The following is a 56,948-nucleotide window of genomic DNA, read 5'->3' as shown; positions in this document are numbered from 1 at the left end:
GAATCGCAGATCGTCCCGCAGCTCTGCCATGAACACCACTCCAGGTACCCCTCCCGACAGGGGTCTGGCGAGAAAATCTCATGGCAACAGGCCGAAAAATACTGCTCCCCCGGGAGAAGGACGGAGAGTCCTGCTCTCCGCGACTACTCGTACCGGAGCGCCACCATGGGGTCCACGCGCGAGGCCCTGCGCGCCGGCAGCCAGGTGGACACCAGCGCCACGCCCACCAGCACCAGCGGAGCCGAGACGAACGCCACCGGGTCCAGCGTGCTCACGTAGGCCAGCAATCGCTCGAGCAGCCGCGTGAGCGCGAAGGCCCCCACGAGGCCCAGGACCACCCCCACCCCCACCGTGGACAACCCCTGGCCGAGGACGAGCCTCACCACCTCGCCCCGGGTGGCCCCCAACGCCAGGCGCACCCCGAGCTCCCGCGTCCGCTGAGTCACCAGGTAGGACAGCACGCCGTAGATGCCCACCGCCGCCAGCACCAGCGCCAGGCCCGCCATCAACCCCAGCAGCAACGTGTTGAAGCGCTGCGAACCCATCGAGCGGGTGACGATCCTCGCCATGGGCTCCACGTTCGTCACCGGCTGCATCGAGTCCACCGCCCAGATCTCCCGCTGCACGGCGGCGGCCAGCGGCGCGGTGTCTCCCGGAGCGCGCACCACCAGGCTCTGTGGCAGCAGGCGCACCAGCATCGTCGAGAGCCCCTCGGGCATCTGCCCGGGCGGCAGGTAGGTGATGGAGGGGGCCTCTCGCTCCAGGCCCCGCTCACGCACGTCCCGGACCACGCCGACGATCTCCCGAGCCTGCTTGTCCGCGATCTGCGGGACCGTGTGGCCGATGATGATGCGCTGACCGATGGGATCCTGCCCCGGCCAGTACTTGCGGGCCGCGGCCTCGTTGATGACCACCACGGGCGCACTGCCGTGCCGATCCGTGTCGTTCAGCAGCCTCCCGCGCACCAGCTCGATCTTCAGCGCCTGGAAGTATCCGGGCGTCACCGGCCGGTAGTACGCATCCCCCTCCCCCTCCTTGCTCCCCGGCCCCTGGTAGCGGCCCTCGATGGCGAACATCATGTCCGCGCCATCCTCGAACGGGAGCGTGGCCGCATAGCCCGCCGCCTGGACTCCGGGCAGGGCCTGCACCCGCTCCAGCACGCGCTGGAAGAAGGACTGCAGCGCCTCCGGGTTGCCATAGCGCCCATCGGGCACCGAGAGCTTCATCGTCAGCACCTGCTCCGTGTCGATTCCGGGAGACGTGGCATTCAGGGCCACGAAGCTCTTCACCAGCAGCGAGGCGCCGACGAGGAGGATGACAGCGAGCGCCACCTCACTCACCACCAGCAGTTTGCGCGTGCGGTGTCCGCCAGGCCCGGAGGTGGCTCGCGACGCGCTCACCTTGAGAGAGCCCTGCAGGTCCGGCCGGGCGGCCTGGAGCGCGGGAAGCAGGCCGAAGAGCAGGCCCGTGAGGAGGGAAACCCCGAGCGTGAAGGCCAGCACGGCCCCATCGATGCCCACCGCCTCCGGAAGGGGCAGCCCCTCGGGTGCAAGGGCCAACAGCGCGGGAATGCTCCAGGTCGCCAGGAGCAGCCCCAAAGCTCCACCCAGGGTGGACAGCAGCACGCTCTCGGTGAGCAGTTGGCGCATGATTCGGGCAGGGCTGGCCCCCAGGGCCGTGCGCACGGCCAGCTCCCGCTCCCGGCTGGCGGCTCGGGCGAGCTGCAGGTTGGCCAGGTTCACGCAGGCGATGAGGAGCACCAGGAGCACCGCGCCCAGCAGCACCAGCAACGCCGGCCGCACGTGCCGGGAGTGGAGGGACTGCAGCTGCTCGGCGTCGAGCTTGACCTCCGAAGACAGCGCGCCGGCCCGGTTCGCGCGGAGTTGGTCGCCTTGCACGGAGAGCATCGCGCTCACCTGCTCCGGCTCCACCCCCGGCTTCAACCGGCCCACCACGGCCAGGTAGTGCGCATCCTCCGTGCTCGATCTATCGAGTTGCAGCGGAGTCCAGAGCTGCGCAGCGTCCGGATAGCTGAAGCCGGGCGGCGCGACGCCGACGATGGTGAAGGTGTCGCCATTGAGCGTCACCGAGCGGCCGACGATGTCCGGGCTGCCGCCGAACCGGTTCTGCCACAGGCCGTGCCCCAGCACCGCCACATGGGCTCCGCCCACCACATCCTCCTCGGCCAGGAAGCCGCGACCCACGGCGGGCCGCACCCCGATGACGTCGAAGAAGGACTGCGTCACCCGTGCGCCCATCACGCGCTCGGGGATGCCGTCTCCCGCCAGGTTGAACCCGCTGTTCATCGACGGGAACGCCGCCAGACCCGTGAAGGGCTGGCCCTGCCCCGTCAAGAACACGTATTGGGGCACGGACATCGACGTGCCCACACCATCGGTCGCGCGGCGAACCACCTGGAACAGCCGGTCGGGTTCCCCCAAGGGCAGGGGCCGCAGCAGCACGCCGTTGACGACACTGAAAATGGCCGTGTTCGCCCCGATGGCCAGGGCCAGCGTGAGGATGGCGACGGCGGTGAACCCCGGATTCTTGCGGAGGATTCGAACGGCGAAACGGATGTCTTCGAGCAGCGCGGCCATGGGCACCCCTGTCCGGTCAGCAGCCCTACGGGGAGGTGGGACTTCGATTTCACCGCCCGAGGTGCGGAGCGGTGGGATGCCCGGCTGCTGGGGGAAGCCTGGGCCCTCGTCGCGGGTTGCAGGCCATCTCCCTCCACAGACGCGGGGTCTGTGCTAGGTAGGCCGCCTCTCATTCCTTCGAACATCCATGATCCGGCTCGACAACATCGGCAAGCAGCACGGCCAGCAAATCCTCTTCGTGGAGGCCTCCGCCCAACTCAACCGGGGCGAAAAGATTGGCCTGGTGGGCCCCAACGGCGCAGGCAAGTCCACCCTCTTCCGCATGGTCATGCAGCGCGAGCATCCGGACGAGGGCCAGGTCTCCGTCGACCGGGGCGTGACAGTCGGCTACTTCGACCAGGACGTCGGGGAGATGACGGGCTTGAGCGCGGTGTCCGCGACGATGGACGGCGCCGGCCCGGTGTCGAAGGTGGCCTCCGAGCTCAAGGAGCTCGAGGCCGCCATGGCGGACCCCGAGCGCATGGATGAGATGGAGAAGCTCATCGAGCGCTTCGGCGTGGTGCAGGGCCGCTACGAGGAGCTGGGCGGCTACGCGCTGGAGGGCCGCGCGCGGGAGATCCTCGCCGGCCTGGGCTTCACGCAGGAGATGATGGACGGGGACGTGGGAGCGCTGAGCGGCGGGTGGAAGATGCGCGTGGCGCTGGCCCGCATCCTCCTCATGCGGCCGGACGCGATGCTGCTGGACGAGCCCAGCAACCACCTGGACCTCGAGTCCCTCATCTGGCTGGAGAACTTCCTCAAGGGCTACGAGGGCGCCCTGCTGATGACGAGCCACGATCGCGAGTTCATGAACCGCATCGTGACGAAGATCATCGAGATCGACGGCGGCTCGCTGACGACGTACTCGGGTAACTACGACTTCTACGAGAAGCAGCGCGCGCAGAACGAGCGCCAGCAGCAGGCGCAGTTCGAGCGGCAGCAGGCGATGCTGGCCAAGGAGCTGAAGTTCATCGAGCGCTTCAAGGCGCGCGCCTCGCACGCGGCGCAGGTGCAGAGCCGAGTGAAGAAGCTGGAGAAGATCGAAAAGGTGGAGCCGCCCAAGCGCCAGCAGACGCTGGTGTTCGAGTTCCAACCGCCCCCGCGCTCGGGTGACGACGTGGCGAAGCTGGAGCAGGTGGTGAAGGGCTACGGCAAGCGGCGCATCTACTCGGGGCTGGACTTCCTGGTGCGCCGGGGCGAGCGCTGGTGTGTGATGGGGGTGAATGGCGCGGGCAAGTCCACGCTGCTCAAGCTCATCTCCGGCGAGTCTCAGCCGGATGACGGAGCGGTGACGGTGGGCTCCAGCGTGAAGATGGGCTACTTCGCCCAGCACGCGATGGAGGTGCTCAAGGGGGAGCTGACGGTGTTCGAGTCGCTCATGGAGCGCTTCCCGCGGGCCTCCCAGGGCTCGCTGCGAGCGCTGGCCGGGTGCTTCGGCTTCTCGGGGGACGAGGTGGAGAAGAAGTGCCGGGTGCTGTCGGGTGGAGAGAAGGCCCGGCTGGTGCTGGCGCAGATGCTCTACGATCCGCCCAACTTCCTGGTGCTGGACGAGCCCACCAACCACCTGGACATGGCCACCAAGCAGATGCTGATTACGGCGCTGGCCAACTACGAGGGCACCATGCTCTTCGTGAGCCACGACCGGCACTTCCTGGCGGCGCTCTCCAACCGGGTGCTGGAGCTGACGCCCGAGGGCGTGCACCAGTACGGCGGTGGCTACACCGAGTACGTGGCGCGCACAGGCCACGAGGCCCCGGGCCTGCGGAACTGAGCCGGCGAGACACGAAGCTCAAGTGCTGCAAAGAGAAAGGGCGGCCGTGGCTCCTGTCCACCGGCCGCCCTCTTCATGTCAGGACTTCAGGACTGAGAACCGACGCTCAGTTCACGCCCCAGCATGCGGCGATCTCCGCGCACGCCAGCTCCAGGTTGCCCAGCCGGCGCTGCTGAGCCTTGGGCGCCACGTACACCTTGCCCGCGAACACGTCGAACACGCGCACCAGGCGGTGATCCACCGGCCCCCGCTGCTGCAAGTGCTGCTCCGCGTACATGTGGAGCACCGTGGCGATGTACTGCCCGGACTGCTCGGTCAGCGGCGTGTGCTTGGAGAAGTACAGCTTCAGCAGGCCCGAGTGCATCTCCCCATACCGGTCCACGCTGCGCAGGATGAGCTCCGGGCGAACGTTGATCGTCACCCCCGAGAGCTCCATGGGCGGCAGCTCCGCATCCGCAGGGCTTGCCACCGCGTTCGTCAGCGCCAGCTCGTTGGCCGACACCAGGAAACGCTGGAGCGCCTCGGCGCACAGCGACAGCCGGTGTGCATCGAAGTCCGACTCCGGCGTGGCGTTCAGCATCCGCCGCTGGTGGTAGCGCAGGATGACCTCATCCCGGCCTCCGCACAGGAACTCGACGATGGCCTGCGCGGCCTCGGGATAGCGCAAATACTGCGGGTCCGGCGGGTTCTTCTGCGCGTGGATGATGCGCTTGCGCAGCGCCGGCGTCGCGGTGAGGTACTGCCCCAGCTTGTTGACCGAGACGCACGGATTCTCACGGATTTCAGTCATGAATCGACCCTTCCTTGCCGTTGCGGGAATGGGTAGAGACTACCGGGCAGGTCTGACATTCCTCGGGGCCCCCGGAGGAGGAAACACGCGCGTGAGATACCCCCCTCGGCTGGGACACCTCGCCACCCGCCCCGTGGTGGTGAACCGGCTCGTTCCCACCTATGCGAAAGCCCACCAGATCGACGAGCAGGAGGCCTCCCAACGCCTCACCCGCGCCCTCGCCGGCAGCATCTGGGAGGACCTTCTGGCCGCCACCTGGGAAGCCATGAAGAGCCGTGTGAAGCGCCTGGACGAACAGCGCCTGCTGGAGAAGGTGTTCTCCACCCTCGAGGAGCGCCCCCTGCGCTACGGCCGCGCCGTGGAGCCCACCCCCGCCTGGAGCGCCTTCATGATGCTGCTCGATTTGGAGATCGGCACCGCCGGAGACGCCGCCCGCCGCGTCATGGAGTCCGAGCAGGGCCGGAAGATGATCAGCGTCGGGCTGGCCGAGGCCGGAATGTTCCTCGCCACCGAGCTGACCCGGGGGAAGTGACCCTACCCCCCACGTGGCATTTCCTCGGCCCGTGGGCTGTTCGCTACAGTCGATCCCCTGAGCCGCCAGCCCTGGAGCCACCAGGCAGGCGCCACCAAGAGACCCTGCCTTGCTCGTCCGGTATTCCGACTGGAAGCGCCCCACCGATGCCGCCTACGCGTTCCAGCTCCGCGCCGCCTCGGGAGCCGCCGGGCCGGAGGGGTTCGTTCCCGCCATCCCGGCCCCTGGCACCCAGAGCGACATCCGCGAGGTGGCCCGCCAGGCGCTCGCGGACGGAGAGGCGGAGCGCTTCGAGCGCCGGATCCACCGCTGGAGCGGCCCCGAGGATGTCGTCCCCGAGACCGGCGAGAAGCCCTACGAAGGCCAGCAGCACACCTTCGAGGAGCGCACTTGGAGCGATGCCCTCACGATGAAGGACATCGACGCCGCGCTGCGAGGCATCGTCCTGGTGCTGCGAAGCCCCTCGGGCTCCACCGACTACGTGCTGCGCGACCACCACATGCTCGATGTGGCCCTCTACCACTACCGGACCACCGGCGAGCTTCCGCGCGCCCTCTTCCATGCGGACCGGCACTCGGACTGGTGCAAGGACAACTACCTGGAGACCCGCCGGCCTCAGCAGGCTGCCACCTGGTGGAAGCTCATCGAGGGCCTCAAGCGGCCGGGCGACTCCACCGCCGTCCTCCGGGAGGAGGATGTCTTCTTCACCACCGGAGTGGCCCCTCGCAAAGCCGGGATGAGTGGCCGGGACATCGGCGTCTCCGTGCTCGTGCCTGGATTCCTGGACCCCGACCAGCTCCACTGGCGCCAGGTCCTCGACCAGCCCGGAGCCACCGAGGCCGATTGGGTCTCCCTGGATCTCGACTTCTTCCAGCCCGCCCCCCAGCTCCGCGTCAGCCGAGGGCTGCTCCGGGACTCGCGCTTCCAGGGCCTCGTCACCCGCGCTCGCGTCCGCGTCTTCGTGCTCTCCCCCCAATTCACCAACGGGGGTGACCGGATCGACCCCTGGGAGGTCCAGGGGAACATGCACTCCTCCCTTCGCCTGCTCAACCTGCTACGCCAGCTTCCCCGGAAAGCCCTGGCCAGCCGCTGACACGCCCCGACGTGTCACGACTGACATGTCAGCGCCCTCCGGCGACACGTCGGGCACCCGAACCCTTTCCTCTGCCCTCAAAGTGAAATTCCGCCCCCGCGAAATAGTTGAGTCGCGCTTCACCTTTCCGTGAAACACGATAAGAATCCCTCGTTCGCCGGGCTCGAGTCGTCCCTATCCCTCTATGTCTCAGGACAAAGTCAAAACCCCTGAGCAGGAGCCCTCGGATCAGAAGGGCCCGTCCGAGACGACCTCTTTCATGGGGGGCCCCGCCGCCCCCGCGCCGCCAGGCGAGATGTCCCCCACCAACCTCCGGCCGGACTCCCAGAACGGCGAGAAGTGGTGGGCTCCTCCGGAGTCCTCGCCCGACCCGCAAGCCGCCCAACCCCAGCCACCGCCCCCCGCGGAGATCAAGGATCCGCTGATTGGACTGGTGGTGGGCAGCTTCCGGCTGGTGCGCAAGCTCGGCGGCGGCGGCATGGGCACCGTCTACCTGGGCGAACACACCCTCATTGGCAGCAAGGTCGCCGTGAAGTTCCTCCACGAGCACTTCGCTTCCAACGAGGCCCTCGTCCAACGCTTCCTGGCCGAAGCCCGCGCCGTCAACCTCATCGGCCACGAGAACATCATCAACATCTTCGACATGAACGTGCTGCCCCCCCGGCGGCACTACCTCGTCATGGAGTACCTGGAGGGCAGCCCCCTCTCGGCCATGACGGGCACCCCGCAACAGGCCTCGGTCATCGTGCCGATCCTCACCCAGGTCTGTGACGCGCTGCAGGCGGCCCATCTCAACGGCGTGGTCCACCGCGATCTCAAGCCGGAGAACATCTTCCTCGTCCGGCACGACCGGACCCCCCACTTCGTCAAGGTGCTGGATTTCGGCATCGCCAAGCTGCTGGATGGGGTGTCGCCAGGGCAGACCTCGCTCGGCACGATCATCGGTACCCCCGAGTACATGGCCCCCGAGCAGTGGGCCGGCAAGGGCGTGGACGGGCGGACCGATCTGTACGCCCTGGGCATCATCGCCTACGAGTTGCTCGCCGGGCGCACCCCCTTCGGCAAGGGCGGGCTGGGGAGCCTGCTGCATGCCCACCTGCAGGAGATGCCGGCCGCCCCCCATGAGGTGAATCCCCAGGTGCCGGTCGCCCTCTCGCAGGTGATCATGCGCGCCATGGCCAAGAAGCCGGACGAGCGGTTCCGGAGCGCCAGCGAGATGCGCGCGGCCCTGGAGCAGGCCCTCACCACCGCCACGAACGCCCCGCCCCCGAGGCCCACCGCACCGCCCCTCGCCGCCCATACCCCTCCGGCGCCGCCTCCCCTGCCTGCCGACACGGCCATGGCCATGCCGGCCACCGCTCCGGCCCCACCCCGGCGCTCGCCGGCCCCGGCTCCGGCGGATATCCCCGCGCGGGTGGTGCTCGCCCCTGGCACCGAGCCCGTCCGTTTGACGTGCACGGACCTCAGCCGCGCAGGCGCCTTCCTGTGCACCGAGGGCACCATGCCCCCGCTGCGCTCGCGCGTGTCGCTCATCCTGGAGCTGAAGGACCGGCCCCTGGCCTGCGGGGGCGAGGTCGTCCGCCATGTCACTCCCGCCCAGGCCTCCTCCTGGGGGATGCGTGCCGGCTTCGCCATCCAGTTCGTTGAACTGTCCGCGGAGGCTCGCGACGCCCTGTCCAAGCTGGCCCAGGGGCAGATTCCCTCTCCGGTGGCTCCCAAGCCCGCTACCGTGGACGATCCGCAGGCCGAGGCGCTGCTCACCATGCTGCAGCAGCGCATGAGCACCGATCCCTACGTGCTGCTGTCCCTGCCCCAGAACGCCACCTTCGACGATGTGCGCCAGCACGCCCGCGCCGCCCTGACGGCGCTCGAGAACATCGCCTCCCGCAAGCTGTCCGCCCGGCAGTCGCGGGATCTGTCCGACATGCGCTCAAAGGTGGAGAAGGCCTCGGAATTGCTCGGGCACCCCCGCCAGCGCATCGAGCACGACGCCTGGCGAGCCAACTTCGCCGGTGTGGCCCGCTGCATCTCCAGCGGCCTCACGGCCAGCGAGATCGAATCCCTGCGCGCCCGCTACCTGCTGGCCCACCCCGGCGCGGAGGCGCGAGAGCGCATCCACTCCGCCACCGCGGCCGCGTGGGAGGCCCAGAGCAACGTCCAGTTGGCGCTGGCCGAGTACGAGAAGGCGCTGGCGGCTGATCCGCTCAACCTGGCGCTCCAACAGCGCTACTGGAGCCTCAAGCAGCGCGGGAAGAATACGCCCGCGCCGGACAGCCGCTCCCGAGGACCGGACGTTCCCGGGCTGCGCAAGCGCCCCGGCCGCTCGTAGCCCACCGAGTCAAAGTTCGCGAGAGCACGCTCCAGCGCCGCGGGGGTTTTGCCCGCGGAGGGGCACTGCTATGGCCGAGGCTGCCGTCTTCGCCATCGCGACCTCTCTTGGAGGGCTCCTCCCATGCGCGGCTCCGCGGCCCTGTCCTCATTTGCTCGCCCACGACTTCCTCCCCAGGTGCCGGGGGTGCCCCTTTTGGGCAACCTCCCTTCACTGGTGCGGCATCCGCTCGACTTCCTCGAGCAGGCCCGGCAGCGGCATGGAGACATCTTCCGGCTACGCCTGGGGCCCCGCGAGGCCATCGCGCTGTGCCACCCCCGCCACGCCCAGCACGTGCTCGTGGACCACGGGCGCAACTACACCAAGGGCGGGCCCTTCTGGGACTCGGTCCGGACGTTCATGGGCAACGGGCTGCCCGTCAGCGAGGGCGACTACTGGCGGCGCCAGCGGCGGATGCTCCAGCCCGCCTTCCACCACCAGCGGATCGCCACCCTGGCCGCGAGGCTGGTGGAGACCGTGGACGAGACCCTCTCGGAACACTGGGAGCAGGCGGCTCGCACGGGGGAGCCCTTCAATGCCGCCCAGGCCTTTGCCCACATGACCATGCACCTGCTGGTGCGCATCATGTTCGGCGGCGGGCTGTCCCAGGCCGAGGCGGAAGAGGCCGAGCAGGCCATGGCCTACATCATCCACTTCATGGTGAAGGGGATGGCGACGCACGCACTGCCCTCATGGGTCCCTGTGCCCGGACGGGCGCGCTACCGGGCGGCCATCCGGACCATGGACTCGATCCTCTTCCGGATGCTCGAGCGCGGCGAGCACGAGGATGGCCTCGGCGACACCCTGCTCTCCTTGATGAGCCAGGCGACGGATGCCGAGACGGGCGAGCGGATGACGACCCAGCAGATCCGCGACGAGGCCGTGGCCCTCTTCGTCGCGGGCTTCGAGACGACATCGGTGGCCCTGGCCTGGGCGCTCCACGCGATGACGCAGCAGCCGGAGTTCGGCCAGCGGCTCCAGGACGAGGTGGACGGCGTGCTCGGCCCGCGCGTTCCGGAGTTCGGCGACCTGAGACAGCTCTCCTACACGCTCTGCATGCTGCAGGAGACGATCCGGCTGTACGCGCCCGCATACTGGCTCCCGAGGACGCCCGAGGAGGACGACGAGATTGACGGCTACCGCATCCCCGCGGGAACACTGGTGGGCGTCATGTCGCACCTCATCCACCGCCACCCGGACGTGTGGGAGGCACCCGAGCACTTCGATCCCGAGCGCTTCCGGCCCGAGCGCTCCGAGGGGCGTCCGAGGCAGGCCTGGCTGGGCTTCGGGGGCGGCCAGCGGCAGTGCATCGGCAAGGAGTTCGCGCTGATGGAGGGGCAGCTCATCCTGGCGCGCATTGCCCAGCGCTTCCGCGTGTCGGCCGTGCCCGGGCGAGTAGCGCAGGTGCAGTTCACCACCACCCTGCGAGCCCGGAATGGGGTGTGGGTCCGCTTGTCCCGGCGCTGAGGCCTGTCCGGGGAGGTGCATGTCCCACCCACCGGCAGACCAGGAGCACTGTGCACGCGCCTTGCAGATGAACTCGGCAGGCCCTCCCTCTCAGGGCCGAGACACGGTCCGAGGAAGGCAGCCGCCCATGCTCCCGCAAATCCCGAGCTCTCCCGAGCCGAGCCCCGAGTCCCCGGAGGCATCCACCCAGACAGCGCCCGGCTCGAGCGCGCTCCGGCAGCCGGCGGCCACTCAGCTGCGCGTGGGCCCCGAGGGAAAGGATCCGCTGCTGGGCACGGAGGTGGGGAGCTTCCGGTTGGTGCGCAAGCTGGGCGATGGGGGCATGGGCTCGGTGTACCTGGGCGAGCACACCGTCATCGGCAGCCGGGTGGCGGTGAAGTTCCTGCACCCGCACCTGGCCTCGAACGAGACGCTCGTCCAGCGCTTCCTGGCCGAGGCCCGCGCCGTCAACCTCATCGGCCACGAGAACATCATCAACATCTTCGACATGAGCGTGCTGCCGCCCCGGCAGCACTACCTCATCATGGAGTACCTGGAGGGACAGCCGCTCTCCTCGCTCCTGGGGCGCCCGGTGCCGGCGACGGTCCTCGTGCCGATCCTCACCCAGGTGTGCGATGCGTTGCAGGCGGCTCACTCGCGAGGGGTGATCCACCGGGACCTCAAGCCGGAGAACATCTTCCTGCTCCGGCGTGAGCGGATGCCGCACTTCGTGAAGGTGCTGGACTTCGGCATCGCCAAGCTGCTGGACCACAACGTGGGGCAGGCAAAGACGGCGCAGGGCATGCTCATCGGCACTCCCGAGTACATGGCGCCCGAGCAGTGGATGGCACAGGCGGTGGATGGGCGAACGGATCAGTACGCTCTGGGGCTGATCGCCTATGAGGTCCTCACCGGCCGGCGGCCGTTCCAGGGCACGGGCATTGGCGAGTTGCTGCACGCCCACCTGAGGCAGGTTCCGATGTCTCCGCATGGCGTGAGGCCTGAGGTGCCGGCGGCACTCTCGGACGTCGTCATGCGGATGCTGGCGAAGCGGCCGGAGGATCGCTTCCAGAATGCCGCCGAACTGCGCATTGCATTGGAGCGCGCGCTGACGTCGCCCGCCATGCCCATCGCTCCCACGGTGGTGGCCCAGCAGCCCCCGCTGGCCACGACTCGAGTCGCGGCGACTCCGGTGGCGGGCCTCGCCGCGAGAATGGCACCTGGCCCCATGCCCGCGGTTCGAGCGACTCCGGTGGCTGCTTCCCCTGCCCGAGCCACTCCGATGGCGGCCCCCGTGAGCTGCTCCGCTCCGATGGCGGCACAGGCCTCCCGCACGACTCCGCCCGCGGCACCGACCTCGCAGTCGGTGATGCACCGGCCCGCCGAAGTGATCGCGTGGATCACCTTCCCGCCCGGGACCGAGTCCCGCCGCATGGCTTGCACCGACCTGACCCACGCAGGCGCCTTCCTGTGCGCGGAGGGAGCCCTGCCGCCACTGCGCGCTCGCGTGTCGCTGACGCTGGAGCTACATGATCGGCAATTGCCCTGCATGGCCGAGGTCGTCCGTCACATCCTGCCCGCGCAGGCCGCCTCGTGGGGAATGCGCGCGGGCTTCGCCATCCAGTTCGTCGACCTGTCCCACGATGCTCGGGACGTGCTGGTCCAGGTGTCGCAAGGGCAGGTGCTGGCACCTCCTCGAGCCGCGAAGACCTTCCCGGACGATCCGCAGGCGGAGGCGCTGCTGGGCGCGCTGCTCCGCCACATGAGCGGCGATCCGTACGTGCTGCTCTCGCTGCCCACCGATGCCACCTTCGACGACGTGAATCGCCAGTTCCGCGCGGTCCAGCGCAACCTGGAGGCCATCGCGGCCCGCCCGCTGTCAGCGCGGCAGATGAAGGACCTGGCCGAACTCCGCGCCCGTACGGAGAAGGCAGCGGAGGTGCTTGGGCAACCTCGCCAGCGCATCGAGCACGATGCCCGGAATGGAAACTACCCGGGAGTGGCACGATGCATCTCCAGCGGTGTCACAGCCGCAGAGATCGAGTCCCTGCGTGCGCGCTACCTGCAGGCCCACCCCGGCGCGGAGATGAAGGGAAGGCTTCACGCCACGAACGCAACGGCTTGGGCGGCCCAGGGACATATCGATTCCGCGCTGACGGAGTACGAGAAGGCGCTGAGCCTCGATCCGCTCAACCTGCCCCTCCAGCAGCGCTATTGGAGCCTCAAGCGGCGCGACTCGCGGATCAAGTCACCGTCCGCGAGTGCCGGCCCGGTGCCCGTCCCCCCTTCGGTGGCGTAGGAACAGCGCTCTACTTGGGCATGAAGCCGAAGGCCTTGAGCATGATGAGGGCAATGCCCATCAGGCTCTCTCCTGCGATCAGGCCCGAGCCCACGGGGAACACGGTGGCCTCGGCCAGCTTCGGCCTGCGGCGGCGCAGGTACTCGGCGATGGCCGCGCCGATGAAGAAGCTGATCGAGCTGGAGCCAGGGATGACGATGGCCAGGCCGAAGCCGGCGGCGGAGGGAATGAAGGGCTTGGCCTTCTTGGGCGCCCAGCGATCCAGCAGCACGAGGGCGATGCCCAGCACGGCGCCGCAGAGGGCTCCCACGCGAGCACTCGAGTGCAGCGCACTGAGCCCCACCGAGAGCATCTGGGAGACTCCGGCCCAGACCAGGGCGGACGGCGCGGGGAACTGATCAGTGCCCAGCACGCTCGCGTCCGGAACGAGCAGGTGGAAGGCGGGCACCACGACGATCGCGCCGGCCACCACGCCGAAGAGCTGGCCAATGAACTGCTGCCGCGGATTGGCGCCGAGCAGCCACCCGGACTTGAGGTCCGTGAGCAGATCCGCCGAGTGCAGGCCCACGCCGCCGGTCGCGTTGGCGCTCATGACGTTGGCGGCGACATTGCCTGGAGCCAGACCGCCGTAGATGAGCTGGGTGACAGGCCCCAGCGCCTTGGTGGGGGTGGTGTCCGTCTCGCCGGTGACGCGCGAGGCGATGACACCCATGATGACGGACAGCGGCAACGCGATGATGCCGGCCCACACGGGGATCTGGAACAGGTACGCCATCAGCGCCACGACGATGGGCCCGAGGATGGCGAAGCCCAGGGGGAACCACGAGGGAGGACACTCGATGTCCGCCAGCGGATCCTGCACGGCGTCGGCCTTCTTGCTGAACAGCCCCGTGAGCGCCTTGAACGAGCGCGCCACGCTGCGCCACTGGAACGCGAAGGACAGCAGGCCCGAGGACACGAGCACGGCGGCGCCCGTCCACAGCATCCACGTGTTGATGGCCTTGAAGGAGACGGCGGTGATGAAGCCCTGGTCGAACATGGCCGGGGCGAGGAAGCCGTAGGTGAGCACCGCGCCCAGGAGCATGGACCAGCCCGTCTTCCAGCTCATCAGGCCGCCGGCGCCAATCAGGAGCAGGCTCAAATCGAAGGACAGGCCCCAGTCCCCGGCGGGACGGCCGCGGATGTTGATGAACGGCACGCTCACCTTGGCTGGGATGAACGGCAGGCGCCAGAACGCGGAGACATGGGCATCCAGCCAGGCACTCTTCGCCTCACGCAACACCGCGACGATGGCGCCGACGAGCCCCGCCCCTCCGAGCAACCGCGCCTTCTGGGACGCCTGCTCCCCGTGGCCGTGCAGCGCATTGATCGTCTCCGCGGTGGCCGTGCCGGTGGGGAACGGCAGCGCCTCGATGTTGATGAGCTGGCGCTTGATGGGGATGGCGGCCACCACCCCGAGCGCCGCAACCACGGCGAGCCATACCACCAACCACCCGGTGGAGGGCAACGTTCCGGTGAGCATGAGCAGCGCGGGCACGGCGTGCATGTTGCCGCCGCCCGTCATGTAGCCCGCGGCGGACGCCACCGAGCCCATGGCGTTGTTCTCCAGCGGGGAGAACTCCTGCTTGAAGATGCGCAGCTGGCGCAGGAGGTTGAAGACGGAGAAGGCCAGGATGCAGGCGGTCAGCGTGACGCCCATACTCCAACCCGTCTTGAGGATGACGTACAGGTTGGAGAGGCACATCACCATGCCGATGACCATGCCGGCGATGACCGCGCGCACCGTGAGCTGACGCGCGCCACGTTGATACACGTTCTCCAGCCAGTACCGCTCGGGATCAGCCTCCGGGGAGGCCTTGGCGCCCGGAGGGGCTTCAGCGAGAACGTTCGAGTGCGGCTCTTGTGGGGCGGGATGACTCATGGGGGCCGCAACCATAATTCACCGGCCCCGAATCACCGAGCGCCCCTCAGTAAAGGGCGGACAGGCCCTTCATCAGTCGTGATGGTGGCCGTGCCCATCCGGCCCGTGGGCATGGCCGTGGGTCAGTTCCTCGGCGGTGGCGTCCCGGACGGCGCGGACGGTGACGTCGAAGTGCAGCGTCTTGCCAGCCAGAGGGTGGTTCAGGTCGACAATGACCGTGTCGCCCTTCACCTCGTGGATGCCAATGGGGATGACCTCGCCTCCGTCCGTCTGGGCGGCCAGACGCATGCCCGGCTTCAGCTCGGCATTGGGGGGGAACATGGTGCGGGGGACTTCCTGGAGCCCGCGAGAGTCATGCTCGCCGTAGCCCTGCGCGGGCGGAACGACGACCTTCTTGGTATCGCCAATGCCCAGACCTTCCAGGGCGCCCTCGAGACCCGGAACGATCTGCCCACGCCCGTGGAGATACGAGAGCGGCTGGCCGGGCTCGCTCTGATCGACGACCTGGCCGTCGCCCAGGTGCAGCTGGTACTCCAACGCGACGATTCGGTCCTTGGCGACTTTCATGAGACTGCTCCTTGGGTGCAACGGTGCGTGGGACTGCTTCGGGAAACATTGCGAGCGAACATCGCCGCGTGCACTGCCCTGACGTACCCCCGGCGAGCGAACGAGCCCCTGCGCGGTAGTTCGCTCATCATGGGAGCAGGCAGGCTGTGGGTCGCGTGACGGATCGGGCACTCGGAGGTGGAGTCCCGCATCGGAGCGGGAATCGGTCCGGGTTATAGCGCGCCAGGGCTCACGACAGCCAAGTTCTCGCCCGTGCGGATGATCACGACTCGCGGTGTCGACTGGCGGGCACAACCCTACGAATCCTCCTGTCTCGAGCCCATGTCAGAGGTCTCTGCTTGAATGGGAGAGTCTTGTAACGAGGAGGGTGGCGGGGATGGAACACAAGGGGCTCGTGGCACGGGTGTCGGAGCAGTTGGAGCGGCTGATTGCGCTGGGCCATATGCCCAAGGACACGCTGCCGTCCGAGCGGGTGATGGCCAAACGCTATGGGGTGTCGCGCACCACCATCCGTGGAGCGCTGCAGGGGCTGGCGGCCCGAGGACTCATCGTCCAACACCCTGGGCGCCAGAGTCGCACGGTGGGACTCGGGCAGGCTCTGTCCCTCGAGAGCCTGAAGCTGTTGCTGCCCGAGGGGCGCACGGACCTGGACCGCCGGTATCTGCTGGAGGGCTACTTCTCCCTGAAACGAGAGGTGACAGTGGAGTTGCTGGCGGCCTGCTGCGAACACGCCAGTCCGCAAGACGTGGAGCTGCTCAAGAGTGCCAGCTTTGTGCTCAGGGATGACGCGCGCTGGCAGGAGGAGCCCCGGAGGTGGGCGCAGCGAGAGTTCGAATTGCTGAGGCTGGCAGCCCGAGCTGCGGACCGTCCCGGCCACATGCTGCTCATCGTCACATTGGAGAAGGCCTTCTGGGGCGTGGCCGAGAGCGTGCTGCCCGCCCTGCAAGCGGAGGCTGTCCGAGAATGGGCCATGTTCGTGTTCGACGCGTTGGTCGACCGCGACGCCCAGTTGGTGCGTCGGGAGCTGCCGGCACTGCTGAAGGCGGTGGATGGGCCGATGCTCGACCGCCTGGCCCCTGTCAGCGATGCGCACACGGAACCCGCATCCCCCGCCACGCCCGTGGAGGTGCCCCTGTCCGGCGAGACCGCCGCCGACTGGTATGCTGGCCATACCAGTTCGCAACCCGCTCGGCCGACAGGGCGGCTCCCGTCTCAGGAGGGTCCCGCCGACGAGCCCTCCGCTCCGAGCCAGAACGTGATCACGGGCTCGTTCACCCCACCCTTGGCCGACGGACTCCAGGGTTCCTCCATCAGTTCTGAAGGCCTCCCGGCTCCACGAACTCCGCTCTCAGCCAGAATGAGTTCCACAGCTGGGCCCTGTCCTCCGCCAACCCTGTTTCTTGCCTTGGCGGCTCCTCTCTCCGAGGAAATCCAGGGGGATGGGGATGCCACCGAACTCACTCCTCCACCATGCGAAACAGCAGCTCCTGGCTCAGAGTCTCCGAAGAAGGTTGGCGGCCCACCCAAAGAGGGGAGTTGAGGGAGGCGTCGGGGCGACCAGCACAGTTCTGGTGTCGAGGTGTTCGACAACGGTGTCCTGGGCTTTGCCCCTGCGCATCACGAGGCGGACGGTTCGGGCGCATCCTCCGGGGGGACGTCATCGGCTGGCTCACCACGGGCAACGTAGAGCGCCGCAGCCAGATCGCCCGTCACGTTGAGAGTGGTGCGGCACATGTCGAGGAAGCGATCCACCCCCAGGATCAGGCCGATGCCCTCGGGGGGAATGTTGAAGAGACCCAGGATCATCAGGATGACGGGGAGCGAGCCGGCCGGCACTCCCGCCGTGCCAATGCCCGCCAGCACACAGATGAACATGATGATGGCCTGCTGGCTGAGGCTCAGCGGCACGCCATACACCTGAGCGAGGAACAGGACGGTGACGCCCTCGAAGAGCGCCGTGCCGTTCTGGTTCATGGCCGCGCCAGCGGTGAGCACGAAGCGGGACACGTGGCGCGGCAGCCGGAGGTTCTCTTCCGCGACCTTGAGGGCGGTGGGCAGTGTCGCGCTGGAGGAGGCCGTGGCGAAGGCCGTGGCCATGGCCAGCCGGATGTCTCGGAAGAAGGCGATCGGATTGCGCCCACCCAGGAAACGCACCGAGAGCGAATACACACCGAACATGTGCAGCCCGAGCGCCAGCAGCACCACCGCCACGTACGAGAGGATCTGCCGCAGCACCTCCACTCCGAGCTGCGCCATCACGGAGAAGAGCAGCGCGGCCACTCCATAGGGAGCCAGCCGTAGCACTCCATCAATGAGCCGCATCATCACGTCATAGAGGCCCTGCACCATCTCGCGCAGACGGAGCGCCGCGGGCGTCTGCGTCAACGCCAGCCCCGCCCCGAAGACGAGGGAGAAGACGATGAGCCCAATCATGTCTCCGTCCGCGGCGGTGCGGATGGGGTTGTCCGGCACCATGTTGACGATGAGCGCCGCGGGCGAGGTGCTTCCGGGAGTGGGCGCGGCCTTGAGCGCCGAGCTGTTGCTCTTCGCTGCGTTGCGCGTCTCCTCGCTGATGCCAGCGCCCGGCTGCAGCGTGTTGACGAGCACCAGTCCCAGCAGCACAGCGATGGAGGAAAAGACCACGGTGTAACCGATGGTCTTCAGCCCAAGCCGACCAATCTGCCGCACATCCAGCTCGCACACGCCGATGACGAGCGCGGCGAAGAGCAGCGGCACCACCAGCATGAGCAGCAGGCGGATGAAGATCCGCCCCGCAGGCTGGGTGAGGTTCGTCACCACCCACGTGAGCCAGGCGGAGTCCCCGGCTACCGCATGGGCGATGAGCCCGGACAGCGTGCCGAAGATAATGCCCACGAGCATCTTCTGGTGTGCCTTCATTGCCGCGCAGCCTAGCGATGAATGGGAGTGGCGCATACCCTCCATTCAGCCGAAGCTCCCGCCCCACCGTGGAACCGTTCGTCCAAGATCCCAAACTCACCGACAGCGCCCTGCCCGCCCCCCTCTTCCGCCGCCTCGCCCGACGCGTGGGAGCGCTGGGCACCGAGCGCCTGCGCACCACCTACCAGACGACCTTCTGGTACGACTTCAGCGAACCCACCAACGTCGTGGAGGAAGCCATCCTCGTGCTCCAGCCTCACGTGGTGAAGCACCTGAGGATCGCTGGCGTCGAGTGGTGGCTGAGCCGCATGTACGCCACGGACGTGCGCGTGGACTTCCACCAGGATCGCGACGAGAAGCTCGCCCTGCGCACCGGGAAGCTCGTGCACCCTCGACTGTCCTCCGTACTCTTCTTGAACCGGGTGCGCGGCGGCGCCCTCGCCATCACCCGACACCTTCCGGATCCCTCCAACCCCTCCCTCGCCCCGAGCCAGCTGGATGACCTGACGCTGGTGGCTCCCCGCCCCAACCGCTTCGTCGTCTTCGATGGGAAGTTCACCCACGGCGTGCTGGATGCGAACAACCAGATCCCCGACGGCAAGCTCCCGGGCCGCGCGCGGCAGCGCCGCACCATCGCGCTGAACTGGTGGACCAAGCGCCCCACGGATACTCCCGCGTGGGCCGAGACGAAGCTCTACCGCGCGCTCGGCGGATAGGCCGTCTCACGAAGGCGCCGCGTCACCCTCTCCGCCCATTCGGGCTCGATCTCCATGCACGCCGGCTTGCGCCCCAGTCTCAGGGCCGCCGCCGGCGTGGAGCCACTCCCCGCGAAGGGATCCAGGATCGTGTCCCCAGGCCGGCTGTATGTCCTCACCAGCGGCTCCAGCACCGAGAAGGGCTTGTGGTGCGGGTGACCGCCCCAGCGCTCCGCCTCCGCGTCATCATCGTAGCCGCCCACCACCGCCCAGACCGTGGGCAGCTCTCCCGGCCCCAATTCCGGCGCGGGCGTCCGCGCGAACACCAACGCCACCTCGTACACGCGCAGCAATTGCTCGTTCGCGTTCTTCTCCGTGGTCCGCTTGCCCCAGATGTACTCGCCCCTCAGGTGCGTATAGCCCAACCCCCTCGCCACCGTGGTGATGGGCTCCTTGCCCAGCAGATTCGTCCAGATGACCAGCGGCGCCTCCGGCGTGAGCCAGCCCACCGCCCGCGTCATCCACGCTTCCGTGAAGACGCGGTAGTCCCTCACCGTCTCGAAGCGCACGATGGGGTTGCGATCGATCTTCTTGTGGGCCCGCGGATCGCGCTCGTCCCCGCCCTTCCGCCTCCGCGTGAGCAGGCAGTACGGCGGATCCGTCAACAGCAGGCCCGCCCGGGTTTCCCCAAGCGCGGCCCGATAGCCATCCGCCTCTCGCGCATCGGCGCGGTGACAACGCAGGGACTCGGGGGGAGGTTCGAGGCTCATCCGCCACCCACCCTACACCCAGCGGCTCCAGGCTCAAGGCATCGCGCGCTGCTCCGAGCGAGACACCGCAGCGATCTCCTTGACCGCAACCCGGTCGTGCGAGCGGAAGACCGCGAAGTCGGTGCCCGCCTCCGTCACCACATCCATCATTTGATCGATGAACAGCTCTCCGGCTCGAAGCTGCACGGCGACCGGGCGACTGCGAACCACGGCCTCCTCGAGTACATCGATGAAGTCACACTGGCCTACATCATCCTGGCAGATTCGGCTCATTGCTCACTCACCTGATCCGGGACAGAGCCCGGTTCTGAGACGTGGTGAAACGCCCCCCTGTCAATGCCCCAAGCCGGTAACGACAGCCGGATCCGGATGCAAGCCGAACTCCCGAGCACTCACCCTCGTTTCACGACCCGTGAGTGCTCGGAGCCCGGAACTCCCCGCGCAGCGCTCACAACCCGAGCGCCTGAGCCAAAACAGGCTGCGCCCGGATCAGATCTTTCCAGCCGCGTAGTCCTTCGCGTAGTCCTTGAAGCTGCGCGGCGGCCGGCCGAGCACGTCCTTTACACCGGTGGCCAGCCCCGCCGACCAGCCGTTGCGGATCAGCGCCGCCAGCTCCGCCATGCCGTCCACGATCGACGCGGGCATGTGCATGTCCGTCATGGCCTTCTTCGCGGCCTCCTCGGGAATCGGCACGTAGGTGTACTTGTGGCCGAACACCTCGCCCAGGATGGTCAGCACCTCCACGGAGTCCAGCGCCTCGGGGCCCGTGAGCTCGTACGCCTTGCCCTCATGCCCCTTGCCGGTGAGGACCGCCGCGGCCACCTCGCCGACGTCTCGCCCGTCCACCCACGACGCCTTGCCCTGGCCGTGCGCGGCGTAGACGGTGCTGTCCTTCTTCGGATCGGCGCCGTAGTAGTTGATGAAGTTCTCCATGAAGAACGTGGGCCGCAGCATGGTCCAGGCGATGCCGCTGTCCTTGATGGCCTTCTCGCTCGAGCGGTGCAGCCGGCCCAGGTAGATGCCCGGCTCGGCATCCACGCCCACCACCGACAGCTTCACGATGTGCTTCACGCCCGCCTTCTTCGCCGCATCCACGAGCGCCTGCGTGTACTGCGTCTGCTTGTCCGAGACCGGCGTTAGCAGGAAGACCTTCTCCACCCCCTGGAGCGCGGGCCCGAACGTCTCCGACTTCTCCCAGTCGAAGAGCACTGCCTCGACTCCCTGTCCCTTGAGCTTGTCCGGAGAGCGGCTTCCAACCCTGACGCGCGCCCCCTTCGCCTGAAGCGCCTTCACCGTCGACGAGCCAATCGTTCCCGTACCACCCGTGACAAGAATCATGTTCCCTCCCGTTTGTGTTCGAAGCAGCCCGCGAACCATGCCACGCCTTCATGGCCGCCGTCAGCCCGGCGCCCCCAGCCGCTGCTGCCCCCACGTGCACAGATCCAACACCGGGCAGCGGCCACAGGCGGGCGCCACGTAGAAGCAACAGCGCTGGCCGTGCAGCATCAGCACCTCGTGATGATCGTAGACCTGCTGCGCATCCCAGCCTGGAGGCAACAGCGCTGCCAGCCGCTCATGCGAGCGCCCCACCGTCACACGCGGCGAGATCAACCCCAACCTCAACGCCACCCGGTAGTGGTGGCTGTCCACCGGCAGCGCGGGCCTCCGCAACCGGCTGAACAGCAGCACCGCAGCGCTCGTCTTCGGCCCCACGCCCGTCAGGGACTCCAGCCACGCGCGCGCCTGGGGCACCTGCATCTCGCCCAGGAAGTCGAGCGCCATGTCCCCTCCTCTCCGAGCGGAGATCTCCCGGAGCACGGCCTGGATGCGCGGCGCCTTCTGCTCGGGCCACGTCACCGGAGCCACCGCCTCCAGCACGGCTGCCAGCGGCGCATCCCGAACGGCCTCCCAGGTGGGAAAGCGCTCCCGAAGCTCCCGGAAGGCCCGCCCCGAATCCCGGTTGCGCGTGCGGTGGGACAGCAGCGCGGAGACCAGCTCGCTGAGCGGATCCAGCTCGTGGAAGAAGGGGATGGGACAGCCATAGACGGCGCACAGGCGCTCGTGCACCCGCAGCATCTTCTCGCGGGGCGGCAGCGATGACAGCGACTCAGGGAGCTCCACGGCCAGGTGTTCCTCCTGCCTCATGGGTAGTGAGGCTTCGATGGAACCCGACAGGTTACTTCTGGCGCCCAGGCCGCTCGTGGCGCAGTGCGCCGAAATGACACGCGGCGTTCACTGAGCGACGGGGACCCCCAATGGACGCCATGCCCCGCCCCGGCATACCGTCTGCCTGTCCCGAGCGCACGAGTGCCCATGAGCCGGAATCCCCTCCGCACCCTCTCGCGTCCTCTCCGGAGCCGCGTCGCCCTCTCCCTGCTGGCAGCCCTCTCCCTCCTCCCGGCCGCCGGCCGGGCCGAGGGCGCCTCCGATGCTTCGCCGAGCTCCTCGCTCTCGGCGGAGGCCCCTCTCGCATCCGATGTCCCCACTCCCCAGACGCCGCCGCTGGCCCAGCTCACCCCGCCCGCGGACGCCCTCCCCCCCGCGGGCGCTCCTCCCCAGGCGGATCGCCGCAAGGGCTGGGACATCCAGGGCGTACCTGCCATCAACTTCAACACCGATGAGGGGTTCGGCTACGGCGCGATCCTGATGCTCGTCGACCGCGGGGACGGCTCCTATGAGCCCTTCCGCTACTCGGTGATGCTGCAGTTCTTCCAGACGACCAACCAGGTGGCCTCGCACTTCATCTCCCTGGACGCGCCCCGCTTCCTGGACTCCCAGTGGCGCATGGGCATGGAGCTCGCCTACGCCCGCACCCTGTTCGCCCCCTACTACGGCCTGGGCAACACCGCCGCCTACGTCACCGAGTTCTCCGACTGCGACGACCGGGACTCCTTGAAGGCCAACCCCGACGTCTGCCCGGACAACCCGGACTTCCGCGGCCTGCGCTACTACACCTATGACCATCGGAGCCTGCCGAAGATCCGCCTCAACGCGCGGCGCGAACTCTCCCAGCAATGGAGGATCTTCCTGGGCTATCGCCTGCGCATGGACCGCATCCGCATGCGCTACTCGGCGGATGATCTGGGCCAGAGCAGCGACTCGAAGCTCATCGAGGACGCGTCCTCGGGAGTGCTCGACTCCCATGAGGGCAACCTCACCGAGCCCCTGTCCGAGCGCACCTCCGAGGTGATGCTCGGCCTCCAGTACGACACCCGGGACATCGAGGCCGCCCCCACGCTGGGCATGTTCCATGAGCTGTCGGTGCGCGGCGGTGCCGGAGTGATTGGCAGCCAGTTCAACTACTGGGGCGCCACGCTCCACACCCGCTTCTTCCACCCCGTCATCCCCGGGTACTCGCGGCTGGTGATGGGGTGGCGCGGACTGCTCGATGTGATGGGCGGCGACGTGCCAATCTCCCTGCTCCCCGTCTACGGCGGGTTCGAGAACAAGGATGGGCTGGGCGGCGTGTACTCCGCGCGCGGCATCCTCCTGCGCCGCTACCAAGGGCCCGTGAAGCTGCTGCTCAACGCGGAGCTGCGCTGGACGGCGCTCTCCGTGAAGCCGTGGGGGCAGGACTTCGACTTCACCCTGGCCGGCTTCGTGGACTCGGGGCGCGTCTGGAGCAACCTGCACTTCAACGAGGGCGGCGGCCTCAAGACTTCGGCCGGGGGCGGGCTGCGCATCGGATGGAACCGCGAGTTCGTCATCCGCCTGGACTACGGCGTCGGCATCACCGAGCCCACCACCGGGTTCTATCTGGACATCGGCCACATCTTCTGAGCGTCCTGTCCTCGAAGGCCCCGATGAGGAGACCCATGGCAAAGATGATCTGGCGCGCCGTGATGCTGGCCGCGCTCGTGGCAGGTGCTGGCTGCAAGAAGGAGGAGGCCCCTCGCGCCGACGCGGACTTCTACAAGAAGACGCAAGAGGCCCTCATCCGCGCCAAACCCGGCGCGGTCATCGAGCTGCCCGAGGGCCGCTTCCAGCTCGACCGCAGCCTGTCCTCCACCGTGGACGGCATCACGATCCGGGGCAAGGGCCTGGACAAGACGATCCTGTCCTTCAAGGGCCAGACGCAGGGCGCCGAGGGACTCCTCCTCAAGGGCAACAACCTCACCCTGGAGGACTTCGCCGTCGAGGACACGAAGGGTGACGCCATCAAGATCAACGGCACGGACGGGCTCGTCATCCGCCGCGTCCGAGCCGAGTGGACGGGCGGCCCCAAGGCCACCAATGGCGCGTATGGCCTGTACCCGGTGCAATGCAAGAACGTGCTGATCGAGGACTCGGTGGCCATCGGTGCGTCCGACGCGGGCATCTACGTGGGCCAGTCCGAGCACGTCATCATCCGGCGCAACAAGGCCATGCGGAACGTGGCGGGCATCGAGAGCGAGAACACCAAGTACGCCGACATCTACGAGAACACGGCGACGCACAACACGGGCGGCATCCTGGTGTTCGATTTGCCGGATCTGCCCGTGCAGGGCGGCAAGTCCACGCGCGTGTTCAACAACGACATCTTCGCCAACGACACGGACAACTTCGCTCCCGAGGGCAACATCGTCGCCACCGTGCCCACGGGCACCGGGATGATGGTCATGGCCACTGATCAGGTCGAAATCTTCAACAACCGCTTCCGGGATAACAAGACCGTGAACCTGGTCATCGCCAGCTACTTCGTGTCTCGCAAGCCCATCAACGACAAGAACTACGATCCCTACCCGGAAGCGCTCTACATCCACGACAACACCTTCTCGGGAGGAGGCGACTCGCCGACCGGGTTGGCCGTGAAGTTGCTGGCGCTGAAGCTCGGCAAGCCCTTCCCGGACATCCTCTATGACGGCATCGTCGACGGGAAGAAGCTCACCGCCCAGGGCGCCATGCCCGAGGACCTTCGCATCTGCATCCGGAACAATGGAGACGCGGACTTCGCCAACGCCGACGCCGAGCACGGCTTCGAGAAGCTCAGCAGGGACCTTGCGCCCCATGACTGCTCGCACCCGAGCCCCGAACCGGTAAAGCTGTCTGGAGTCGCCCAGTGAGCCGGATACTGGGAAGGAGCCTGCTCCTGGTGGCCCTCGGGCTGTGGGGATGCAGCAAGGGGCGTGGAGAGGTCCACACCTTCGTGGAGGATCCCTATCCGGAGAAGCTGTCGGCGTGGGGGCTCTTCCAGGGTACGGGCTGGACGCTCGAACCCAATGCCGGCGTCATCCCCTACGAGCTGAACACTTCGCTGTTCACGGACTACGCGGAGAAGTACCGGACGATCTGGGTGCCTCCGGGCCAGTCGGCCACGTACCGGGATTCAGAGGCGTTCGACTTCCCCGTGGGCACGGTCATCTCGAAGACCTTCATGTACCCGGCCGATGGCAAGGTGCCGGCAGCCACCGGGGCTCGGCGGACGGCGGGCAATGCGGACAAACGCTTCCGGCCCGTCGAGACGCGCATCCTCGTGCATGCGAAGCAGGGATGGATTGCCCTCCCCTACGTGTGGAACGACGAGGGCACCGAGGCCACGCTGGAAGTGGTGGGCTCCAGCCGCGCCGTGGAGGTGACTCATGGATCCGGTGAGAAGCTGTTCGCCCACTACATGATTCCCAATGTGAACCAGTGTCAGGGCTGCCATGAGCGCAACAAGGTGATGACGCCCATCGGCCTCCAGGCCCGGCACCTCAACCGGAGCTACTCGTATGACGAGGGGCCTGAAAACCAGCTCACACGGCTGACTCGCGTGGGCTACCTCAAGGGCGCTCCCGAGCCTGCCGCAGCGCCTCGAAACGCCGTCTGGAATGACGCGAGCACGGGCTCCGTGGAGCAGCGCGCCCGGGCGTATCTCGACGCAAACTGCGCGCACTGCCATGACCGGAACGGGCCCGCCGCGAGCTCCGGGCTTTACCTGTCCGCCCTGGAGAAGGAGCCTCACACGCTCGGCCGATGCAAGGCGCCCGTGGCCGCCGGGCGAGGCGCCGGCAAGAACCTGCCCTTCGACATCGTCCCGGGACAGCCGACGCGCTCGATCCTCGTGTACCGCATGGACTCGCAGGACCCGGGCGTCATGATGCCGGAGCTGGGACGCTCGCTCACCCATGACGAGGGCGTGGCGCTCATTCGGGAGTGGATCCAACAGATGCCAGGCGCCTGCGAAAACGATGCCCCCCAGGCGATGGGCGGCTGAGCTCCTTGAATGACGAGCCCGTTGGGAGAGCTGCCCCTCCGGGCGCGCCTGAGCCAAACCTGTCCACCAAGCAGACAGGTTGGCTCGGTCCGCGCCCGGACCGGCCTCTCCTTCCGAAGTCCCGTCAGCGGACGTGAACGGGTGAAGGCTTGTCGCCGCTCGGCTCCTGGGCACGCACGTCCCGGAACACCGCCGAGGTGTTTCCGTGCCTGTCCTTCACCTGCAGGTGGATGCGGTACCACCGGGGACCCTCCGCCCCCTCCACGGCCGGCGCCGTGAACGTGCCTCGCGCCATCCCGCTGATCGGCGGCACGAAGGCATACACCTTGCCCCCTTCGTGAAAGTCCACCTTCCATGTGAAGGCACTCGCGGGCAGCCCACCGTCCTCCGGATCCGTGGCACGGGCCTCGAAAGTGATGGAGGCTCCAGGCTGGTAGCGGGCTCCCTCCTCCGGTGATGAGAGCATTACCACCGGGGGCCTGTCTTCGCCGGTAGCCCTGGCTTCTCCGGCCAGCTCGCGCGGCGCCTGGTCCTCATCATCCGCCCGCTCGTCTCGCGAGGGCGGAGGCATGGGGGGCTCGGAGAACTCCGCTCCAGAACATCCCCCGAGCACCAGGAGCAGAAAGGCCGAAGAATTCTTCAAACGCATGGCAACGCTTCACCGGCAGAGACCGGCGCGAACGTGCCCGGGAAGTTGCGGCGCCCGATCTCGTGCGCCACTTCCCCCCGAAGCGCTCCCTCCCTGGGCATCCAACACTGAACGCTCCCCAGAGACGATTGCCATGCATCCATCAGCCCGCTCTCCCCCACGGAGGTGAGCCGATGTCCCGCCATGTCTCCGCGTGTCACCTCAACGGGCGCGGGACCGCCGGGCCCGGGTTGCTCCTTGCACCACCTCCACCCAGCGGCCCTGGACGCGCGCCTCGGACGCGAGCGCCTCCTCCCAAGAGGGGCCGTCCGGCAACACGCGCTGTGCATGGGACAACATGAGCCGCTCCAGCGCACGCTCCTCGCACAGCCTCCGCAGCCCCGGCCCATCCAGCCCGCTCGCCGCCAGGAACGCATCCCGCTCCGAGGACCGCACCCCATGGCTCCGCCACCACTCCGCCTCCGCCGCCTCCACCTCCTCTTCATCCGGCTCGAGCCCCAGCGAGCGAGCCCAGCCCGCCAGCAACGCCCGCTTCAGGCCCGCCTCGGCCAGCTCCACGCTGTCCGGCGCCCGCTGCAGTGCCGCCATCACCTGCGCCGAGGGCACCGCCCTACCCCCCAGCACGGACACGTCATCCGCCAGCCTCCTCCGCCGCACCAGCGACGAAGGCGGAGGCCGGGCCGCACCGCGCGGCGGCTGCACCGTCCGAGGCGAGGACACGAATGCCGCCGCGGCTTGGATGCAGGCGATGGCATCCATCCGCTTGAGATCCTCCACCCCTCGAGAGAACCACCCCTCCCAGTCTCCGCGCGTGGTCGCGGGCCAGGACGGGCGAACGGACTCCAGGATCCGGCGCCAGGTGCGCTCCTGGTAGAAGAGGCCCTCGGCCGCCGCCACCACCGCACGCGCCTGCCGCTGGTTGAGCACCCGAGCCGCACGCGCCTGGGCCACCACGTGCCGCACGTTCACCAGGGGAACGGTGAGCGGCCGGTACCCATGCTCCGCATCCGCGTGCAGCAGCGCCACCTCCGAGTCATCCACCAGCACCCTCTCCCGATACCCCTCGAAGATGCGCCCCACGCCCACCATGCCGTGGGCAGCCAGCTCCGCCGCTCGCAGTGCGCCCATGCTCGCACCGCCGTAGAGGGCCACGCCCGCCTCCAGCGCGGCCAGCAGCTCGTGGTGCCACACGGAGGGCTGCGCCTCGAAGACACCATCCACCAGCGCGATGACCCGTGGCCGCAGCGAGAGCGCCCGCCACACATCCCCCTGGCGAGCTGGAGGCAGCACGCGGCAGTTCGCCAGCTTGCGAGCCTCCTCCGCGGGCAGAGAGGGACCCAGGAAGACGACGAGATCCTCGGGACGGCGTTTCATAGGAGCTCCGAGATGCGCATGCCCGGCACCACCACCCGCCGGACGTGCAGTCCGGGCACGGGCGAGTCCAGCGTGACAGCGGCCACCTGCGTGAAACCCGCGCGCTGCAACTGCCGCAGCACGCGCTTCACCCCGCGAGCTGGCGCGGAGGTGTCCGCGGAGAAGTCCGGCATGCCCTCGATGCGCCGCTTGGAGCGCACCGAAGCGCAGACACGGGCGAAACCGCGCGCGGCATCCCGATCCGTCGCCGCCACGTCCTCCCGAGCGCCGTGAATGTCCGTGAGGCGCGACTGGGCCGCCTCCAGCAGGGCGCGCAACAGCGCCTCATCCCGCCCCAGCGCGCACGCATAGCCCGCCGTGAGCGGCACCGGCCCCTCCTCCTCATCCACCAGCACCGCCGCGGCCACGGGCAGCCCCGCCGCTCCAGGAGTCCGCGAGGTGGGCGTGGCATCGAAGAGGTACACCCCGAACCCCCGCTCCCGAAGCGTTCGCGCCAGCGCCGCCGTGCGAGGCGCTCCCCGCGCGATCGCCGAGGGCCCCAGCATCCGCCGCCGGACCGCCTCCTCCGTCCACCCACCCGGCAGCGCCCGAGCGAGCTGATCCCGCTCCGAGGCCTCCAGCAGCGCATGCAGCAGCGCACGCTGGGCATCCGGGTGCGCCCCGGAGCCATTGCTCGTCCACGCGACACACACCGGCCCCAGCGCCACCGAGCCCCCGGGCGGACAGTGCACGCCCTGCGCCGGCACCCACACCGCGCGCCCCGAGTGCAGCTCCGTGGCCTGCCGCCACGCGCACCGCACCGAGTCCCCCCACAGCCGCGAGTCCACCATCCTCCCCGCCGAGCCCAGCGCCTCGGCGCTCCAGGCCCCGGCGTTGCGCCCATCCAGCTCCGCCCGCGAACCCCACACCAGCCGGCCGGGGGACACGTGCTCCGCGGCCCACAGCTCGGCCGTTTCGAAGAGCGCCCCCAGGGCCGCACCCTCATAGGTGAGCCCCTTGCCGTTGCACACCTGGAGCACATGGCCGCCGGGGCGGACGGCGCACGCCACCTCCACCCCCGTACGGTCCAACCCCGTCACCCGCGCCACCCGGGTGACGCCCAGGGCCTGGGCCAGCCGCGACTGGAACACCTGCGAGACAAGGACTTGTTTGGTAGGAAGCACGGCGGCCAACCTTAACTCGAAAACCGTGCCCGCAATCCACCCATCGTATTCGTCATGTGCAGAAGGTCCGTGGTAGGGGTGGGAAAGTCACAGGGGAACCCGGATGATCCAGGTCGGAGATTCAGCGCCGGACTTCACTGCTACCGACTGTCAGGGGCAACCCGTCTCTCTGCGCGCCCTCCGGGGACGCCGCGTCGTGCTCTTCTTCTTCCCCCGGGCCTTCACCATCGGCTGCACGATCGAGATTCGCGCCTTCCGCGACAACCAGGCCCGCCTCCAGGCCCTGGGCGCCGAATTGGTCGGCGTCTCCGTGGACTCGGTGAGCACCCAGTGCGCCTTCGCCGCACAGGAGGACATCCACTTCGCCCTCATTGGCGACGAGCGCCGCCTCATCAGCACGTCCTATGACGTGCTCTGGCCCGTGCTCAAGGTGGACCGGCGCATCACCTTCATCATCGATCCGGCCGGCCGCATCGAATCCATCATCCGCCACGAGGTCCGCGTCCACCGCCACCTGGATGACGTGCTGAAGTACCTCCAGGCGCATCCGCTCCCACCCGAGGGCGCCGAGCGCTCACACGCCTAGTCCCACTGACACAGGTACTCGCAGTGCTGGGCGCCTTTGGCCACGCACAAGGGGTGGGCGACACGCACGGCCCGTCCTCCGGACAGCTCGATGGCGCGCTGGTGCCAGCCGACGATGGTGAGGCAGTCCGTCTCGGTGACGTTCTCCGCGCCAAAGGTGCGCAGGGTGGCGGACTTCGGCCCCGTCTTCTCGTAGGTGCGCGAGCCCACCGCGTAATAGAAGCGGTAGATCTGCGGCGCCTGGCTCAGCAGGAACTGCGGCTCGCCCGGCCGGACGAAGACGTGCTGCGCCCCCTTGAGGTTCTCGTCCGCCGAGGCCCGCCCCATGTCCATGAAGGCCTGGGTGCGATCCTCGGGAGACAGCACATCCGCGATGGCCTCGTCCAGGCGCAGGTTGAGCTCAAACGGGTACCAGTTGATGGGGAGGATCATCTTCCGCAGCAGCGCCTGGTCCATGGGCGGCAGCCGCTTGAGCACCTCCTCCAGCCGAGCCTGCCCCCCCTGCTGGCGCACCAGGTTCAGCCGGGAGATGAGCACCGTGCCCTTGATGCGGGAGTTGGGGGGAGAGCCTGCCGTCGACATAGAGAGGGGGCCCCGGGGAAGGGACCTGGAAGGGTATTGTGTCAGCGACGGACGCAATGCGGCAACCCAATGCGTCCCTCACCCGCCCCATTCCGAGTCCTACCCCTCACTCCGGGTAAAACCCCGGTTCCGCAGGGGCTTGTAACCTTCTGGCCCCCCGCGTGTTCAAGCCTTCGTGACGGCATGGCAGACAAAGGGAGGCTCCAAGCTCCCCCGGTTGGCGCTGGCGAGCGCTCCGGCACTCTCGGATGAGGTGCTGTGCCGCGCCTTCCTGGACGGCGACGAGGCAGCCTTCGGCGCCCTGGTGGAGCGCTACCGATCGCTCGTCCTGTCGCTCGTCCGCCGCTTCGCTCCCCGCCCCGAGGATGCCGCCGACCTGGCGCAGCAGGCCTTCCTGCGGGCCCTGGAGGCCTCGAGCCGCGTCTTCGCCCGCTGGAAACCCGGCAGCCCCACCCCGTTCCGCTCCTGGCTGGTGCGCATCGCCCTCAACCTGGCCAAGAACCACGCGCGCCAGGGGAGCCGCTGGCGCCCCGCCGTGCTGACCGAGGTGGAGGATGCCGCCGTGGACGGGCGGGAGTCCCCCCAGGAAGCGCTGGAGCGCCAGGAGCGCGATCGGCACATCCAGTCCGCCGTGCTCGCCCTGCCCCGCCGCCAGCGCGAGGTGCTCACGCTCCGGGTGGATGCGGAGCTGCCCTTTCGAGACATTGCCGAGACGCTCGGCATCACCGAGAACAACGCCAAGGTGCAGTTCCACCACGCCGTGAAGCGGTTGAAGGCCGAGGTGGCTGGCACGACTGAGGAGGGCCGCGAATGAGCGCGTGCCAGGACCAGGAGGAGCTGTTGACGCTCCATGCCGCGGGGGCACTGGAGCCCGCTGACGAGGCCCGGGTACGCGAGCACCTGGCCTCCTGCGCGGCCTGCCGGAGCGAGTTCGAGTCCACCGCGCGCATGCTCGACGCGGTGGCGCTGCCGCCGGTGTCCCCGGCCATGCGGGAGCGGATGGAGGCCCTGCCCCAGCAGACGCTGAGCACGTGGCGGCGGACGCAGGTGCGCAAGGCGTTCCGGGCTCGGACGGCGGGTGCGTTGCTGGCCGCGGCGGCCGCGGTGCTGGTGGTGGTGGGCCCGTCGCTCCGGTCTCCGCGGACTCCGAGCGCCGTGCCCCAACCCGTGTCCGCCTCGGTGGGCTCGGACACGCAGGCGGACTTCGAGGAGTGGGCGGCGGCGGATCCGCTGGGCGATGCGATCGATCCCGCCAGCTTCGACGAGGACTGGGGCGACGAGGACGACGCGGACGATTCCGCGAGTGAGCTGTTCCTGGACATGGATGGAGAGTCGCTGTGATGAAGCCGATTCGAGTGGCCCTGTTGATGCTGACGCTGGCGCCCTTCGGGGTGCTCGCCGCGCCTCCCGACGCCCAGCAGGAGGCCGAGTTGGAGGCGGAGCGGCAGATGCGCACCGCGCGCGTGGTAGGGCTCTCGGAGGCGCTGGAGCTGGACACCGCCCAGGCGCTCCAACTGGCCGAGACGCTGCGCAAGTTCGACGAGCGGCGCCGCCCGCTGCGGCAGCAGGTGCGCGAATCGGCGGAGCTCCTCCAGCGCGCGGCCCGGGGAGACACCGCGGCGATGGCCCAGGTGGATCAAGCGGCGCAGAAGGCCTTCGACGCCCGGGCGCAGCTGACGGCGCTGGATCGGGAGATGTTCCAGGCGCTGTCCAAGGATATGCCGCCGCAGAAGCGCGCGAAGCTGGCGCTCTTCATGGCCCGCTTCGAGAGCCGGCTCTCCCAGTTCAAGACAAAGTACAAGGAGAGGATGCGCGAGAGGATGCAGGAGAAGATGCGCAAGCTCGACGGGCGGGACGACCGCGGCTGAGCCCCTGCTCTCTCTGAGCCAGATGTGACACCCTGGCCCGCATGGAGGCCAGGAGCCGACAGGAGATCATCGCGGGCGCGCTGCTCGGAACGCTCGTGGGAGACGCGCTCGGCCTGCCGCGAGAGGGACTCTCCCGGGGTGAGGCAGCGCTCCGATTCGGGCATGGGCCGCTGCGCCACCAGCTCTTCTTCGGGCGAGGGCTCGGCAGCGATGACACCGAGCACGCGTGCATGGTGGGCCAGGCGCTCCTGGCGCAGCCCGATGATGCCTCAGCCTTCGCTCGGAATCTGGGCTGGAGGTTGCGAGCGTGGCTGCTGAGCCTGCCTGCCGGACTGGGCCGGGCCACGCTGCTGTCCATCCTTCGCCTGTGGCTGGGGTTCTCTCCGGAGCGCAGTGGGATTGCCTCCTCGGGGAACGGTGCCGCCATGCGAGCCCCCCTCCTGGGAGTGTGCCTGGCGCACCAACCGGAGCGGCTGGAGGCCTTCGTGCGAGCCTCCAGCCGGATGACGCACCGGGATGTGCTCGCGGAGGAGGGCGCGCTCCTGGTGGCGCTCGCCGCGGCGCATGGGGCCCGGCGAGGCGCTGCCGGGGTGGATGGCGATGCGCTCCTCGAGGAGTTCGAGCTTCGCGTGTCGGCTCCCGAGCTCCGCGACGCCGTTCGCACCTTGCGAGAGTACCTCTCGCGTGGAGAGTCGGCTCGACGGATGGCGGGGAAGTTCGGACGCTCTCACGGCGTGTCCGGGTTCGTGCTCCACACGGTTCCGGCGGCGCTCTATGTGTGGCTGCGCCACCCGGGAGACTTCCGACGCGCGGTGGAGGAGATCATCCGGCTCGGCGGGGATGCCGACACCACGGGAGCCATCGTGGGCGCTCTGGTGGGCGCCACGGTGGGAGTGAAGGGCATTCCGCCCGAGTGGCTCGCTGGGGTGGTGGAGTGGCCTCGCACCGTGGAGTGGATGGAACGGCTGGCGGAACGGCTGGCGCGGCAGTTCCCGGCGGAAGGAGCAGCAGATCGCCCCGGGCCACTGCCGTTGTTCTGGCCGGGGCTGATGCCACGCAACCTGGCGTTCCTGCTCATCGTGCTCGGGCACGGGTTCCGGCGACTGCTCCCTCCGTGAGGGAGACTCAACGCGCACGGCGGCGCCGGGTCACCTGTCTTTGAGGGGGTGAATTCACGGGCCTCCACCGGCGCCCGTTCTCCGCCTCCCACCGTCGAACGGCCAGCGCGACCAACGGAGCCTTCTGCTCCAGGTAGTCGAGCGTTATCTCGCGCTTCTCGTACTCCTCGAGCCACTTACGCCGATAGCGAATCACCCGCTCATCATCTCGGAGCCCCAGCTTGATGAGGGTGTTCTCCGCCTGGCGACGATACTGGCGCGGACATCGGCTCGAAACGCTCAGTTGGAGTGACGGTAGGTGCAGTTCGAACCAACCCGGGCGGACCAGGAAAGGATCCAGCAGCCCGCCAGAAGCCAGCGACTGCTTGCTACTGTTGATCCACCCCGCTGAGTACCGGTAGTTGCTCCACTCGTAGGCGAGGCTGCGGTTCTCTTCGATGGAAACGAAGTGATCAACGGTCCCTGGAGAGCTCAGGAACATGGCCGTATACGCACAGCGTTCGTGGAAGGCCGCCGCGAGTTCCGCATTGAAGCGCCGCCAATATGCGGGGGGTCGGCTTCCGCTCGCACCATGGCGGCGCAGCCATTCAAGGCCTCGCTGGCGAACATCGCCATGGAAGTCAGCGGGTTCGTCGACCGGGACGCATCGAACCATGGGGATCCTCCTTGTCACGCGCGACGATCCATCTGGGCCAGAAAGGATCCTGGTCGGGTAGCAACTTCTGCAGCGCGGCATGGATCTGCGCGCTCGATGCCAGTCCCTCGGGAAGCACGTCGCGCTCACCCCTCATGAAGGACTCGGCTGCCTCAATGACTCGCTCTGCCTCAAGAGAACGTGGCTGAGCCAGTTGGATGATTTCCGAGGTCAGCCAGTCATTGACGTCACCCCGCTTTGTCCAGGGTGGCTGCCGAAGCCGGACCTTTTCCCCTTCGAGTTCGAGCAGGAAGAGCACATCCCGATCCTCATCGAAGAAGGGCTCCAGTGACGCAAGCACCAGGGGCGAGTGCGTGGTGAGCAGCACCTGCACGGAGGTCTTCTCCGACAAGCCCTCGATGACATCGATGAGCGATCGGACGATGCGTCTCTGCCATTGAGGATGCAGGTGCGTTTCCACTTCATCCACCATCAGGACAAAGCGTGTCTCAGGCTTCTCGCCCAGCAGCTCCGCGGCCTTCCGGTGCTCGTGCCACGTCCAGACGATGAGATAGGCCAACCCCAGGATCCGCCTGGCGCCAGCCGACGCGTGCACGACCGGGATCGTCCCATAGGGCATCTCGATCGTGGGGTAGTCACGCACGTCCGCGACGGAGAGGCGCGTGGGGCGGCCTGGCTTGATGGGTTCTCCTCGAGAGGGAGAGAGCTGCTCCAGGACACGGCACAGGAGTTGAAAGGGCGAATGGGAGTCCACTCCATCCTGGAGCTGCCAGTTCACCCAATCCCTGATCAGCCCGTTACAAACGGTCTTGCCCTCGTAGCTGAGCCCCTCCCACAGTTGTTCTGGCAGGAAATGGAACGCCTCCGGGCGCCGGGACGTATCCGCCTCCGCGAAGCGAATCGCAGGCCAGTCGTTCCGCGCAGGATCCCAGACCGAAAAGCTTCCATCCACCCGGGCATACACCGTGAGCCCCGGCATGCTCGGCCGAGCCTCGGGCAAAGGCCATAGCTGGCGCTTCGGATCAAACCTGCTCTTCCTGTGGCTCTCCTTCCCTGTCTTGCCAGCCAGCGTCCAGGAGATCTCTCGCTGCTTCGCGCCCTGGCGAGGCCAGGCCTGAAGTCCCGGCCATGTTCCCGTGAGACTCCACCAAGCCACGTCGAGGAGGAAGCTCTTCCCCAGCCCATTGTCCCCGGTCAGCACACTCAGCCGCTCGGCGAACTGGATGTCAAAAGTCGGAGCAGGACCGACTCCTTGCATGTGGAGCCCACGCAGCATGTCCCACCCTTAGCCGATCTTCTCCGGCGGCGGGAGCGAAAGCTCGCTCCTCACCGCGTCGCAGTCCGTTGCTTGCGCTCCTCGCTCCCGGAGAACAGGGTCTTGAGCACGCGCCCCGTGGCGGTCTTCGCCTTGCCCACCTCGCGCGGCGGCCCCTCGGCCACGATGCGACCACCCGCCTCGCCTCCCTCGGGCCCCAGCTCCACCACGTGATCCGCCGCGGCAATCACTGACGGGTGGTGCTCGATGACAACGAGCGTGTCCCCGCGATCCACCAGCCTGCCCATGAACGTGATCAGCCGCTCCACGTCTCCCAGGTGCAGGCCCGTGGTGGGCTCGTCGAGCACGTAGAGCGTCGGCTCGTGACGCGAGGTGGCCGTCAGCTCCGCAGCCAACTTCAAACGCTGCGCCTCCCCGCCCGACAGCGTGTTGGAGCCCTGCCCCAACTGCAGATACCCCACGCCGAGATCCGACAGGCACTCCAGCGGCGCGGACACCTTCGGCAGCGCGCGAAACACCTCCTTCGCCTCGTCCGCGGACAGCCGCAGCACTTCGCCGATCGTCAGCCCGTGGTAGCGCACCTCCAACGTGGCCGCGTCGAATCGAGCCCCACCGCACACCTCGCACGGCGTCACCACGTCCGGGAGGAAGGACATCTCGTGCGAAATGGCGCCCTGCCCCTCGCACGCCGTGCACCGACCTCCGGCCGCCGTGTTGAAGGAGAACCGCGCCGGAGCGAAACCCCGGATCTTCGCCTCAGGGGTGGCGGCGAACGTGCGCCTCAACTCATCCCAGATGCCCAGGAACGTCGCCGGCACCGAGCGCGGCGTCCGGCCGATGGGAGACTGGTCCACCGCCAGCACCCGAGAGACTGCCTCCGCGCCATGGAGCGAGTCGAACGGCCCCGGCTTCGGCGCCACGAGCCCCAGCTTCTCCCGCAGCGCCGGATACAGCACCTGACGGATGAGCGTGCTCTTGCCCGAGCCCGATACTCCCGAGATGACGTTGAATCGCCCCACGGGCAGCCGCAGGTCCACACGCTGGAGGTTGTTGGCACGAGCCCCCTTCAGCTCGATCCACCGTTCAGCCTTCCCCCGCGTGGACGGCGGCCGGACCTGGGAGTCCCTCAGTGCCCGAGCCGTGGGAGAATCCTCCCGCTGGAGCACCTCTTCCGGCGGGCCCTCCGCGAGGATGCGCCCACCACCGCGCCCACCCGTAGGCCCCAGATCGATGAGGTGATCCGCAGCCCGGATGGTATCCGTGTCGTGCTCCACGACGAGCACCGACGAACCCGTGTCCACGAGCGCTCGCAGATTGGACAGCAGCCGGTGGGTGTCTCGCGGGTGGAGACCGATGGTGGGCTCGTCGAGCACGTACAGCGCACCCGTCAGCCCTGCTCCAAGCTGCGCGGAGAGACGCAGCCTCTGCATCTCTCCGCCCGAGAGCGTGGCCGCAGCTCGGTCCAGCGAGAGATAGCCCAGCCCCACACGCTCCAGGAACTCCAGGCGGCGGACGAGCTCCTGACGCGACGGCTCGCCGATGAGCGCCCGGTCCCCACGAAACTTCCAGCCCTGCACACGCGCGAGCGTGGCCGTAACGGAGTTCTGCACCACCTCGTGGTAGCGAGCCCCCTCCAGCCGGACCCCTCTCGGCACTGGCGCCAGCCGTGAGCCCTCGCAGACACTGCATGGCTCGGTGTGGCCCTCGGCAATGGCCTCGGCGCCACCCTCCACGCCCGTGCCCTCACACGCCTCGCAGCGGCCCTGCTTCGTGTTGAAGGAGAACCAGCGCGGATCCAGCTCCGGCACGGCCGTCCCACAGCGCGGACAGGTCCGCTCCGTGGACAACAGCGTCTCGCCCTTGCCTCCCCGAACCTTCAGCGCCCCCTGTCCCCAGCCCAGTGCCCGATCGAACACCGCCCGAGACAGCTGCGACAGCTTCCCCTCGTGCATCACGAGATCGATGTCGTGCTCGCGGGTCTTCGTCAGGCGAGGCGGGTTGTCCGTGTTGGCCAGCTGCCCATCCACGATGGCCGTGGTGATGCCTCCGCGAGCCGCGGCGGCGAACAGGTCCAAGTAGGTACCTTTGCGCGCACGGACCGCGGGAGCCAGCACCGTGCCCTCTCCCTTCATCCCCGTCAGCTGCGCATACAGCGCATCCGGCGTGGTGGAGGCAATCGGCGAGTCATCCTTCGGGCAGTGCGGCAGCCCCAGCTTGGCGTAGAGCAACCGCAGGTAGTGGGCCACCTCCGTCACCGTGGCCACGGTGCTCGTCGCGCCCGCGCGAGAGGTGCGCTGCTCCAGCGCCACGGTGGGCGGGATGCTGCTGATGCGCTCGACATCCGGCCGAGGCATTGTCGGCAGGAACTGGCGCGCGTACGGAGTGAGCGTCTCCAGGAAGCGGCGCTGGCCCTCGGCGAAGACGACATCGAACGCCAGCGAACTCTTGCCCGAGCCGCTCGGCCCCGTCACCACCGTCATCTTCCCCAGGGGAATCCGGCAGGAGATCTCCTGGAGGTTGTGCTCGCGAGCGTGCTCCACCTCGATGGCCGGACTGCCTGCCCCCGCTCCACGAGTCTTCGCCGGACGCCGGGTCGCCGCGCCCTCGCCCCGCAGCGCCGCCGCCGTGAGCCCGGGGCCACTTGCCACATCCTCAGGAGTACCCTCGGCCACCAGACGCCCGCCATGCCGACCTCCGCCCGGGCCCAGATCGATGATCCAATCCGAGCCCCGCATCACCGAGAGGTCATGGTCCACGACGATGACGCTGGCGCCTCGCTCCACCAGCGCGTGCAGCGCATGGAGCACATGGCGCACATCGGTCTCATGGAGACCAGCGCTCGGCTCGTCGATCAGGAACAGCGCGCCCTCCGTATCGCCAGCCAGCGCCCGAGCCAGCTTCAAGCGCTGCGCCTCGCCACCGGACAGCGTGGACAACGGCTGCCCCAGCGACAGGTAGCCCAGACCGAGCTTCGCCACAGGCCCCAGGGTGCGCCGAAGCACGGCATCTTCGCTGAAGTGCTTCAGCACCTCGTCCACGGTGAGCTCCAGCATCTGCGCCACGCTGAAGCCCGCGTGCTGGACGGCGAGCACCTCTTCCTTGAAGCGGCGGCCCCGGCACGAGGCGCAGCGCAGCGCCACGTCCGCGAGGAACTGCATCTCCACCGTCTCGTAGCCCTCGCCCGCGCAGGCCTCGCAGCGCCCCTTGTCCACGTTGAAGGAGAAGTGCGCGGCCGTGAGCCCCCGCACCTCCGCCTCCGGTTCGGCGGCGAAGCGCTCGCGGAGCCGATCCCACGCCTTCGTGTACGTAGCGGGGTTTCCACGCGAGGTGCGTCCCAGCGGCGACTGATCCACGAAGGTGATGGACTTCACCGCCCCGGCACCCTCCACCGCATCGACCTGGCCGGGAGCCTCCACATCCTTCTCGCCCAGCCCGCGCGCCAGGTGCCGGTACAGCACCTCGTCCATCAGCGTGCTCTTGCCCGAGCCGCTCGGCCCCGTGATGGTGCACAGCACCCCGAGCGGCACCTTCACGGAGAGCCCCTGCAGGTTGTGCTCGCGGGCATTGCGCACCCCCAGCGCTCCCGAGCGCTTCCGAGGCGAGCGCGACGCTCCCTCGCTGCCAGCCAGCAATTGCCCCGTGGGCAGATCCGTGCGCTTCGCCAGCGCCTCGGGCGTCCCATCGAAGCACAGCTTCCCGCCGTGCTTGCCCGCCCCCGGCCCCAGCTCCAGCACGCGATGGGCGGAGCGGATGACATGCGCGTCCTGCTCGATGACGAGCGTGACGTTGCCGCGATCGGCCAGCTCCGCCATGGCCTCGGTGAGCGGCCGAACGTCACTGGGGTGCAGGCCCACGGTCGGCTCATCGAGCACGAAGAGAGCCCCCGTCAGCGACGTGCCAAGCGCCGCCGTGAGCGACACGCGCTGCGCCTCTCCGCCCGAGAGCGTCCGGGCCGGCCGGTCCAACGTGAGATAGCCAAGCCCCACACGCACCAGGTAGTGCAGCCGGTTGGCCAGCTCCTTGCGTGCCAGCTCGCCTTGCCCAGTGGTGGTGCGCAGGGCCTCCAAGCGCTCACAGGCGTCGGACAGTTCCAGCCGATGCCAGGCCGCCAGGTCCAACCCACCCACACGGTACGCCAGCGCCTGCTCGTTCAGCCGAGCACCCTTGCAGCGCTCGCAGAGCGAGTAGGCCCGATAGCGCGAGAGCAGCACACGCACGTGCATCTTGTACGTGCGGCTCTCCATCCACCGGAACCACGCGCGCACCCCGGGGTACGCGCGCCCGCCGTCGTAGTCCCCCTCCCCCTCCAGCACCATCTCCCGCTGTGCTGGAGTGAGCGAACCCCACGGCTTGTCCAGCGGGATGCCCATGGCCCGGGCGTACCGGTGGAGCATGTTCCGCTCCCAATCCGAGGTCTTCCCCGTCCACGTCCGTATGGCCCCCTGCGCCAGGCTCAGCGAGGGATTCGGGATGACCTTGTCCCAGTCGATTCCAATGGTGCGCCCGAAGCCTCGACACGTGGCGCACGCGCCCGTCGCGGACTGGTAGCTGAAGAGTCCCGGCCGAGCAGGCTCGAACTCACGAGCGCACTTCGGGCACACGAGCCCTCGACGGATGCGCTGGGTCGCCCCATCAGGGAGGAACACCCGCGCCTCGCCCTCGCTGCGGGCCCACGCATCCTCCAAGGCCTGGGTGACGCGCGAGAGCTGCGAGCCCCCCAGCTTCACTCGATCCACCACCACCTGCGCGATGCCCGCCGAGTCCGTCGCCTCGCTCGGCCGCAGAGACTCCAGCTCCCGCACCTCGCCCTGCACGAAGAGCCGGTGGTAGCCGTCCTTGAGCAGCCGGGTCCGCACATCGAGGAACTCCGCCGTGCCGGCAATCCGCACCGGCCACGTGAAGATGGCCTGAACCTCCGGGTGCGCGGCGATGACCGCGGAGGCAGCCACCCGCGCATCGGTCCGCACGGCCTCCACGCCGCAATCGGGGCACACGGGCATGGCCTCGCGGGTGAAGAGCGCCGAGAGGTAGGCCTCCACATCCGCCAACGTGGCCACGGTGGAGCGCGAGCTCTTCACGGGGGCACGGCGATCCACCGCCACACCGGCCGCCACGGGCTCGAGCGTGTCCATGGGCGGCCGTTCCAGCCGCTCGAGGAACTGGCGAGCATACGGGCTGAAGCTCTCGACGAAGCGCCGCTGTCCCTCGGCATACAAGGTGTCGAGCGCCAGGCTCGATTTGCCCGCACCGGACACTCCCGTGATGCAGACGAACTCTCCTTCCGTCAGGTCGACGGAGAGGGACTGGAGATTGTGGGTGCGAGCGCCAACGAGGTGCGTCTTGTGCATGGAGGCCGCGTCATTTAACGGCCAGATTGGCTCTCGCCAAGCTTATCCTATAGGTTGGATGTCCGAGGGGACGGTGGCACGCTTGGCCCCTCGTACCACGTGGTCTCCGGCTCCCGGACATGGAGTGCCAGCTCCCGCTCCATCCGTTGGAGAGCGGCGTCCTTTACCTCGGCGTACCGGACGGAGACCCGGTCCGGGCTCCACTCGAAGTCGACGCTCCCCTGGCGCAGGAACTCCGCGAACGCGTCCAGCAGCGGCAGCCCCGCGTCGTTCTCCACGAAGAGGAACTGCCCGGCCTGGTTCACCTCGAGGAAGACGCAGCGGCCATCCGGCCGGACGATGAAGTCGAAGCAACCGAAGACGATGTCCAGCCCCTGCATCAGCGCGAAGCACTGCTCGGCCACCTCGGAGGGGAGCTCGAATGGCTCCATCCTCAGCTCGTCCGGGTCGGCCCGGCGCCAGTCGAGCCGCCCCTCACGAGTCTCCTGCGAGCACAGCTTCGCCGCGAACGCGCGCCGTCCCATCATCGTGACGCGCAGCTCGTACGCCTTGGGCACGAGTTCCTGGTAGATGCCGGGCACCATGGACAGGAGCTCATCTTCGATGAGCTGTGCCTCGGTGAGCCGGCTCGTATACGTCATGTAGTACTTCGCGTCGTCCCGCCACGCGGTCATCTTGAAAGGCTTGTAGGCAATCTGCCCGCCGTGCTCTCGGAGGAAGGCGCGGATCTCTCGCGGATCATTCGTGTACACGGTGTCCGGAACCTCCAGGCCCACCTCGAGCGCGAGCTGGTGCTGCCGGAGCTTGCTGGTCCGCTCGACGGCGCGGTGGGGATTCACCCAGAAGGCCTCGGGCGCGAGCGTGTCGAGCAGCGAGCGCCGGAACGTCCTGCACCCCAGATCCACGTACTCATGATCCGCGGGGTGGATGCGCTGGGGATCGATCACGACCGCGGGCCTGCGGTTCCACACCGTTCCAATCCGCTGCTCGGAGAACTCCAGCTCCGGGCCCCGGACATGAACCGAGCGGCATCCCTTCTCGAAGCGCACCGTCTCGGTGGCGCGCGTGGGGAAGTCCGCGGTGTGCCAGAGCAGGCAGTCCACGCCCTTGCGGCGCAGCGCCTCGGCGACGGCGGTGGCGTGGATGTCATTGGGGCGAGAGAGGAGGAGAACGGTCTTCATGGCAGGGGCTCGTGCAAGCGGTGGGGATGGCACCCGGCCGGAGAGAGGGCGCGCTCTCCGGCCGGATGTCTGCAAGGAGGAACAACGACTCTCAAGGGCGCAGGCCCTCAGTCACCATCGGTCTGGTCCGCACTGCCGCCGGTGAGATCCGGGTGACCATGAGGATCCCGGGTCCGCCCACCGGTCGCCTGCGCAACCACCAGCCCGGGGTAGCCACCCCGCACGCACTCCAGCTCCTCGGCCAGCACGCGTCCGAGGACACGTCCCGGCTGCTTCCCCTCTGCCTTCAGCTCGCTCTTCTTCATGTGACGCCTCCGTGTGTCAGTGGCTCCGCCATGGAGCCATGAGGGACTACGGAGGCACCGCGAGAGTGGATGGATCGCGATACAGCACCGCGCCCCGATCGCCCCCCTCTCGAGGCACGGAACCAAGGCCTGCCCGCGCGCCACCCCTGCGAAAAAGACGAGGGCCGTCACGCTCGCCCGTGACGGCCCCCGGAACTTCGTCAACGTGTCTCGCCGACTCGCCTAGTAGTAGTTGTAGGACAGCCGCGCGTAGAAGTACCGGCCCATGTAGTCGTAGGTCGAAGCATCCGAGGACGCGAGGAAGCCGTTGTACACAACCGCCGGCTTCGCATCGAAGATGTTGTTCACGCCGATCTGCGCCCCCAGGGTGCCCAGCTTCGTCTCGAAGTCGTAGCCCACGTTGGCGTCGAACGTGTAGTAGTCCTTCACCGTGCGGGAGATCGGAGCCGAGGCCCCATCCACTTCCTGGCAGTCGTTGTTCTGGCACTCCTTGAAGCCGTTGACGAAGCGCATGTTGACGGCCGCGCTGGCCGCGTCCCGGGCCCAGCTCGCCCCCAACATGCCCACCCAGTCGGTGTGGACTTCCTGGAGATCGTAGTTGCCCTTGGCCTTGAGCACCCGGCCGTTCGCCAGCGTCCGGTCGAACTTCTGCAGCCACGTGGCGTCCGCGCTCAGGCCCACGCGCCCGAACGGCGTCTGCGGCGAGTAGCGCAACGAGATGTCGATGCCTCCCGTCCGGTCACCACCCACGTTGGTGAGCGGATCATCCACGAAGTTGATCAACCCGTTGGCGCTGCGGTGAACCTTCTCGCAGTATTGCGGCGTCACACCATTCGCGGTCGGGTAGCAGTTGTTCAGGATGACGTCCGTGCCCAGCTCGGTGATCGAGTCGTCCACGGCGATGTTGTAGTAGTCCACCGTGGCGGAGACATCCTTCAGGAACTGAGGCTCGAAGACGACGCCCACCGTGAGGATCTTCGCCGTCTCGGGCTTCAGCTTCGCGTTTCCGCCCAGCAGCGTCCTCTGCTGCAAGCGCGGATCCGAGAGCCCGTCCGGCACACCCTGTGCGTCACAGGCCTGATCCAACGCCGAGCCCTCGGTGCGAGCGTCACTGGCACACGGATCCTTCACACCCACGAAGCTGTCGGTCTGTCCCAGGAAGAGCTCGTTCACCGACGGAGCGCGGAACGCGGTGGACCACGTGGCGCGCAGGGTAAAGTCGGGGATGACGCTCACGCGGGTACCGAACTTGTACGTGAAGTCCGAGCCGAAGGTGTTGTAGTTGAACGCGCGCGCGGCGCCGCTGACTTCGAGCACGTCCCGCAGCTCGCCCGTCTCGGAGTTCGTCTCGCCCAGCACGGGGACCGAGAGCTCCATGTAGCCCTCGTTCACGTAGTAGCGACCCTCCGTGGAGGCAACCTTGTTGCCCGTGGTGTCACCCGCGTTCGTGATCGGGTCCGGGATGTTGGCGCCTCCCTCGCGGCGGTGCTCGTAGCCCAGCGCGAGCCCCGCGGGACGCGCGGTGGGGCTCACCCTGAACAGCTCGCCGCCCAGGTTCGCGGTAATGGACGTCTGCTGGGTGAAGCCGCGAGCCGTGCCTCGGAAGCTCAGGTAGTTCACGGCCTCCCGAGAGATGGTGCCGGGGCCGCCCAGCAGGTTCAGCGGGGAGCACCCGCCTCCGATGGGCGCCTCCGGAGTACCGCACACGGCCAGGCCCGTCGACGGATCGATGAAGCTCGGTCCGAGCGCGGCCTGCAGCCGGCTCACCTGCAGCGTGCCCTGCTTGGTGTCAATGCCCTGGGTACGGCCGTAGTTGTAGGCCACGTCCCAGTGCCAGTCCTTCAGGGGACCGAAGTCCTCGTCCAGCTTGCCCTCGAGCCCGGTGACGATGCGGAAGGTGGTGATGTCCTGCTGGAAGTAGCGAGGGCCGAACTCAGTCAGGCGGCGCAGCACCTCCACGGTGTCTGGAGTGAGATCCACCCCGAACGGGTTGTAGATGCTCGCGGAGGAGATGGTCAGCCCCTCGCCCGCGGTGCTGAGCGGCTCGGGCGCCAACTGCTGGGACGACTGGCGGTTGGTGTACGAGGCCTCGAAGAAGGCCCGCGAGTTGGTGCCCAGTCGCACTCCACCGGTGGAGTACATGTGGGCCCGCTGAGACGGCGTCACCAGGTAGTTGATGGGCTGGTAGTTGTACAGATCACCCCCCGCCTCCGGCACGCCCGAGAGATCGAACGGCCGGTAGCCATCCGCGCCTCGGATGAAGGCGTCATCGTCCGGGTAGCGGCTGAGCAGGTCGTTCCATGTCGCGTTGCCGTTCACGCGGTCATAGATGAAGAAGGCGCCCTCCGGGATGTACACGCTGCCCGACGTGGAGACCTTCCGGGACTGCCAGTTATAGGTCCGCGCGAACTCGCTGAAGCCACGATCGCCGGCGAACACGTCCTTCTGGGTGTAGTAGCCCGCGGTGAAGAGGACGCTGCCACGCTCGGTGCTCTGGCCCGTCGTCAGGCTCAAGTCATACAGCGCCCCGTCCCCGTGCGAGGAGATACCGGAGAAGGCGCGCAGCTCGGTGCCGGAGAAGTCCTTGCGGGTGATGATGTTCACCACGCCCGAGATGGCGTCCGAGCCGTACACGGCCGAGCCACCGTCCTTGAGGATCTCGATGCGCTGGATGGCGGCGGTGGGAATGGCGTTCAGGTCCACCGTGGCGTCCGCGCCGGTGCCGCCGGCCACGTGGCGCCGGCCGTTGAGGAGCACCAGCGTGCGCTCCGCCCCCAGGCCGCGGAGGTTCACGCGCGTGGAGCCGTCACCTCCGTTGTTGTACTGCGTGTTGATGGCGTTGGACTGCTCCGGGAGGTTCTGGAGGATCTCACCGATGGACGTCTTACCGGTCTTCTCGATCTGCTGACGATCGAGCACGGTGACGGGAGCGGCGGTGGTCAGCTCCTTGCGCGGGATGCGCGAGCCGGTGACGACGATCTCCTCGACGTACTCCTCCTCGGGAACCGGCTCCGCGGCCGCGGGCTTCGCGGCGGGCTTCGGCGCGGGCTGGGCCTTTGGGGTGACCGGAGCCTGGGGCTGCGTGGACTCGATGGGCTGCTGGACGGGGGCGTCCGCTGGGGGCTGGGCCTGCGGAGCGGGCGCCGGGGCAGGAGGTGCCGCTTCCTGCGTGGCCGGAGCCGGGGCGGGCGCCTCCTGCGCCACGGCCGTGCCTCCGGTCCCGGAGACGAGGACGGCCAATGCCAGAACCGTGTTCTTGCGGGTGGACTGCTTCGACACCTTGGACCCCTTGCTGGTGTGGACTCGAGACATGGATGGCTCTCAGGGACGACAGGATTAGAAGGGCGAGAGGGTGGGGACGCCCTTCGAGCAGTTGGGATCCGTCGCCTTGTCTGCAGCCACGGCCTCGCAATAAGGCTTCATGCAGTCCACCCAGGCCTGCCCGGACTCGACGCACCCTTCGTACTCGGCATTGCAGATGTTCGAAGAGTTCTTGTCCCAGCAATCCAGGTGCGCTTGGAACTGGGCGTCGCAGCTCTCATGGTCCGCTGCCTTCGCGCGGACATTGAAGTCTTCGACATCCGCGCAGAACTCAGGGCAGTCGACATCCACCGCGCGCTCCGAGATATCGCACGCGTTGGCGTTGCCACAGACAGCTTCACACTTGCTGGAACACCCGGTGACGAGGCCCATCACAGCCAACAGACCCGCGGTCAGAACCACAGCTCTCACGCTGACACCCTCCCAGGAGACTTGTCCGAAAACGGACAGGCATGTTGACGATCCATTCACCTAACGTCAACCAAGGGCATCCCATATCGAGAGGTATTGCCCCCGACGTGGGATGTCGCTTTCTCCCGGGCGGCCGCGCACTCCGGATCAGGTGATCAGGTAAAGAAGCGGCGCAGGACGGAGATCATGGACACCACATCCGAGGCGGCGGCCAGCTCGCGGATGGAGTGCATGGAGAGCATGGGGCTGCCCACATCCACCGTGCGGATGCCCAGCTCCGCAGCGGTGATGGGGCCAATGGTGCTGCCGCAGCCCAGATCCGTGCGGGTGACGAAGTGCTGGGGCGTCACCCCAGCCTCTCGGCACAGCGCCGCGAAGTACCCCCACGTCTCCCCATCCGTGGCGTAGGACTGGTTCACGTTGGACTTGATGACCGGGCCGCCGCCCATGAGGGGCTGGTGGCGGGGCTCGTGGAGCGAGGAGTAGTTGGGGTGGACGGCGTGGGCCATGTCCGCGGAGACCAGGTACGAGTGGCGGATGGCGCGGTGGAACGCATCCCCGCGTCCATCCGAGTGCCCCAGCACCAGCCGTTGCAAGCAATCCCTCAAGAAGGTGCCGGCGGCGCCTTGGGAGCTGCGGCTGCCCACCTCCTCGTGATCATACAGGACGACCCCCCAGGTAGACTCGCCCGCCTTGTCCGCCGCCAGCAGCGCGCTCAGGGCCGAGTAACAACTGGCCAGGTTGTCCAAGCGCGGTGCGTGGAGGAACTCGCCATGAGCGCCCGAGCGCGATGAGGGCTGGGTGTCGTAGAGGGCCAGATCATAGCCGAGAATGTCTCCCGCCTCGGCGCGCACACCCGAGCGGGACAGCTCCTGGACGAGCAGGGAGCGCAGCTCGGCCGGGCCCGCGCTCTCCAGGCCCAGGACGGGGACCATGTGATCCTGCGCGTTGAGCTTGAGCCCGTCCGTGTTGACGGTGCGGTTGAGGTGGATGGCCAGGTTGGGCACGCGCAGCAGGGGCCGACGGAAATCCACCAGGTGCGACACGGGGCGCCCCCCGGCCAGCGCCACCACGCGCCCGGCGAGCGACAGGTCGCGATCCAGCCACGTGCTCAGCAGCACGCCTCCATAGATCTCCACGCCGAGCTGGTGGTACCCGTGCTTGGCATAAGGGGCGTTGGGCTTGAGGCGCAGGTTCGGCGAGTCCGTGTGGGAGCCCACCAATCGGAAGCCCGCGCGATCCACCGGTGCCGTGCCCAGGCGGAACGCGGCGATGCTCGTGTCGCTCCGGATGACGTACACCCGATCTCCGGGCTGCAGGGACCAGGGCTCGCGCTCATCCAGCTCTCGATAGCCCTGCTCGCTCAGGCGTCGGGCCGTCTCACGGACCGCATGGTAGGGCGTGGGCGAGGCGTCGATGTAGGCAAGAATGTCCTTGGCCGCAGTGTCGATGTCGATGGGGCTCATGGGGGACGCAGGCTAGCGCTCCCGTGGAGAGCGGCCACGGGAAACCGCTGCGCGGTGTTCAGCCCTGGCTGCGGGACTGTGGCCCCTGCGACGTGGGCGGCTCGATGGCAGTGCCCCGACGATGCGTTCGGGGCGCATCCAGGAAGGTGCCGAGCAGCACCCAGCGTCGCGCGGCCTCTTCTGCGCCAGGCCGGGCCACCAGCGGCGTGGTGTAGTGCCAGAAGGGCAGCCGGTACACCGTCACCCCGCCCACGGTGTTGACGCTGGAGATCTCCGTGAAGTGGCCGCCCTTGGCGTAGACGAGCCACTGGTGCGCCACGGCCGGCGTGGCCAGGGTGATGTGCATGTCCACGTAGCCGTCCCGGGCTTCGAGATCCTCGGGGTGGTGATCATTGTGGGGGCCCGTGTAGTCCCCGGGCCCGTAGCACAGCACCTGGATGCCCCAGTTCCTCTTCAGCGCGCGTCCGCTCACGGCGGCGGCGAAGGCGCCAAAGCTCTCCGAGCGCAGCATGCGAGTCAGCCCCACTCGCTCGGCCGCGCTCCACGAGCGGGAGCGCCGACTGCCGAGCAACGCGGTGCGCACGCGGACGGACTTGGGCAGCAATTCCGAGTAGTTCTCCGTCATGCCCAGCAGGCTCTCGGGAGGGATGGGATCATCCATCTCCGTGAGCGTGCCCCGGAGTTCCTCCTCCAACGCATTGCGGCATGCGGCGGCCTTCTTCGGATCCACGACTCCGGAGAGAGAGATGAAGCGCTGGGGGGGCACTCGGAGCAGTGCGCCACAGGCTTCCGCGTCTCGACCTTTGAGAATCCGGAGGCCACGCGGGGTGAGAAGATCAGCGAACTCTGAGGGAAAAGAGGGCATGCAACTTTCACTCAGGCTGTCAGATAATGACCCGTTATGTCGACCTCCGTCGACGTAAGAAATCTTCGTTGGCTCGACCGAGCGCGCGAGGGTACTTCTTCATGAAGCAACTCGGCTGACGCCACGGCACGCACCACCGCGCCAGGTCCCGTCAGGACGAGGCGCTACCGTGCTGTCCCAGACAGGGCAGCCTACAAATGTTCCGGGTCCGGGCGCCGTCACCCGATGAGCTGCCCGCGTCTCACCGCGAGGACCCATCAGAAAGCCGCAGGAGTCTCACCTCCTGACGTGCCTAGGGCCCCGGTGGAGTGTGTCTGCACTCCCCGGGTCACCCGACCTTTTACAGGCCGGTAGCGAGGGACGCTAGATCCGGCCCGCTTCCCGCATCAAGAAGAAAGATCCGAGGTGTCCAGTGAGCTCCCCGGTGCGTCGCTGGACGCCGTCGCACAAGTGCGAGCTGGATCCGCCTTGCGGGTGCTGGTCGAAGCGGCGTTGTGGGCGGTGCAGTCGCTGGGTGTGCATCGGGCATCGCATCGGCCGTCTGTGCTACGAGTGCGCTCCGCCCCCGCGCAGTCCGTTGCCTGTCCTTCCAGGCTCGCCCGAGGGTGGGCCCTCGCGTGGACCTGCTGGAGGTAGTCCAGAGTGACGTGGGTGTACAGCCTGGTCGTCGTCAGCGACTCGTGCCCCATCAGTTCCTGGATGAACTTGATGTCCGCGCCGTTGTGGAGCAGGTGCGTAGCGAAGGCATGTCTCAACGTGTGAGGTGTGAGCTCCGCTCCGGCCGCGCGCGAGTGTTCCACCACGATCAGCCGGATCTGGTGGTCGGTCAGGCGGCGCCCCCACTCCCCCACAATGAGCGCGGTCGCGTGCACCGCCCTGTGCTTCGAGCGAAGCTCCTCGCGACGCTGGAGATACGCAGCAACCGCCCGCGCAGCCACGGCGTTGATGGGACAGAGGCGCTCTTTGCTTCCCTTCCCCATCACACGGACGATGCGCTCCCGCAGGTCCACATGCTCGATGTCCAATCCCGCCACCTCCGAGACGCGGAGCCCACCGCTGTAGAGCAGCTCGAGGATAGCCCTGTCACGTAGCCCAAGCGCTGTGTCCGCCGCCGGCTGCTCGAGGATGTGAGCTACCTCGGGGACGCGGGGCACACTGCGCTCCCTCACTTTGGGCGCGACCACCCGGGCGGCTCTCGCGGGGCTCGAACTGATCACCCTCTCGCGCACGAGGTAGCGGTAGAAGGACTTGATGCTTGCGACGTGCCGCGCGCGGCTCGTTGGAGCGAGCTCCACCTCCATCGACGCGACGTACTCGAGGACCTCGTCGGACGTCGCTTCGGCGAGAGACCTCCCCCGCGAGCGCAGATGCGCATCAAAGCGCCCGAGGTCCACCAGGTAGTTCCTTACCGTGTGTGGGGACAGTTGGCGGATGGTGGTGAGGTACCGACGAAACGAGACGAGGAGAGGATCGAGGCTGTCCATGCGACAGCCGTACGTAGGCGAGCCAGAGCGGCGTGCAACCTTTCAGGTAGGAAGCAGCGCTCCTCACCCGCGAGCGTCCGCAGGGCTCTCCCTCAGCCACACCACGACGACGGCGAGGTGCCCGGTGCTCGCATAGAGCCACTCCTGCCCGAGCACCACGTAGGACTTTGCGCCGACCACCTGCACGACAGCCCCGGCATCAGGCAGGGGCTCCCGGCTATAGGGGCGCGTCCACAGCGGAGCGCCACCATCCACAGCGAAGTGCACCTCGAGTGGCATAGTCCCTCGCGCTCGGCCGGAGTTGGCACCTTATGCCTGAGGCGGCACCTGCGTGTTGGGCAGCTGCTTGTGGGCCCAGTCGATGACGATGCCACGGCCACCAGCCACCACCATCTCGATGGGACCGCGCGCGGCCGACTTGAGCAACGGGTTCACGTCGAGCTGGTCAAAGGCATCCAACGCCGCGCTGCTCACCAAGTCGTAGCACTCGCCCACGAGGGCGATTCCCTTCTCGGAGCCCAGCCGCTGCAACACCTCACGCAGGACAGGCACGTTGACTCGAGCCATCTTCTTGCCACTGCGCGGACTGCCTTGGGTGCCCATACGCTCAACGCCTCCAAGAGAACGGAGCGGCACCGAGAAAACTGGAGCCTGCATGGCAACCACTGCCACCAGGCCCCCACCCACCAACCCGCCGCCCACCACAAGGCAAACTTATCCCGGGGTGTTTTATTTCGTAATGTCCCCAAGGGTAGGGTGGCAGGCCAGTGAGTCCTTGCTGACTGCTACAGGCCTGCCACCCTCTCAGGCGTTACCGCTTCCCCACCCGGGAGGGGGTGCCGCTTTGATCTGTGGTTGGCGCACCAACCATGCGCACCAACCATGAGACATCCGACTCGATGCGGGCCAGGCGCTCCGCGTTGTCACGGTCACGCTCGGCTGCCCGCTCGAGCTTCTGCATCAGCTCGGTGTGAGCCGTCTGCACAGCACGCTGCTCCTCACCGTGGTTGAGAGCCACCATGCCGGTAGCGCCCCCTCCGAGCGCTCCGAGCATGGTGCCTCCCACAATCACCACACGCAGCACCTTCTCCCGTACCCCGCCACGCTCCGCCATCGGTACCGCCTCCATCACCGAGCGCGTGGAATTACGCGCTCGGAGTCTTCATCACCGCGAGCGCGGGGGCCTGGATCGGCTCCTCCATCTTCACCACTGGGGCGCCAACCCCCTCGTGGAACCAGGTGCCGGGCTTCACCTCAGAGCTGAAGGGCACGCGCTGGAGCTCCACACTGGACTCGTGCGGCACGTCCGCCATGGCGAAGTGCACCGCGAGCGTCGCGCTGTTGTCCTCGTGGAGCTCCACCACCACCGCGGGCCGACGCATGCCCGCCGAGGGCCCCTTGCTGATGACGTACTCAGCCAGGCCCAGATACACCCCAGCGTGGATCGCGCGGGAGCCTGCCTGCGGAGCGTGGCCCCCCTGCATCATGATGGGCGGCGACGCCAGGCCATACAACTCCCGGTCCTGGATGAACTCGGCCAACTGAAGGAGGAAGGCGTCTCGCTGCGCCTCTGGGACGCTGCAGAGATCCGCCACCAGGTGCTTCGTCTCCATGAGCGCAGCGGTGAGCGCGCTGTAGATGACGTAGCGGACTGACTCCGGGACCTCCTCGAGAACCGCCACCTTCTCTGCGACCTTCTCCGGCGACCACAGGGACGCGTGGAGGAACTCCAGCGGCGCGGCCGACGGAATCGCCGCCACCACTTCGGAGACCAGGCGTGTGCTCACGAGCTTCCAGCTGTCGACGAGGGCGCGCGCGCTCACCGTCGGCCGCTGCTCCCACTCCGCCTGGAGAACCTTGGCGTCCTTCGGGTCCATCGTGGCGGAGCTCGCACCCTCCTGGGGCTGCTCCCTCTTCGCCGCGGACACCACTGAAGACGCACCACTGCCCGACTGCTTATTCACTCTCCCACCAGCCATCGCCCACCTCACCCATACAACGAGAGAGCTCCAGCATAACGTGTCTGGGATTAACGCGCTCGCCCCCGGGTTCAGTGCCCGGGCGGAGGTGACGGGCGTGGCGGACGGGCTTGATGCACTCCAGGCAGCTCTGGACGAGTTGGGTGAGGATGCGCGGTGCACGTTGGAGCTCCGGTTTGACCCTGCCGGAGCTCGACAAGCTGTTGAGCCCATTCGGCTGCTGCGTCGTGACGTGCCCCTCGAGCTCCAGGTCCTCGACCACCTGGCGGCACTGAACCTGCCCACTGGGGACTACTCCCTCCGGATCCGCGAGAAGGGCCGTCACGTCAGCCAGGCCACGGTCTCCCTGCGGGTGCGCGACGCCAATACCGCAGTCACGACCGCCGTCACGCCAGCCGTCACGCCCTCCGTCACACCGCCGGTCGCCCCAGCAGTCGCGCCGCCGACAGACCTCTTCCGAGAGGTGACGGAGCGGCTGATCCGCGAGGCCGTGGAGAGCAAGCTCAACCCTCCTCGCGAGGAGTACGAGGAGGACCCGGAGGAGGAGGGGGACGGGGAAGGAGCCTCACCGCTCGCGACCGGGCTTCTCGGTCTCCTGGAGAGGGCCATCCAGTCCCCGGTGCTGGCCCCAGCCGTGGCCGAGCTCGTGGAGAGCGTCGCGGACGTGCTCAAGGTGCGCGCGCGCACCTCGGACGCCAAGGCGCGGCTCTACGAAGCGCGGGCGGCTCGAGCTGGTGCCGCCCCTCGGCAGGAGCCCGCCGAGGAGGGCACTCGCGGGAAGGTTGTGGGGTTCCGGAGGAAGGCGACGGTGGGTGCGGGCGGGACAGAGGGCGGCGGCACCCATGGCACCGAGAGCTGACACCATCTCGCGCGCAGGCCACCGGGTGCGCCGGGAGCCTCTGCTGCCGGGCACCGAGGGCGTCGACAGGACGCGTGCGCGGATGCTCGAGCTCATCCGCGAGGGGAGCAAGGACCCGGAGGTCCAGGACGAGGCCAGACGCGCCGCATTCCTCGCCCGGCCCCACGACTACCACGGCGAAATCCAAGCTGTGTGGGACTACATGACTGGGCTGGAGGCGGCACCGTACCGCCTGGACCCGGTCGACGCCGAGCTTCTGCAGGGTGCGGCTGTCCCGTCGAGGGGGCGGGACTGCGACTGCGCTGTCATCAAGGCGGGAAGCCTCTTCGAGGCCATCGGGCACCCTGTGTTCGTGATCATCGGCGCGCGGCGCGCCCCTCGCCCCGGCGAGCCCGTTCGCTACAACCACACTTGGCTCGAAGTGTGGTGCCGGTCCTGCGGTCAAGTGCACTCTTTTGACCCAGTCCTGGATCTGCTCCGCCCTGCCGAGCGGGCCCAGCTCGGCGACGTCCTCCCCCACGCAGTCACGAGGAGATTCCCTGTGTCCCTCTCCACTCTCGGTTACACCGAAGGAGCCCCCCGGCGCGCTCGTCGACGTGGTGGCGCTCGCCCCCCTCCGGGCCTCTCCGGCCTCGGCGGCTTCTCGCTCAAGAAGCTCGCGAAGGGAGTTGCGAAGGTGGCCACCAGCAAGGTTGGCGGCGCGATCCTGAAGAAGGCCATCAGCTTCGTTCCCGGTGGGTCGGCCGCCCTCACCGCCATCGACGTGGCCTCCAAGGGCGTGAAGGTCATCAACGCAGTGAAGAAGGGTGGCGTCGGCGGCCTGGCCAAAGCTGCGGCGCCCATGCTCCTGGACAAGGTCGCGCCCGGCCTCTCGGCCGCGGTGAAGTCCAACCCCATTGCCCGGGCGGTGTCGACGGCCGCGAAGGCTGCGAGCCCCAAGCCCTCCACGGCCAAGGCGCTGAAGGCCTCGACAGCTCGCACGGTCTCGAAGCCCGCCGCCCCCAAGGCTGTTGGCGTCAAGCCGAAGACGCTGATCGCCCGCGCCGCTGCCGCCGCTGCTGCTTCCTCTGCGGCTGCGGCGCAGCCGACACCTGTCTCCGTCGCGCCCCACCCCTCCTCCATGCAGGAGGAGGCGTCGGCGTTCGTCAGCCCTCCGGAGGACGCGGAGACGTTCGAGCCGGCTGCGCCCGAGGATGACGGCGCCTCCTACGAGGAGGCCTCCGAGGACGCAGTCGAGCCCCAGGGTGAGGAGAGCCTTGATGCGGGCCCTTTCGACGACAGCTCCGCGGCGGAGGAGGAGTGATGGCCGCCCGAGTCGTCGCAAAGGTGGCGCCTCCCGTCGCGGCCGCCACGCTGAAGGCTGAGGTGAAGCCCCTGCTCGAGCTTGCCCAGAAGGTGGTGAAAGCCGCCAACGAGGCGGGCGGGGAGGACTCTGTGAAGAAGGCGGGCATTGGCGCCGCGGCCACCTACTCGAAGACGGTGCAGGACTTCGCCACCAAGCAGATCGACGAGGTGGTGGCAGGCCGCCTGCCCGTGGCGAAGTGGCGGGAGAACCTCCAGCTCTGGCTGAAGCAGGGCCAGTCCCAACTGAAGGACGCAGAGGAGCGGAGCTCGCTCTGGTACCGCGTCTCCCACGCCGTGGCGGGCAAGGTGGAGCAAGGCGTCACCGCGGCCGCCGACAAGCTGAAGGAGCTCAAGGCGAAGGTTGCCCAGCTCACCAGCATGCGCGCCGAGCTCGACAAGCTCCGCGCTGGACTGAAGGGCAAGAAGCTCTCGACGCAGGCCTCGGACACTCTCTTCGGGGCCCCGGCCTCGCGCGCCGAGGAGACGTGGAAGCAGTTGGGGACTGTTATGTCCGCACTCGAGAAGGGAGCGAGCCTCGTCACCGGGCAGTCCACGCTGGGAAGCCCCCTCGTGGTCGGCGCCGGGGCGGCTGTCGCAACCGTGGCCGTCGCAACCTCGCTGGCTGCGAGCCTCTTTGCCTACTACCAGAATGCCACCGAGGTGGCGCGCGCCGAGGTGGCCAAGCAGGAGCTCACGCTGGTCCAGCAGGGCAAGGGCGCGGAGGTGAAGGAGCTCCGCACGCTGCGCAATGAGGCGGACAAGGTCCGCGCCGAGTCCAACGAATCCCCCTTCAGCGCCCTCGCGACGGCCGCTAAGTGGGTCGGGTTCGGCCTGGTGGCTGCGGGCCTCGCCTGGGGAGCTCGCGAGGTGGCCCGGGTGGTGAGGGACAAGGAAGCCGAGGCGCCCCGGCCATGAAGATTCCTCACGCGCTCGCGCAGCTTGGCACCGTCCTCGAGCTTCGCGTCGAGAAGGACGGCAAGCGGTCCACCCTCTCGTGGCCCAGAAAGGGCCTTTGGCTCTGCACGGACTCGACGCAGAAGCGCTTGTACCTCGTGCCAGCTCCGAAGGCGGCACCGGGGCCTCTCGCGGGCTCCGCGAAGCGGGCTCTCAAGGGCGTCGCCCGAGCGTACAAACGCTGGTCGGAGTTCGAGGCGGGCAACGTCACCCCAGCGACCGTGGAGCTCGGCGCCACTGAGGACCGTGGGTGCGTCGCGTCCATCGCCTACCGCTCGGACAAGTGGAGCGGGCGCGCGGATGACTACGAGCACGACTTCAAGGGGCGCCCGCGGCTGTGCTGCGTGGGCTCCGTCTACGTCATCTCCGGTGGGGGCTTCTCTGTCACCCCCTCCGGGATCCGAGGGTGAAAGGGAGCCCATGAACCTGGAGAGACAGAAGGAGCTGATGATCGTGAACGGCACCAAGAAGAAGAACAAGAAGAGGGCGGCGACGGCCAAATCGCGCACCTCAGCCACCCCGAAGAGGAAGCGCCGGAGCCGACAGGCGGCGCCGCCCCCTGCCCCCCGGCGGGCCCGGGCGCGTCGACGCAACCCCGGCGTGGACGTGGGAGGGACCCTGGTGGCCGCGGGCGTCGGCATGGCGACGGTCGTCGCCCTGCAGCCCCTGCTCCACCAGGTCACCACGCGGGTGTCGAACCGGATGGTGCGGGCCGGGCTGCGCACCATCCTCCCGGCCGGGGCGACGATGGGACTGGGCCTGTTCCTCAACCGGCTGAACCCGAGTGCGGGTAAGGCGGTCGCGAGCGCTGGCGCCGCCCTCGCCGCCCTCCACGGGCTGAGCGAGCTCGCCAACGGCGCCGGGCAGCCCGTCGGCGCTCTCCAGAAGGTGGGCTACGCGCAGCTCGGAGCGCCGGATGATGTCTACATCTCCGGCGGCCAGGTCTACCGCATGCTGCCTGACGGCACCTCTCAGCCGATGTACGCGCTGGCCGGGGAGGCCATCGAGCTCAACCTGGAGAACGGTGGCACCGAGAGCGCGACGCTGCTGGGTGACCTCGGAGAGAGTGAGGTCCTCGTGATGGACCAGCGAGGCAACCTCCTGGCCCTCCCCAAGGGCGACAGCTCTGGCGTCGAGGGCATCGAGCAGGCCGACCTGAGCGGCGGCTCCTTCGAGGTGGCGGACGACCTCGGCGACATCGAGGCCGACGAAGGCCTCTCCGGTGAGTCCGAGAACGGCTGGAGCGCCTGACGGGGCGACAGCCACCGCATTCCAGGACGCCTGGGGAGGCCGGAGCTTCGGCCTCCCGCCTCCCCAGGCCTCCTTCACTTCCACCGCAGCACAGACGTTACTCGAGGGTTGAACCATGGCACAGCAGAAGGGGCAGGGGCAGGGGAAGCAGCGAATCAGCAACGCGCAGAAGCAGATCGAGAAGCTGCGCAACGTCGCGCCGGCGCGGCTGCACGCTGCGTTCCGGATGACCGGCAACGTGAACAGCAACACGGCGTTCGGAAAGTTCAACAACGGGCAGGTCGACATCTTCAAGGAGGCGTCGGACTTCCCGGTGCGCATCGCGGAGAATGCGTACAACAACTGGCTCGCCTCCGGCGCCAAGCCCGTGGCCGACGTCTACCCGAAGGCCATCGGCCTCTACGTGGGCGAGCGTTTCCCGGGAGTGCTGCCCATCAAGGCGATCCTCGCGGAGCACAGCATCCTGACGATCCAGCTGCCCTCGGGGGCGAAGGTCATCAAGCAGCCGTCGCTGACCATCCCGGCGGGCGTGGGCGTCGAGACGCGGTACGCCACCGCGGACTCCGCGGGGGCTGACAAGAAGCTCAACGAGACGTTCGGCCCGATGAGCCCCGTCGGCCTCTTCCAGGTGCCGGGCGACACGAAGTTCAAGGAGGACCAGGCGCTCCAGGCCATCCTCACGATCGAGGCGGCCGCGCTGGCCGAGATCAACGCCATCAGCACCGCCCTGCCCTCGGCCGGGTGGATCCTCGGTGTCGAGATCTACGGCGAGATCGCCCTCAAGGTCGGCACCACGCGCTGAGCCGGCTGAGCGGCCGCGCGACCCAGGCAGGGCGGGCTCCTCCGTGGCCCGCGCTGCAGCTCCCTCGGTGCCCGGTGAGCCGGGCGCCACCACACTCCAACGAGGCACCTGTCTATGGCAACCACGCCGACGCCCGCCCCCCGCACT

The 56,948-nt window shown here is 68.2% G+C and carries 49 protein-coding genes and 1 pseudogene (1 of these 50 running past the window's edge); 22 read left to right on the top strand and 28 right to left on the bottom strand.

Annotated features, from left to right (window positions below):
- A protein-coding gene (locus KY501_RS42315; protein ID WP_224369805.1) for an ABC transporter permease crosses the window boundary here: on the bottom strand, window positions 1–30 show its beginning. It extends 2,424 nt beyond the left edge of the window; only the first 30 of its 2,454 coding nucleotides appear in the window; the start codon lies at window positions 28–30; its stop codon lies beyond the left edge, outside the window.
- 113 nt (window positions 31–143) lie between these two features.
- Entirely contained in the window at window positions 144–2,597 is a 2,454-nt protein-coding gene (locus KY501_RS42310; protein ID WP_224369803.1) for an ABC transporter permease, read from the bottom strand.
- A 187-nt stretch (window positions 2,598–2,784) separates the two neighbouring features.
- Here KY501_RS42310 and KY501_RS42305 point away from each other — a divergent pair, with 187 nt between their 5' ends.
- Window positions 2,785–4,407, top strand: coding sequence for an ABC-F family ATP-binding cassette domain-containing protein (locus KY501_RS42305; protein ID WP_224369801.1), 1,623 nt, complete (start codon window positions 2,785–2,787; stop codon window positions 4,405–4,407).
- A gap of 106 nt (window positions 4,408–4,513) precedes the next feature.
- Here the strand turns inward: KY501_RS42305 and KY501_RS42300 are convergent, their stop codons facing one another.
- On the bottom strand, window positions 4,514–5,197 hold the full coding sequence (locus tag KY501_RS42300) for a hypothetical protein (protein ID WP_224369799.1): 684 nt from the start codon (window positions 5,195–5,197) through the stop codon (window positions 4,514–4,516).
- A 91-nt stretch (window positions 5,198–5,288) separates the two neighbouring features.
- Here KY501_RS42300 and KY501_RS42295 point away from each other — a divergent pair, with 91 nt between their 5' ends.
- From KY501_RS42295 to KY501_RS42275, 5 genes are all read left to right on the top strand, one after another.
- Complete coding sequence (locus KY501_RS42295; protein ID WP_224369797.1) at window positions 5,289–5,729, top strand: hypothetical protein; 441 nt, start codon at window positions 5,289–5,291, stop codon at window positions 5,727–5,729.
- A 109-nt stretch (window positions 5,730–5,838) separates the two neighbouring features.
- Window positions 5,839–6,822 (top strand): hypothetical protein, encoded by a 984-nt coding sequence (locus KY501_RS42290; protein WP_224369795.1) that lies wholly within the window; start codon window positions 5,839–5,841, stop codon window positions 6,820–6,822.
- 295 nt (window positions 6,823–7,117) lie between these two features.
- On the top strand, window positions 7,118–9,151 hold the full coding sequence (locus KY501_RS42285) for a serine/threonine-protein kinase (protein ID WP_224369793.1): 2,034 nt from the start codon (window positions 7,118–7,120) through the stop codon (window positions 9,149–9,151).
- 123 nt (window positions 9,152–9,274) lie between these two features.
- A complete protein-coding gene (locus KY501_RS42280) occupies window positions 9,275–10,657 on the top strand; it encodes a cytochrome P450 (protein ID WP_224369792.1) in 1,383 nt (460 codons plus the stop codon).
- A 127-nt stretch (window positions 10,658–10,784) separates the two neighbouring features.
- Window positions 10,785–12,935: a serine/threonine-protein kinase gene (locus tag KY501_RS42275; RefSeq protein WP_224369790.1), complete on the top strand. Its 2,151-nt coding sequence runs from the start codon at window positions 10,785–10,787 to the stop codon at window positions 12,933–12,935.
- Between the two features lie 10 nt (window positions 12,936–12,945).
- Here the strand turns inward: KY501_RS42275 and KY501_RS42270 are convergent, their stop codons facing one another.
- Both KY501_RS42270 and KY501_RS42265 read right to left on the bottom strand, forming a co-directional pair.
- Window positions 12,946–14,856 carry an OPT family oligopeptide transporter gene (locus KY501_RS42270; RefSeq protein ID WP_224369788.1) on the bottom strand — a complete coding sequence of 637 codons (1,911 nt, stop codon included), beginning with the start codon at window positions 14,854–14,856 and terminating at the stop codon, window positions 12,946–12,948.
- A 72-nt stretch (window positions 14,857–14,928) separates the two neighbouring features.
- A complete protein-coding gene (locus tag KY501_RS42265) occupies window positions 14,929–15,423 on the bottom strand; it encodes an FKBP-type peptidyl-prolyl cis-trans isomerase (RefSeq protein WP_224369786.1) in 495 nt (164 codons plus the stop codon).
- Window positions 15,424–15,799: 376 nt separating this feature from the next.
- Here KY501_RS42265 and KY501_RS42260 point away from each other — a divergent pair, with 376 nt between their 5' ends.
- Window positions 15,800–16,963, top strand: coding sequence for a FadR/GntR family transcriptional regulator (locus tag KY501_RS42260; protein ID WP_224369784.1), 1,164 nt, complete (start codon window positions 15,800–15,802; stop codon window positions 16,961–16,963).
- Window positions 16,964–17,040: 77 nt separating this feature from the next.
- Here the strand turns inward: KY501_RS42260 and KY501_RS42255 are convergent, their stop codons facing one another.
- Complete coding sequence (locus tag KY501_RS42255) at window positions 17,041–18,321, bottom strand: dicarboxylate/amino acid:cation symporter (protein ID WP_224369782.1); 1,281 nt, start codon at window positions 18,319–18,321, stop codon at window positions 17,041–17,043.
- 68 nt (window positions 18,322–18,389) lie between these two features.
- On the opposite strand from KY501_RS42255, the gene KY501_RS42250 reads away from it, so the two are divergent.
- Complete coding sequence (locus KY501_RS42250) at window positions 18,390–19,037, top strand: 2OG-Fe(II) oxygenase (RefSeq protein WP_224369780.1); 648 nt, start codon at window positions 18,390–18,392, stop codon at window positions 19,035–19,037.
- On the opposite strand, the gene KY501_RS42245 is transcribed toward KY501_RS42250, so the two are convergent.
- From KY501_RS42245 to KY501_RS42230, 4 genes are all read right to left on the bottom strand, one after another.
- Entirely contained in the window at window positions 19,016–19,786 is a 771-nt protein-coding gene (locus KY501_RS42245) for a DNA-methyltransferase (protein ID WP_224369778.1), read from the bottom strand. The genes KY501_RS42250 and KY501_RS42245 overlap by 22 nt on opposite strands.
- Before the next feature lie 33 nt (window positions 19,787–19,819).
- Complete coding sequence (locus KY501_RS42240) at window positions 19,820–20,059, bottom strand: hypothetical protein (RefSeq protein ID WP_224369776.1); 240 nt, start codon at window positions 20,057–20,059, stop codon at window positions 19,820–19,822.
- A gap of 216 nt (window positions 20,060–20,275) precedes the next feature.
- Complete coding sequence (locus KY501_RS42235) at window positions 20,276–21,124, bottom strand: SDR family oxidoreductase (protein ID WP_224369774.1); 849 nt, start codon at window positions 21,122–21,124, stop codon at window positions 20,276–20,278.
- Window positions 21,125–21,184: 60 nt separating this feature from the next.
- The gene (locus tag KY501_RS42230) at window positions 21,185–21,931 is read right to left on the bottom strand and encodes an endonuclease III domain-containing protein (protein ID WP_224369772.1); all 747 of its coding nucleotides are present in this window, start codon (window positions 21,929–21,931) and stop codon (window positions 21,185–21,187) included.
- 168 nt (window positions 21,932–22,099) lie between these two features.
- Here KY501_RS42230 and omp85 point away from each other — a divergent pair, with 168 nt between their 5' ends.
- Genes omp85 through KY501_RS42215 form a run of 3 tightly spaced genes read left to right on the top strand, consistent with a single transcriptional unit; the run spans window position 22,100 to window position 25,961 of the window.
- Complete coding sequence (gene omp85, locus KY501_RS42225; RefSeq protein ID WP_224369770.1) at window positions 22,100–23,566, top strand: Omp85 family outer membrane protein; 1,467 nt, start codon at window positions 22,100–22,102, stop codon at window positions 23,564–23,566.
- Window positions 23,567–23,601: 35 nt separating this feature from the next.
- Window positions 23,602–24,828, top strand: a complete 1,227-nt coding sequence (locus KY501_RS42220; protein WP_224369768.1) for a parallel beta-helix domain-containing protein — start codon at window positions 23,602–23,604, stop codon at window positions 24,826–24,828.
- Window positions 24,825–25,961, top strand: a complete 1,137-nt coding sequence (locus KY501_RS42215) for an SO2930 family diheme c-type cytochrome (protein WP_224369766.1) — start codon at window positions 24,825–24,827, stop codon at window positions 25,959–25,961. Before KY501_RS42220 ends, KY501_RS42215 begins: the two co-directional genes overlap by 4 nt.
- A 124-nt stretch (window positions 25,962–26,085) precedes the next feature.
- On the opposite strand, the gene KY501_RS42210 is transcribed toward KY501_RS42215, so the two are convergent.
- The 3 genes from KY501_RS42210 to KY501_RS42200 form a co-directional block, all read right to left on the bottom strand.
- Window positions 26,086–26,610 (bottom strand): hypothetical protein, encoded by a 525-nt coding sequence (locus KY501_RS42210; RefSeq protein WP_224369764.1) that lies wholly within the window; start codon window positions 26,608–26,610, stop codon window positions 26,086–26,088.
- Window positions 26,611–26,811: 201 nt separating this feature from the next.
- Window positions 26,812–27,984 carry a TfuA-like protein gene (locus tag KY501_RS42205; protein WP_224369762.1) on the bottom strand — a complete coding sequence of 391 codons (1,173 nt, stop codon included), beginning with the start codon at window positions 27,982–27,984 and terminating at the stop codon, window positions 26,812–26,814.
- Window positions 27,981–29,147: a YcaO-like family protein gene (locus tag KY501_RS42200; RefSeq protein WP_224369760.1), complete on the bottom strand. Its 1,167-nt coding sequence runs from the start codon at window positions 29,145–29,147 to the stop codon at window positions 27,981–27,983. Before KY501_RS42200 ends, KY501_RS42205 begins: the two co-directional genes overlap by 4 nt.
- 103 nt (window positions 29,148–29,250) lie before the next feature.
- Between KY501_RS42200 and KY501_RS42195 the strand changes: the two genes are divergently transcribed.
- On the top strand, window positions 29,251–29,733 hold the full coding sequence (locus KY501_RS42195; protein WP_224369758.1) for a peroxiredoxin: 483 nt from the start codon (window positions 29,251–29,253) through the stop codon (window positions 29,731–29,733).
- Here KY501_RS42195 and KY501_RS42190 read toward each other — a convergent pair.
- Window positions 29,730–30,314 carry a TIGR02265 family protein gene (locus KY501_RS42190; protein ID WP_224369756.1) on the bottom strand — a complete coding sequence of 195 codons (585 nt, stop codon included), beginning with the start codon at window positions 30,312–30,314 and terminating at the stop codon, window positions 29,730–29,732. The two genes, KY501_RS42195 and KY501_RS42190, sit on opposite strands and share 4 nt — an antisense overlap.
- A gap of 175 nt (window positions 30,315–30,489) precedes the next feature.
- Between KY501_RS42190 and KY501_RS42185 the strand changes: the two genes are divergently transcribed.
- The 4 genes from KY501_RS42185 to KY501_RS42170 are packed head-to-tail and all read left to right on the top strand — an operon-like array spanning window position 30,490 to window position 33,300.
- Complete coding sequence (locus tag KY501_RS42185; RefSeq protein ID WP_373691710.1) at window positions 30,490–31,128, top strand: RNA polymerase sigma factor; 639 nt, start codon at window positions 30,490–30,492, stop codon at window positions 31,126–31,128.
- Complete coding sequence (locus tag KY501_RS42180) at window positions 31,125–31,655, top strand: anti-sigma factor family protein (protein WP_224369746.1); 531 nt, start codon at window positions 31,125–31,127, stop codon at window positions 31,653–31,655. Before KY501_RS42185 ends, KY501_RS42180 begins: the two co-directional genes overlap by 4 nt.
- On the top strand, window positions 31,655–32,182 hold the full coding sequence (locus tag KY501_RS42175; protein WP_224369738.1) for a hypothetical protein: 528 nt from the start codon (window positions 31,655–31,657) through the stop codon (window positions 32,180–32,182). Before KY501_RS42180 ends, KY501_RS42175 begins: the two co-directional genes overlap by 1 nt.
- A 41-nt stretch (window positions 32,183–32,223) precedes the next feature.
- On the top strand, window positions 32,224–33,300 hold the full coding sequence (locus KY501_RS42170; protein ID WP_224369736.1) for an ADP-ribosylglycohydrolase family protein: 1,077 nt from the start codon (window positions 32,224–32,226) through the stop codon (window positions 33,298–33,300).
- 7 nt (window positions 33,301–33,307) lie between these two features.
- Here the strand turns inward: KY501_RS42170 and KY501_RS42165 are convergent, their stop codons facing one another.
- The 14 genes and pseudogenes from KY501_RS42165 to KY501_RS42100 all read right to left on the bottom strand — a co-directional run bounded on the left by KY501_RS42165 (window position 33,308) and on the right by KY501_RS42100 (window position 51,576).
- Window positions 33,308–33,955: a hypothetical protein gene (locus KY501_RS42165; protein WP_224369734.1), complete on the bottom strand. Its 648-nt coding sequence runs from the start codon at window positions 33,953–33,955 to the stop codon at window positions 33,308–33,310.
- Window positions 33,921–35,231, bottom strand: coding sequence for an AAA family ATPase (locus KY501_RS42160; protein ID WP_224369732.1), 1,311 nt, complete (start codon window positions 35,229–35,231; stop codon window positions 33,921–33,923). The genes KY501_RS42165 and KY501_RS42160 overlap by 35 nt, the downstream gene beginning before the upstream one ends.
- Window positions 35,232–35,281: 50 nt before the next feature.
- Window positions 35,282–40,579 carry an excinuclease ABC subunit UvrA gene (uvrA, locus tag KY501_RS42155; protein WP_224369731.1) on the bottom strand — a complete coding sequence of 1,766 codons (5,298 nt, stop codon included), beginning with the start codon at window positions 40,577–40,579 and terminating at the stop codon, window positions 35,282–35,284.
- A 47-nt stretch (window positions 40,580–40,626) separates the two neighbouring features.
- Window positions 40,627–41,760: an MvdC/MvdD family ATP grasp protein gene (locus tag KY501_RS42150; protein WP_224369730.1), complete on the bottom strand. Its 1,134-nt coding sequence runs from the start codon at window positions 41,758–41,760 to the stop codon at window positions 40,627–40,629.
- A 107-nt stretch (window positions 41,761–41,867) separates the two neighbouring features.
- Complete coding sequence (locus KY501_RS42145; RefSeq protein ID WP_224369729.1) at window positions 41,868–42,065, bottom strand: hypothetical protein; 198 nt, start codon at window positions 42,063–42,065, stop codon at window positions 41,868–41,870.
- A 222-nt stretch (window positions 42,066–42,287) separates the two neighbouring features.
- Entirely contained in the window at window positions 42,288–45,377 is a 3,090-nt protein-coding gene (locus KY501_RS42140; RefSeq protein ID WP_224369728.1) for a TonB-dependent receptor domain-containing protein, read from the bottom strand.
- Window positions 45,378–45,401: 24 nt separating this feature from the next.
- The gene (locus KY501_RS42135) at window positions 45,402–45,797 is read right to left on the bottom strand and encodes a hypothetical protein (RefSeq protein WP_224369727.1); all 396 of its coding nucleotides are present in this window, start codon (window positions 45,795–45,797) and stop codon (window positions 45,402–45,404) included.
- 155 nt (window positions 45,798–45,952) lie between these two features.
- Window positions 45,953–47,263 carry a M18 family aminopeptidase gene (locus KY501_RS42130; RefSeq protein WP_224369726.1) on the bottom strand — a complete coding sequence of 437 codons (1,311 nt, stop codon included), beginning with the start codon at window positions 47,261–47,263 and terminating at the stop codon, window positions 45,953–45,955.
- Between the two features lie 58 nt (window positions 47,264–47,321).
- Window positions 47,322–48,128, bottom strand: a complete 807-nt coding sequence (locus KY501_RS42125; protein ID WP_224369725.1) for a hypothetical protein — start codon at window positions 48,126–48,128, stop codon at window positions 47,322–47,324.
- 596 nt (window positions 48,129–48,724) lie between these two features.
- Window positions 48,725–49,612 (bottom strand): annotated as a pseudogene (locus tag KY501_RS42120) (tyrosine-type recombinase/integrase); the annotation flags it as partial.
- A 63-nt stretch (window positions 49,613–49,675) separates the two neighbouring features.
- Window positions 49,676–49,891 (bottom strand): hypothetical protein, encoded by a 216-nt coding sequence (locus KY501_RS42115; RefSeq protein ID WP_224369723.1) that lies wholly within the window; start codon window positions 49,889–49,891, stop codon window positions 49,676–49,678.
- 30 nt (window positions 49,892–49,921) lie between these two features.
- Window positions 49,922–50,215, bottom strand: a complete 294-nt coding sequence (locus KY501_RS42110) for a hypothetical protein (RefSeq protein ID WP_224369722.1) — start codon at window positions 50,213–50,215, stop codon at window positions 49,922–49,924.
- Between the two features lie 208 nt (window positions 50,216–50,423).
- Window positions 50,424–50,726 carry a hypothetical protein gene (locus KY501_RS42105; protein ID WP_224369721.1) on the bottom strand — a complete coding sequence of 101 codons (303 nt, stop codon included), beginning with the start codon at window positions 50,724–50,726 and terminating at the stop codon, window positions 50,424–50,426.
- Between the two features lie 31 nt (window positions 50,727–50,757).
- Entirely contained in the window at window positions 50,758–51,576 is an 819-nt protein-coding gene (locus tag KY501_RS42100; RefSeq protein ID WP_224369720.1) for a hypothetical protein, read from the bottom strand.
- A 55-nt stretch (window positions 51,577–51,631) separates the two neighbouring features.
- On the opposite strand from KY501_RS42100, the gene KY501_RS42095 reads away from it, so the two are divergent.
- The 6 genes from KY501_RS42095 to KY501_RS42070 all read left to right on the top strand — a co-directional run bounded on the left by KY501_RS42095 (window position 51,632) and on the right by KY501_RS42070 (window position 56,801).
- Window positions 51,632–52,450 (top strand): hypothetical protein, encoded by an 819-nt coding sequence (locus KY501_RS42095; protein WP_224369719.1) that lies wholly within the window; start codon window positions 51,632–51,634, stop codon window positions 52,448–52,450.
- A complete protein-coding gene (locus KY501_RS42090) occupies window positions 52,434–53,753 on the top strand; it encodes a hypothetical protein (protein WP_224369718.1) in 1,320 nt (439 codons plus the stop codon). The genes KY501_RS42095 and KY501_RS42090 overlap by 17 nt, the downstream gene beginning before the upstream one ends.
- Window positions 53,753–54,709: a hypothetical protein gene (locus KY501_RS42085; RefSeq protein WP_224369717.1), complete on the top strand. Its 957-nt coding sequence runs from the start codon at window positions 53,753–53,755 to the stop codon at window positions 54,707–54,709. The genes KY501_RS42090 and KY501_RS42085 overlap by 1 nt, the downstream gene beginning before the upstream one ends.
- Window positions 54,706–55,158, top strand: a complete 453-nt coding sequence (locus tag KY501_RS42080; protein WP_224369716.1) for a hypothetical protein — start codon at window positions 54,706–54,708, stop codon at window positions 55,156–55,158. The genes KY501_RS42085 and KY501_RS42080 overlap by 4 nt, the downstream gene beginning before the upstream one ends.
- Window positions 55,159–55,168: 10 nt before the next feature.
- Window positions 55,169–55,999: a hypothetical protein gene (locus KY501_RS42075; RefSeq protein ID WP_224369714.1), complete on the top strand. Its 831-nt coding sequence runs from the start codon at window positions 55,169–55,171 to the stop codon at window positions 55,997–55,999.
- Window positions 56,000–56,114: 115 nt separating this feature from the next.
- Window positions 56,115–56,801 (top strand): hypothetical protein, encoded by a 687-nt coding sequence (locus KY501_RS42070; RefSeq protein WP_224369712.1) that lies wholly within the window; start codon window positions 56,115–56,117, stop codon window positions 56,799–56,801.
- The last annotated feature ends 147 nt before the right edge of the window (window positions 56,802–56,948 follow it).

The organism is Hyalangium versicolor (assembly GCF_020103695.1).
GTDB classification, from domain to species: Bacteria; Myxococcota; Myxococcia; order Myxococcales; family Myxococcaceae; genus Hyalangium; species Hyalangium versicolor.
This window is presented reverse-complemented; position numbering and strand designations above follow the sequence as displayed.

What these genes read in the sequence shown, in the direction of transcription:
- KY501_RS42075 (WP_224369714.1), top strand. Translation starts at nt 55,169, where the DNA reads ATGAACCTGGAGAGACAGAAGGAGCTGATGATCGTGAACGGCACCAAG.
- KY501_RS42280 (WP_224369792.1), top strand. Translation starts at nt 9,275, where the DNA reads ATGCGCGGCTCCGCGGCCCTGTCCTCATTTGCTCGCCCACGACTTCCT.
- uvrA (WP_224369731.1), bottom strand. Translation starts at nt 40,579, where the DNA reads ATGCACAAGACGCACCTCGTTGGCGCTCGCACCCACAATCTCCAGTCC.
- KY501_RS42180 (WP_224369746.1), top strand. Translation starts at nt 31,125, where the DNA reads ATGAGCGCGTGCCAGGACCAGGAGGAGCTGTTGACGCTCCATGCCGCG.
- KY501_RS42275 (WP_224369790.1), top strand. Translation starts at nt 10,785, where the DNA reads ATGCTCCCGCAAATCCCGAGCTCTCCCGAGCCGAGCCCCGAGTCCCCG.
- KY501_RS42110 (WP_224369722.1), bottom strand. Translation starts at nt 50,215, where the DNA reads ATGGGCACCCAAGGCAGTCCGCGCAGTGGCAAGAAGATGGCTCGAGTC.
- KY501_RS42175 (WP_224369738.1), top strand. Translation starts at nt 31,655, where the DNA reads ATGAAGCCGATTCGAGTGGCCCTGTTGATGCTGACGCTGGCGCCCTTC.
- KY501_RS42090 (WP_224369718.1), top strand. Translation starts at nt 52,434, where the DNA reads ATGGCACCGAGAGCTGACACCATCTCGCGCGCAGGCCACCGGGTGCGC.
- KY501_RS42195 (WP_224369758.1), top strand. Translation starts at nt 29,251, where the DNA reads ATGATCCAGGTCGGAGATTCAGCGCCGGACTTCACTGCTACCGACTGT.
- KY501_RS42210 (WP_224369764.1), bottom strand. Translation starts at nt 26,610, where the DNA reads ATGCGTTTGAAGAATTCTTCGGCCTTTCTGCTCCTGGTGCTCGGGGGA.
- KY501_RS42285 (WP_224369793.1), top strand. Translation starts at nt 7,118, where the DNA reads ATGTCCCCCACCAACCTCCGGCCGGACTCCCAGAACGGCGAGAAGTGG.
- KY501_RS42170 (WP_224369736.1), top strand. Translation starts at nt 32,224, where the DNA reads ATGGAGGCCAGGAGCCGACAGGAGATCATCGCGGGCGCGCTGCTCGGA.
- KY501_RS42245 (WP_224369778.1), bottom strand. Translation starts at nt 19,786, where the DNA reads ATGAGCCTCGAACCTCCCCCCGAGTCCCTGCGTTGTCACCGCGCCGAT.
- KY501_RS42260 (WP_224369784.1), top strand. Translation starts at nt 15,800, where the DNA reads ATGGAACACAAGGGGCTCGTGGCACGGGTGTCGGAGCAGTTGGAGCGG.
- KY501_RS42145 (WP_224369729.1), bottom strand. Translation starts at nt 42,065, where the DNA reads ATGAAGAAGAGCGAGCTGAAGGCAGAGGGGAAGCAGCCGGGACGTGTC.
- KY501_RS42220 (WP_224369768.1), top strand. Translation starts at nt 23,602, where the DNA reads ATGGCAAAGATGATCTGGCGCGCCGTGATGCTGGCCGCGCTCGTGGCA.
- KY501_RS42105 (WP_224369721.1), bottom strand. Translation starts at nt 50,726, where the DNA reads ATGGCGGAGCGTGGCGGGGTACGGGAGAAGGTGCTGCGTGTGGTGATT.
- KY501_RS42190 (WP_224369756.1), bottom strand. Translation starts at nt 30,314, where the DNA reads ATGTCGACGGCAGGCTCTCCCCCCAACTCCCGCATCAAGGGCACGGTG.
- KY501_RS42235 (WP_224369774.1), bottom strand. Translation starts at nt 21,124, where the DNA reads ATGATTCTTGTCACGGGTGGTACGGGAACGATTGGCTCGTCGACGGTG.
- KY501_RS42080 (WP_224369716.1), top strand. Translation starts at nt 54,706, where the DNA reads ATGAAGATTCCTCACGCGCTCGCGCAGCTTGGCACCGTCCTCGAGCTT.
- KY501_RS42115 (WP_224369723.1), bottom strand. Translation starts at nt 49,891, where the DNA reads ATGCCACTCGAGGTGCACTTCGCTGTGGATGGTGGCGCTCCGCTGTGG.
- KY501_RS42125 (WP_224369725.1), bottom strand. Translation starts at nt 48,128, where the DNA reads ATGCCCTCTTTTCCCTCAGAGTTCGCTGATCTTCTCACCCCGCGTGGC.
- KY501_RS42310 (WP_224369803.1), bottom strand. Translation starts at nt 2,597, where the DNA reads ATGGCCGCGCTGCTCGAAGACATCCGTTTCGCCGTTCGAATCCTCCGC.
- KY501_RS42160 (WP_224369732.1), bottom strand. Translation starts at nt 35,231, where the DNA reads ATGCTGCGTGGGCTCCACATGCAAGGAGTCGGTCCTGCTCCGACTTTT.
- KY501_RS42085 (WP_224369717.1), top strand. Translation starts at nt 53,753, where the DNA reads ATGGCCGCCCGAGTCGTCGCAAAGGTGGCGCCTCCCGTCGCGGCCGCC.
- KY501_RS42130 (WP_224369726.1), bottom strand. Translation starts at nt 47,263, where the DNA reads ATGAGCCCCATCGACATCGACACTGCGGCCAAGGACATTCTTGCCTAC.
- KY501_RS42300 (WP_224369799.1), bottom strand. Translation starts at nt 5,197, where the DNA reads ATGACTGAAATCCGTGAGAATCCGTGCGTCTCGGTCAACAAGCTGGGG.
- KY501_RS42230 (WP_224369772.1), bottom strand. Translation starts at nt 21,931, where the DNA reads ATGAGGCAGGAGGAACACCTGGCCGTGGAGCTCCCTGAGTCGCTGTCA.
- KY501_RS42240 (WP_224369776.1), bottom strand. Translation starts at nt 20,059, where the DNA reads ATGAGCCGAATCTGCCAGGATGATGTAGGCCAGTGTGACTTCATCGAT.
- KY501_RS42165 (WP_224369734.1), bottom strand. Translation starts at nt 33,955, where the DNA reads ATGGTTCGATGCGTCCCGGTCGACGAACCCGCTGACTTCCATGGCGAT.
- KY501_RS42205 (WP_224369762.1), bottom strand. Translation starts at nt 27,984, where the DNA reads ATGAAACGCCGTCCCGAGGATCTCGTCGTCTTCCTGGGTCCCTCTCTG.
- KY501_RS42070 (WP_224369712.1), top strand. Translation starts at nt 56,115, where the DNA reads ATGGCACAGCAGAAGGGGCAGGGGCAGGGGAAGCAGCGAATCAGCAAC.
- KY501_RS42270 (WP_224369788.1), bottom strand. Translation starts at nt 14,856, where the DNA reads ATGAGTCATCCCGCCCCACAAGAGCCGCACTCGAACGTTCTCGCTGAA.
- KY501_RS42305 (WP_224369801.1), top strand. Translation starts at nt 2,785, where the DNA reads ATGATCCGGCTCGACAACATCGGCAAGCAGCACGGCCAGCAAATCCTC.
- KY501_RS42150 (WP_224369730.1), bottom strand. Translation starts at nt 41,760, where the DNA reads ATGAAGACCGTTCTCCTCCTCTCTCGCCCCAATGACATCCACGCCACC.
- KY501_RS42140 (WP_224369728.1), bottom strand. Translation starts at nt 45,377, where the DNA reads ATGTCTCGAGTCCACACCAGCAAGGGGTCCAAGGTGTCGAAGCAGTCC.
- KY501_RS42265 (WP_224369786.1), bottom strand. Translation starts at nt 15,423, where the DNA reads ATGAAAGTCGCCAAGGACCGAATCGTCGCGTTGGAGTACCAGCTGCAC.
- omp85 (WP_224369770.1), top strand. Translation starts at nt 22,100, where the DNA reads ATGAGCCGGAATCCCCTCCGCACCCTCTCGCGTCCTCTCCGGAGCCGC.
- KY501_RS42255 (WP_224369782.1), bottom strand. Translation starts at nt 18,321, where the DNA reads ATGAAGGCACACCAGAAGATGCTCGTGGGCATTATCTTCGGCACGCTG.